Source organism: Peribacillus frigoritolerans (assembly GCF_030676415.1).
Taxonomy (GTDB): Bacteria; Bacillota; Bacilli; order Bacillales; family DSM-1321; genus Peribacillus; species Peribacillus frigoritolerans_A.
Window position 1 is genome coordinate 1 of record NZ_JAUUTW010000007.1, and the last position, 57,671, is coordinate 57,671.

A 57,671-nucleotide genomic window follows, 5' to 3' on the forward strand; every position below is an offset into this window, starting at 1 on the left:
AATTACTCTATCTTCAAGAATTTGAAAGCATGGAGCATTTCAAACAAGAGCTAGAAGAATATATCCATTACTACAATCATCAACGAATCAAGGTAAAATTAAAAGGCATGAGCCCGGTAGATTACCGAGTTCATGCCCTCAAGGCTGCCTAAGTAAATAAAGTGTCTAACTTTTTGGGTTCACTTCATATCGAAAGCCCCTTCATAACTGTTATTCATCTGGCTTTAACGGCCCTTCCCTTCGCTAATGGGAATCGTTTCTTCTCGGTTGTATCGACCTGTGTGATTTCACCATCATGTACGGTTATTATAACGGATCCATATTGCAGATCTTCCAAGCTCGAAATGATATGCCTGATTTTCAATTCTTCTTTCTTTTCCATAATATCTCCCCTTCATTACTGGTAATAAAGCTTCGTTTCAGAATTAATGGTAAAAATGACCGCACGAAAAGCACATGTTCGCTTCCCACTTTCAATGTTTTCTTGAGGAACTTGGTTACCTATCATATCCTCATCACTTTACTTTCCGTATAAGAATACCCAGTTAATAGGAACTCCATATTCCCCTCCCCTCACTATGAAAAATAAAAGACACCCGCCATCCAACAGAGTAGATGTAAGGGTGCCTTTAGTTGACTAATCGGCAATATTCGGAGTTGCATATGTTATAGAAAAATACGATTTAAAGCAGAAACCGCATTATTCTTACCAACTAACTTGGTATTTACTAATATAATCCAATTTCATCCTTTTGTCAATCTTACATTTGAATTTTCTGATTAGTCCGTGTTTAACATTTTACTTATTTACCACTTTACCAAACTAAACTATTTGAGATATACTATTTTAGTATAAGTTGTCGGTATGAACACACACTTTGTATTTAAGAAAGGTTCGATATAAATGGTAAATAAAAAATGGGGTTTATTGATTTTGACCACTTTCGTAATCGGAAATATGGTCGGCGGCGGAATTTTCATGCTCCCTGCTCAATTAGCACAAGTATCCAGTCCATTAGGATCCACATTGGCATGGATCGTTACTGGACTGGGAGTATTTCTAATAGCTTTGGTGTTTGGTAACCTGGCAGTCCGGAAACCGGATTTGAAGGCTGGACCGCAAAGTTATGCTCAATCATTATTTAAATCCCCCGCTAAAGGAAGGGTTTCAGGGTATAGTATGGCTTGGGGTTATTGGGCTGCGAATTGGGCAGCAACAGCTTCTGTCATCATTTCATTTGCTGGTTACCTATCAACGTTTTTCCCGGTGATGCATAGTACGAAAGTGATTTATACAGCGGGTTCGTTTCAACTTGAGCTAGGTAAAGCATTAACGTTTGCGGTATGTTCCATTGCCCTTTGGGGGATTCAGGCAATCTTGGTAAGAAGTTTTAACAGTGCTGGAAAAATGAATCTTTTTGCTACGGTTACCAAAGTGCTTGGATTCTTATTTTTCATCATTATCACGATATTCATCTTCGATACTTCCAATCTAGGAAACGGAGCTGAATTTTATGATAAGACGGGATCTGCAATCTCTTTAGGTGATCAAGTGAATGCTGCTGCAATATCAACATTATGGGCCTTCATCGGTATCGAAGCTGCCGTCATGCTTTCAAACCGTGCCAAGTCACAAAATGATGTAAAGAAAGCGACGATTCTTGGTTTACTTATCGCTGTTGCCATTTATATCGGCATTACTTTATTGACGATGGGTGCCATATCACAAGACGATTTGAAAATATCACAAAAACCACTTGTTGACGCACTTCAAGCCGTAGTTGGTTCAAGCGGTACGTATTTAATGGCTGCTCTTGCCGTCATTTCCTTATTGGGATCGACAATCGGATGGATTGTCGTTGCATCTGAAGTTCCCTACCAGGCAGCGAAATCGGATCTGTTTCCGTCCTATTTTGCGAAAGCGAACAAAAATGGCACACCCGTCCGTTCTATGACAATAACAAATATCATGACACAGATATTCTTATTCTCCACTATTTCAGGTACGATTTTGGAGGCTTATAAATTCTCGATGATCGTCGCTACACTCGCTTACTTGATCCCATATCTTGCATCCGTTCTGTATCAACTGAAACTAGTCATGACTGGGGAAACCTATGACATCATGAAAGGCTCAAGGGTACGTGATGGAATTATCACCATCCTGGCGTTAATCTACTCAATCTGGGTCATCAAGACAGGTACAGCTGATATGAATACATTCATACTTGGCATTGCCTTATATGTATTCGGAATCGTCCTATACCCACTCTGGATGAGAAAAAAAGCATAACCTTAAACACCTTGGCATTAATAAGTGCCAAGGTGTTTTTTTATATCTCCTTTATTACCAAACTGGTTCTCAGTTCAACCGTTTCCCCTGAGCTTAACTCCCTCAACCCAGTCAATTTTGCAGACAAATCCAGATTAGGAGCATTCGTTACCCATGTATATGGTTCAGGACATACGAACCCCTCCTGGTTAAACAATACCCAAAACTTAAAATGTTGATCGCCATGATAGATGACCTGTATGCCAGCCTCTTGGTCAGTGAGAATGCACTCGTTTTCCAGAGCTCTTTCCTCATCATAGCCAAATAGGTCATCAAACAGCCGGCCCTCCAAGCTAAAGCCGTTTTGGATTTCCAATGTATCGGCCGTTTCATGAATTGCACCAGTGGGCAATGACCTTTCATTCAACTCCCAATGTTTATTGACGGGAAGAGATATTCTGCAATCCTCCAATTCCCCCCCTGGTCCAAATGGAAAATTGAATACAGTATGATAACCTGCCCCCCACGGAAAGGGTTCAATGCCCTTGTTGGTGATTTTCAATTTTATATCCAATGTTTCAGCCCTTAAAGATAAAGACATATTCACAGTGATATCTTGTGGAAAGCTATCTTTTAAATCAAATTCACTGCTTGAAAATTCAGTATTAATGACAATTTCTTTCCCGTTCACTTCCTTTTTGCAGACTTTCCAAGGCTTGTCATGCAAAAAACCATGAATATGATTGAATTTTTCCGTTTCATTGATCGGAAACTTATACGCAGTCCCTTTATATGTAAATTGGCCATCTTCAATTCGATTAGGGGGAAACAGGATTGGCATTCCATATAAAATGGGAGCTTTTTTATAGTCTTCCACACTAACCGGAGTTCGCAGCACCTCAATATCCTTATGCTTATACCTAAACGATAGCAGATTGCTTCCTAAAGTTGGCGCAAGTATCGCTTCCACTTTATCATTGCCGAACTTTATCGCCTTTTCATTTAAAAAAGTGATATCTTCCATGTAACCTGTCACTTATTCTCCTCCTTTGAGTTGAACATATATCCATCCTACTTCCACCGACCATTTTTTGCAACAAATGGAAAATATAATTCGTTATAATCTATCTGTGTTTAAAATATATGTTGGCAATCTAGGATTTTGCTTTGTTTGCTTTTCTATTTTTCTATTTCTCTTTTATCTTTTTCCTTCTCACCGATCGAGTTATACCTTATTAAATAAAAAAAGGATGCCGTTACGGCATCCTTTTTACTTATCTATTACTTTCACTTACTAAAGCCACTATGCCTTCTTCATCATCCAAAACAAGTTCAATACCCGAGTATGGATCTTTATTCATATATTCATCCAGCCATAAGCGAAGCGCTTCTATCAAGTTGATGGTAATTAACACTTGTTTCCGGCCATCGACAAACGCTTCCGCCGAAAAGCCATAATCATCATCATACATTAACTCCACTTCCACCTCATTGGGTTGTACCTGCTTTTTACGGGCAATGTAAACACAAACCGCATTGATGATATCTTGTTCGGATATCTTTAGCCTCTCCATGGGTTTGGATCCTCTTTCTTCTTCTTATCTTTGAAATATGTGAATATTTTACGGATTACAACGATTAATACCACAACCGCCAACACGTTGATTAATAGACCAAGTATAGAACCAAGCATTCCCATATTGGCGAATAGGCTTCCAAAAAGTAAACCTGCCAAACCACCTAGCATAATTCCTTTCATTAAGCCGCCTTTTGTGAATGTGTTTCCACTCTTAGCTTTATTAGCAGTAGTAGCATCGGACTTCTTCGTTTCTTTATTTTGGAAATTTGAATTATTATTGGTGTTGTTGTTAAAGCTTCTTTTTCCTGACTTGTAACCCCTTGCATCGACTGACTCCGAATGATCCTGGAATACATAAGTGCCGACTGGAGAGAATGCTAGTGTAATTGTAAGTAATGCAGCCATAAATTTTTTCATCATGTTTTTTTGCCTCCGTTTAATAGTATGGAATGTTGTTTCTATATATGTTTTCCCAGATTTACTGAAAGTCCACATCACCTATCCTTGTTTTATCTTATAGTATTTACGTTGAAATTCAAAATAAGTTTCATTTTTTTTTCGATTTTTTTCAAAAAAAAATAAGCAGGGGCTTTTTCTCCCCTGCTTATTAAGGAACCATTAATTTACACGAACGACACGCCCGTTGTATACATCTGCCCAATAGCCACTTTCCATATTGGCAATTGCAACACCTGTTGAACTTTGGGAACCGATAAATTTGCCGCCGCCGACATAAATTCCGACATGCCCATCAGTTTTATAGGTATTGAAAAACACTAAATCTCCAGGTTGTTTTTGACTATCAGATACTTGACGTCCTGCATTTTTCAATGCATCCGTACTGGCTGGAAGGTTCACACCAGCTTGTTTATAAGCCCATGCAACGAACGCTGAACAATCGAATAGACCGTTAGCGATATCGGATGCCGTTCTTCCGCCACCAAATTTATATGAGGAGTTACCGATATATTTATAACCTGCTGTAATGGCAGAGCCTGTATTTGCACTGCTTGGCTTACTTGATGTTTCAGTTTTACTGGCTGCAGGTTTAGCAGCAGAACTGTTTTTAGATGAATTTGAAGCTGATTCAACTTTAGATGAAGATGATTCAACTTTAGATGAAGATGATTCAACTTTAGACGAACCTGATGCCGACGCTTCGCCTTTAGAAGAACTTGACGATTCTTCACTAGAAGAACTTGTTGATCCTTCACTGGAAGAATTCACTTCTTCAGCAGCACGGTCAAGATCTGCTTTCTCTGATGCTTTACGTTCTTCCTCTTTTTTGATATTTTCACGAATGGATGCTATTTGTGCTTCTAAACCGGCATCTTTATTCTCTAAAGATTGTTTTAGGGCCTCTGTTTCCGATTCTTTCTTTTCAATCTTAGCCTTCATATTGACCGTTTCAGCTTTTTGATCTTCAATTTGAGATTGCATGCCTTTAAGCTCTACTTCCATATCCTTAAGGCGTTGCAATTTTTTCTCAACGGTCGCTTGTTTTTTTTCTAAGTCAGCTTTATCCGCTTCCTGCTCGCTAAGAATCTGTTGGTCAGCTTCCACGATAGTTGCTACCGCTCCAACACGATTAACGAATTCACCAAAGCTTTTAGAACCCAAAACAACTTCTATGTACTCAACGTCCCCGCCGCTCTCTTGGAATGAAAGGGCGCGCTCTTTCAAGACTTCCTCGCGTTTTGCGATTCTTTCTTCCAAAGCTTTAATTTCTTTCTTTAAAGAAACTATATCTTCTTCCGTGTCTTTAATTTCTTGTTTAGTATCTTTGATTTTTTCGTCATTTTCTTTCATTGCCGTTTCAATCTGGGCAATTTGGGAATTCATTTTCGACTGTTCTTTTTTCAGTTCCTGAATGACTTGAGCTGCCTCTGAAATATCTGCTTGTATTCCAGTGCGTTGCGATTGAATATCCGAGATATTTTCTTCAGCTTTCACTGATGGTATGGCAAAAGCGCTTCCCAATCCTAGCATAATTGTCGTGTTCAATACGATAAGTTTTTTCTTCAAACTCATTTCCCCTGCTTTCCTCCCCGTGCATTTCCATCGACCCGCTTCTTTTTCTCTATGAAAAATGATTAGTCAAAATAAATTGCTGGGAACTCTTCTCTATTTTTTTTACTCTTTATGTAATCTTCTAAGGCTGTAATTATATTAAATACATTAAATACATTTCTGATACTCTACTATGTTTTCACCTAAGTCGTAGTATATCATCAGATTTTGTCAAATACATAATAATAATGTTACAATTACATTTCAATTTTAACATTATACGTAAGAATTCGACTTTTCCTCGTGATAATACAACCAATATCTTACAAAACCATCTTCATATTTTGATGCAAGACTTTCTATCTAGTGTTTAGCTCCAAGGGACCATAGACTATTGTCAGGTAAAAACTCACCACTTTTGAATGCATGGAAGCCCTTTTGTAACAGATTGCAGTTCATTTACCTTTCATACAGGAAGGTTCGCTGACGGCCGCATTAAAAAAACCGCATTCAGCGGTTTTTCCGTCAATATTCGACCCATTCTTAAATTCCAGCCATAAAGTCGACAAATACTTTCAATTCTTTTGGTCGGACGAATACCTTTTCCCCTTTGCTTATTTCCAGTTTCAAATATTGTTCTTTCGTCAGTTCGATTTCCAGCGGTTCTTTTGTATCCTGACGAATGACTTCTATCCGGACGATGGGGCCAATTGTATGAATGTGGTCAATTATGGATGCGATCGAATCCTTTTCTGATCGTTCTCTTTCTATGATAAAATTATGGGCCCTTACATAACCAGTGCCCACTCCATCTTCACTCCCCGGGGCATTCATTTCCACATTCCCAGTTACCAATTTCCCTTGATGAACATTGCCCTTTAAATGATTGACACTTCCGAGAAAATCATAAACGAATGGATTTTCCGGGTGATCATATACTTCTTCCGGAGTTCCAACCTGTTCAATTTTCCCTTCATTCATGATTACGACCCGATCAGCAACATCCATCGCCTCTTCTTGATCATGAGTCACGAACACACTCGTAACATTGAATTCATCGTGAAGTCTTCTTAGCCAACGCCGAAGTTCTTTGCGAACCTTGGCATCCAATGCCCCGAATGGTTCATCAAGCAAAAGGATATTCGGTTCAACCGCAAGTGCCCTTGCCAATGCGACACGCTGGCGCTGGCCGCCCGATAATTGCGATGGATAACGATCTTTATATCCTTCCAATTTGACTAGTTGAAGCAATTCGGTAACCTTTTGTGCAATAACTTCTTTACTGGGCCTTAATTTTCTAGGGCGGACCTTTAATCCATAGGCAATATTATCAAAAATGGTCATATTACGAAAAAGGGCATAATGCTGAAAGACGAAACCCACATTTCGATCTTTTACATGTTTATGCGTGTAATTCTCTTCATTGAAGAGGATCTTTCCGTTCTCTGCCTGTTCAAGACCCGCGATGATACGCAGTAATGATGTTTTTCCCGAACCGGAAGGGCCAAGAAGGGCTACGAGTTCACCGCTCTTTATTTCCAAATCGATGTTCTGGAGTGCTTGATAGGACCCGTAATATTTTGTAACATTTTCAATGATGATACTCATTTCATTCCTCCTAACTCGCTTTGGTTGATTTAAAGTCAGTTTTCCACTCTATGAAGCTTTTAATGATCAAGGTTATGATTGCAAAAATGGACATCAGGGATGCAACGGCAAAAGCGGCCGAAAATTGATATTCATTGTATAAGATTTCAATATGAAGCGGCATCGTATTGGTCATGCCCCGTATATGGCCCGATACGACCGATACAGCCCCAAACTCCCCGATTGTCCTTGCATTGCAAAGGATGACTCCATATAGAAGTCCCCATTTTATATTGGGAAGCGTCACATACCAAAATGTCTTAAACCCTCCTGCACCCAGCGTGAGTGAAGCCTCTTCTTCAGACGTCCCCTGACTTTGCATGAGCGGGATCAATTCACGCGCAATGAATGGGAAGGTTATGAAAATGGAGGCGATGACAATCCCTGGTATTGAAAAAATCACTTTAATGTCAAAGGATTGCAGCAGTGGACCAAGTGTTCCATGTAAGCCAAACAGAAGGACAAAAATCAACCCAGCAATGACGGGTGAAACGGAAAAAGGCAAATCTATCAATGTTATTAAAAAGTTTTTTCCCTTGAAATCATATTTTGTTATGGTCCACGCAGCAACTACTCCAAATATGGCATTGAGAGGCAAGGTGATGAGGACAACGATCAATGTTAACTTAATCGCAGCTAAGGCATCAGGATGGGCAATGGCCGCAAAATAAGCTTCGGCACCTTTTTCAAAGGCCTTTACAAAGATCGCGAGTAATGGGACAACTAAAAACAATGTAAGAAATAGCAATACAATGGAAATAAGGAACCACTGTATGGACTTAGGCTCTTTAGTTGCGTCTCTCGTAATAATGACTGGGTGATTCGCTTTTGCAACCACTGGATTATCATGTTCCATCTTATCCCCTCCTACTTCCCTGAATATCTTTTGCCGGTCCACCATTGTAAGATATTGATGGTCAACAAAATTATAAATGTAAAAATGAGCATGACGGCTGCAACAGCTGTTGCACCTTCATAATCATACTGTTCGAGCTTTGTCATGATGATCAGCGGGGAAATCTCCGTTTTAAACGGCATATTTCCGGCAATGAAGACAACGGATCCATACTCTCCAAGTGCCCTTGCAAAAGAAAGTGCAAAACCCGTCAATATCGCTGGAATCAACTCTGGGAAGATAATTTTAATGAATGTCTGCATTCGATTCGCCCCTAAAGAGGCAGATGCTTCTTCCATGCCTTTTTCGATATTTTCAAGCACCGGTTGAACCATCCGCACCACGAATGGTAGACCGATAAATATTAGGGCGATGATGATCCCTGCAGGAGTGAAAGCGACTTTAAAGCTGAAAAATTGCCCGATCCATCCGTTGGGTGAGTACAAAGTGGTCAAAGTTATCCCTGCCACAGCAGTCGGGAGGGCAAAAGGCAAATCAACCAGTCCATCGATGATCCGTTTGCCGGGAAACTCATAACGAGTAAGCACCCAGGCAATTAACACACCAAAAACTGCGTTCACAAAGGCCGCAGTTAACGCTGTCATAAAACTCAATTTATAGGAAGCGAGAACCCTTGGTTCAGTTATGGTCGCCCAAAAATCCTGGAACCCCATTGAAAATGTGTTTAGAAAAACCATGGATAACGGAATCAAAACGATGATGGAGAGATACAGCAGTGTAAAACCCATCGTCAATCCAAAACCGGGTATGGTCCTCTTTTTCGTCTGTTTACCTTCTGTCACTATATTCATCGCTTCGCCTCAGCCCTTTTTCTTATTTATGAAGGAGAAGATGTTAAGGCCATCTTCTCCTTCATGCTTATTGCGGTTGATAAATCTCGTCAAATGTACCACCATCATTAAAATGTGTTTCTTGGGCTTTTTTCCAACCGCCAAACGTATCATCAACAGTCACCATATCGATTTTTGCAAATTGGTCTTCGTATTCAGCGAGTACCTTCTCATCCCTTGGACGATAGAAGTTTTTTACGGCAATTTCCTGACCGGCATCCGTATATAGGTATTCCAGGTAGGCTTCAGCCACTTCCTTTGTTCCTTTTTTCTCAACCACTTCATCGACAACAGCTACCGGTGGCTCTGCTAATATACTGATTGAAGGGTTGACGATTTCATATTTGTCATCACCGAATTCTTCCAGTGTTAAATAGGCTTCATTCTCCCAAGCGATAAGTACGTCACCAATTCCCCTTTCCACAAAAGAGGTGGTTGCACCGCGGGCACCTGAATCCAGGACTTCAACATTCCGATAAAGTTTTTTCATGAAATCCTTCACTTTTCTTTCGTCATTATCGAAATTCTTATCCGCATAAGCCCAGGCAGCTAGGTAGTTCCACCTTGCCCCTCCGCTTGTCTTTGGATTTGGCGTAATGACGGATACATCCTTTTTAATAAGATCATCCCAATCTTTAATGCCTTTAGGGTTATCTTTTTTCACCAAAAACACAATGGTTGATGTGTATGGTGTCGAGTTTTCCGGTAACCGCTTTTGCCAATCCTTCGCTAACAAATTACTAGCTTCATAAATGGCATCAATATCATAAGCCAATGCCAATGTAACGACATCCGCCTCCAATCCATCAATAACTGCCCTGCCCTGTTTACCAGATCCGCCATGGGATTGTTGAATCGTTACATCCTGACCGGATTCTTCTTTCCAGTGTTTCACGAACGCTTCATTGAATTCCTGGTACAATTCCCTTGTTGGATCATATGACACATTCAACAGTTCGACTGACTTTGATGTTCCTTCCCCTTCGGTTTTTTCCGAGTTGCATCCTGCAAGTGCCCCGATGGCTAAAAGCAAACTTGTCAATAACATCAACTTTTTCATGAACTTCCCCCTTTTTTTACAACAAAAAAGGCATCCTATTTCCCTTTCATTTATTCAGGAGATAGTATGCCTTCAGTTCTCTGATCAGCAATTATTATAATTTTGTATAAGATTACCATAAAGCAAAGTTTACCCAGTTGTCAACTAGGTATTTGTCCTTTTATTTTAATTCATTCACGTTTTGCAGGTTGAAGAATTCCCAAACGAAAAGGCTCGATCCAACGGGGAGATCGAGCCCTTTTTATACCTTGCCAACACTTATGAATTTAATGCTTTTTGATACAACTTATTGTCAACGATATACTGATAACACTGATCAGGCAGTAAATATCTTGGTTCCCCACCCATCGCGAATTCATCCCTTATATATGTAGAACTGATTTCCATGGATAGGCCTTTATCAATAAGGTGAAATGTATTGCCATCATCATAATTCCTTAGCAATGGACTTTTGGATATGATTTTCAGCATATCGATCCCATCCCGTGCCATGACAATGAATTTATGATTCGCAATCAATTTTTCCCTGAATTTCCATCGTAGGTGTACCGGTAACTCCTGATTATCAATATCTTCAAGTAAATCAGCACCCATTATGAAATAAACTTCATCCTTTGGAAATCGTGATTTAAAATATTCCATCGTATACCAAGTATATTGTTTACTCGTTCCGGCACGTTCATTAATTTCATAATCACTAACTTCGAATAAAGGGTTCCCCCCTATTGCCAGCTTGAGCATTTCCCAACGGTGTTCATTGCTCGTTTTCATCTGTTTATCGATACGGCCATTTGCGCAAGGTAAAAAAAACACCTTGTCTAGCTTAGCACGATGCGCAATGGTGGATGCTGTCCATAAATGGACATTCGTGACCGGATCGAAGGAAGATCCATAAACTCCAATTTTGCCCATCCTTATTTCCTCCTCATCAGCCTTTCTTTTTCACCACGGCCCTGACCGGACTCCCTCCCCAGCTTCTAATGCAAGAGGCAATCAGCTAAATTGCACAGCCCAGGATCCAATCCATCAAGGACCAGCCTTTCGAGGATAAAGCCTGACAGTTTATTGTGGGCAGCAATTCTTTGCTGTCGAGATAGTCAACGGAAGGTAAATCGAGCCCAACCATTCCTTCATTTGCAAGGAAGGAAGCTAAATCTGGTTCAACCGGTGGAATCCATTCAACGGCTGAGGTCCTTCCAGTGACCTGTTGCCAGCTACAACGGCCGGACCCTTGTCAATTCAATGCCTTCAAAAGCTTTAATGTCAATGCTTTCAGCTGCATCCACCTTTACTGCACTAACAGTGCCAATATTTAAATCAAAACCAAGTTCGATGATTTTTTTCCATTTCCATCAAAATGATAGGGAGCATCGATATGAGTTCCTTAATGGGTATTCATCCGGATTTCCCCTGCCTTGACAGATGGCCCTCCAGTCAAAGCTTACAGTTTGGTCCTTAATGTCCAAAGCTCAGGAAAAAACGGCTGTTCGACCACTTTCTTCAGATAACTTACACCGGACGATCCGCCAGTTCCCTTTTTATTACCGATGATCCGTTCTACGGTGCTCATATGATTGAATCTCCAGAATTGTTGTTGACTCCCAATATCAACGAGTTTTTCGGCCAACTCATACAAATCCCAGTAGTTATGCACATCACGGTACACTGTCAGCCACGCGTTTTCAACACTTGCATTTTCCTGATAAATGACAGACCAATCCCTTTTGAGGACCGATTGATCAATGGGAAGCCCTCTTGCAGCCAAAGCCCCTATAGCCGCATCATAAATACTAGGTTTATTCAAGGCTGCCATCATCGACTCATAAAGCTCGGGCTGATGACGGAATACGGCCAATATTTGCGAATTCTTTTGACCCATTGCAAATTCTATCAACCTGTTCTGAAATGATTGAAACCCTGAAGAGTTTCCTAGTTTCTCCCGGAATTCCATATAATCGGATGGCGTTAAAGTCGAAAGCACATTCCAGGATTGAACAAGTTGCTGTTGGATCCTGGCCACTCTGGATAGCATCTTAAAGGAAGGCTCCAATCGTCCTGCCTCAATATGGTCCGTTGCCGCAGTCAATTCATGGAGGATCAATTTCATCCATAATTCACTTGTTTGGTGAATGATGATGAACAGCATTTCATCGTGATGGCCGGAAAGCCGATACTGACTTGATAATATTTGATTTAAATGCAGGTAGTCCCCATAGGACATATCTTTTTCAAAATCAGTTACCATACTTTCTTCCAAACGATGTTCATCTCTTGGTCCCTTATCCATACTATCCCTCTTTCCCTTTACTTTCTTTTGATTTTCGACATCAATAAATAAACGATGCAAAGAAAGATCAGCCAAGGAACACCGAACTGGAGCACGATTTTAAACGGGCCAGTGAACCAGGTGGATACCGTCAAAGCAAACAAAAGAAATGCACCCAGAATCGTTAGATATGGAAATCCATACATTTTAACCGGTAATTTGCGGCCCCCTGATTTCTCCCACCTCTTCCTGAAATATAAATGGGAAATGAACACCATGAACCAGGTTAAAATGGCTCCGAACATCGATATCCCCATCATGAATGCATATGAAGTATCCGGAAGCAGGACCTTTACTCCTGCAGCAAGAAATATTCCCAAAGTGGATATGAGAAGGGCCCTTACCGGGACTCCTTTCCTGCTCACTTTTTGAAATAGGGCTGGAGCCTGCCGTTGCTCGGATAATGAAAATATCATTCTTGTGGAGGCATATAATTGACTATTCATTGCAGATAAAGCTGCGGTTAAAATAATGAAATTCATTATCCCTGATGCTCCAGGAATATTCAGGATTTCCATTACCCTAACAAAGGGGCTTTTATCAATACCAGCCGATTGCCAGGGAACAATCATTAACATGATCCCGATTGTCAGTACATAAAAAGTGGCAAGCCTGAATACAGTTGCCTTCAAAGCTTTAGGGACGGCAATATCCGGGTCCTTTGCTTCTCCCGCCGTCACCGCAATCAACTCAGTTCCTAAAAAACTGAAGAGCGAAATGAATATGGCGACCCAAAGCCCCCAAAACCCGAAAGGCATAAAACCTCCATCATTGGCATAATTCTCTACACCGATCCCGCTTGAAGGTTCGGCGCCAATCACCACGTAGGCACCCAGTAGAATGAATATGACAATGGCGCTTATTTTGATCATTGAAAATACATACTCAAAATTCCCGAATGTATTGACACTCGTCGCATTTACATAGATTAGCAGTGCAGCAAAAAGGAAGATCCAAACGCTTCCAGGTACAGCAGGGAACCAATATTTCATATAAACAGCGATGGCACTCACTTCGACACCAATGGCAAGGACATTCGCTATCCAATATGAATATCTCACAACAAAACCCGCAAATGGACTTATATATTTTTCAGCAATGGTTCCAAAGGATCCCGATGTTGGATAGGCTACAGTCATTTCCGCCAAACAGCCCATCAGTAGAAGGACAATGAATGCACCTATTGCATAGCTGATAAGTACACTTGGACCTGCCGTTGAAATCGCAAGGCCGCTGCCCAAAAATAATCCGGTGCCAATTGCACATCCCATGGCTATCATAGTGATTTGATTCGATGATAATTCACGATGCAGCTTATTTTTCTCCATATGTTGCTCCCATTCTAGGCAATGATTCCCCTTTTATTTTCATAGTTTTCATATAATCTGCCGTCCATGATCTTCTTAAGTACCTGTACAGTTTCATAGACTTCCTGAAAAGAGGTATAAAGAGCAACAGGTGCTAAACGAATCATATTCGGTTCACGGTAATCGGGTATGATGGCCTCTTGTTTCAATGCTTTACATATTCTCGCAGCTTCTGGATGTTCAAGGATGATATGACCGCCCCTTTTTGATTCATGCCTTGGGCTCCCAATTTCAAATCCATATCCCGTTAATTCCGATGCGATTAAATCCATTAGATATTGAGTCAGCCTCAAGGATTTCTTCCGCACTTGTTCTATCCCCACTTCCGCAAACATTTCAAGCGAGCCTAAAAGGGGGGCCATGCTTAAAATATGGGGAGTTCCAATCTGGAAGGCACCTGCCGAATTTGCCTGGGTAAAGGAATGTTCCATATCGAACTGCTTATCTTTCCTTGAGCCAAACCACCCAGCCAACCCGGGCTTCCTTGCAAAATGCTTACGGTTCACATATAACCCCGCTACACAACCTGGTCCGCCATTCAAATGCTTATAATTACACCAAAACGCGAAATCCACTTCCCAGTTGTCAAAACAATGCGGAACGGCACCCACGGAATGACAGGCATCGAATCCTATCATGATTCCACGCGCATGCGCTTCCTTTGTTAACCTCTCCATATCAAGGATCTGACCGCTTCGATATAAAACCGTCGGAAGTACAATCAAAGCTATTTCCTCGTTCATCTCTGCAATGATGTCATTTTCTTCAAGGAATTTACCATCTCGGCTTTTCACCTGAACCAAGTGTGCCAAAGGATCAAGCCCATGCAATTGGAGCTGGCTTTGAAGTGCATAGATATCACTTGGGAAGGTTAGATCATCCGCCAAAATCTTATTCCTGCCAGCTCTCGGTTCAAAAAATGTGGCCGCAAGCTGATGCAGATTAGCTGTAGTGGACCCTCCCATTATCACTTCATCCCCGGCAGCCCCTACCAATCGGCCACTCAATTCACCCAATTTCTCAGAAAAGTAAAACCAGGGTTCGGAACCCTCCGTCCAGCCGTCGATTCCATACTTTTTCCAATCTTCCAATGACTTCATTAAACTTTTCTCAGCCCGCTTCGATAAAAGTCCCAATGAGTTGCCATCCATATAAATCATCCCGGGGTTCAAATAGAACTCCTCTCTGTAAGAAACTAATGGATCTTCCTGATCCAAAGTTTTCGCATACTCTTTCGTTGACATGAAATTATTGATATCCATGTTCTCCCCGCTTTCTTCCAATCCACTATTTTTCACTGGTAAATCCCTACCCCTTCCCATGCCAACCTTATCATCCTGTTAGGATCTTTTTCAATATAATCCTTTTTATCAAAAGTCATTGTGTAGTGGTTGGTTTCATCATATTTCGGCCAAATTTCACCTTCCGGGGGGTTTGGGTTTCCGTGTTTCGCAAAGTTGACCCAATGGCCCTGGATTCTACGGGAAACCTTTAGGGCAGCTGGCCTGGAACCAAACGAAGTAATCCGTTTTCCAAATACCGAGTCGAAAGTCTGGAAGGCAAAAGGAATTTCCATACCATGCGTTGCCCCTAATTTACTTATGCGCATTGCCGCCGTTTTATAATCAAAACGGTACATCCATGTTTTTTCAAAGCGGCTGTATGCCTCCGCATACCAAACCGAGGGAATATGGAAAGTCGCATCACGGCCAATGCCAAGCACAGCTTTCTTTTCTGGGTAGTTTATATAGGCATTCGTAATTCGCTCTTTCGCCTCCGGATCAGTATTTTCGAACATTTTATGAATCATCGCCGCATTAGTTGGGATTAACGGGGGATCCATCTGGTCGAATAATGTCGCTTCATCCCTATTTGTTCCTATAAGCAAGGGTATTCCCTTTGCTTTACCGGATCGAATCGAATCTAGTGGATAATCGGGCAGGAAGTCACCATCTACGACAGGTCCAAATGATAGTGAGCCCGGCATGGCTTGTGAGTTTTCCCGTAAGATTTGGTAGGAGGCCGCGACAATCTCTTGAACTGGAAGTGTTTTTAACCGGTTGATTTCATTCTTTCCAATGCCCACTATCTCAAGGAACCTTTCACTGAATTGGCGCGCAAATCCTTTTCCGTAAACAGATGTCGGAGCAGGACTTTCTGCAATGGCCTGTTTAAAAAGACCTCTTGCTGAAGGAACTGTAAGTAAAGTCGTCACCGCATTACCTCCAGCTGATTCACCAAATATCGTAACATTTTCAGGGTCGCCGCCAAACGCTTCTATATTCTCTTTAACCCATTTTAGAGACGCAACTTGATCACGTAAACCTAAATTGGTTTCAAATATTTCCCCATCACCTGCCAACTCGGTAAAATCCAGATATCCCAGGGCCCCCAATCGATAGTTGATGCTTACTACGACTACATCTCCATTCTTAGCCAGTAAGTGTCCATTGTACATATCAAGGGATCCTGCTCCCGTTATATATGCTCCTCCAGGAATCCACACCATGACCGGGCGTTTTTTATCATCAGCTCTAGGTGACCAAACATTCAAGAACAAGCAATCCTCATCCATTTTTTCATTTCCGGCCATTCCTGTTCTTACCGCCCTATCCATCGGCTGCGGGGGAATGGGACCAAAATCCACTGCATCCATGACCCCGCTCCACTTATCAACCGGCTCCGGTGAGCGGAAACGCAGAGCCTCAACCGGCGCTTTCGCATACCTGACTCCACGCCAAACACATATATCGTTTTCCATAGTACCTTGAAGATGTCCATTTACCGTCGTAACTATTGATCCAATCATTCCCTTTCACCTCTTCATACAGTAGTAGATACTTAAGTTCTTCTTTTTCCATTCCCTTATATCCTTCATCTTTATCGAAAAAAGAACTATAGAGTCAGTTGATCCAAAATAGTAATACCGCTATCATATATAAAGCTCTGGTTATCCTCATGAGTTTGAATTGTTATTTTAAATAATGGTTTTCAAATGACCAGTTCAACAAAAAAAGACCCAATCAGGTCTTTTTTGTTGAACTCGGCAAAAAGCTTAGGCGAGCATGGCAATGATGCTCAATAAAGAGCTGCCCCGAACGGAAAGCTGTTGTGCAGCATATGTTAGTTGCTGTTCATCGAGCTGTTCCAGTAAAGGCTTTAATTCAAGCAATTCATTCTCCAGCCCTTTAAGGTCTTTTGATATCTTGTCCACCATCAAGAGCACTTGCTCAGAATCAACAGTGGTTTCAGAGAATACTTGTAACCGTTCCTTGATTTCAGTCAACGGCATATTCTGTTCTTTATACCGATTAATCATTTGAAGACGATTTAAAGCATCTTCTGTGTAATATCGATATCTAGACCCAGTTTTTTCATAGTTCAGCATTCCTAATTGTGTGTAATAGTCAATGGTTCTTCTTGAAACATTAGCAAGTTCAGCAAGCTGGCCAATCCGATAAACATTCACCCAGATAGTCACCTTCTTTTTCAAATCTACTGTTAACGATACTATAACATAACTATCCTAAAAGGTGACTTCGAGGATGAATCTATTAGACTACTTTATCCGAATTGCCCTTCAACTGCTTCTTGGCAAAATACAGGGCATCTTCCTTCGATTTAAAAAAGTGCTGTTTTTCTATCTTATGATACAAGCCAGTGCTGAGTAACAATTCCTTTGGTTGCTGCTGGATTCCGGAAATGATTAATTGCCCCTTATATTTTCCGATGCGATTAACAATCGCCAATAGTGCAGCCTCTGCTGACGTGTCCATATATGTTACCCGGCGCATGCTTATTACCAACACTTTCGTCTTATTATCCAAGTTCGCCAATATCGATGACTCCAGGACGTCTATCGAACCAAAGAAGAGAGGACCTTCCAAGTTATACACATTGATCTTTGAATCCGAATTATCAATTGGAACAATTTCAGTAATCTCGTGACTTCTTTCCCTAACCTTTAACGTATGGCTCATTTTTGCAATGAAGGTGATGAATGCAATCAATAAACCGATTCCCACTCCCATGATTAAATCAGTGAAGACCGTGACGAGGAAGGTGACTAGCAAAACCGCAGAATCCGCCGTCTTCGTTTTCAATACATGAGCGAATTCCTTTCTTTCACTCATATTCCACGCAACAAACATCAATATGGGCGCCATGCTAGCCAAAGGTATATGCGCTGCATATGGAGAAAGTACTAGCAAAACCAGTAAAACGACAATTCCGTGAATGACTCCGGACACCGGGGAGACTGCCCCGCTTTTTATATTGGTAGCTGTCCTGGCAATAGCACCTGTTGCAGGTATCCCGCCGAAGAATGGGGTCGCCATGTTCGCGATTCCTTGCCCAACCAATTCCTTATTACTATCATGCTTGGTTCCCCCCATATTATCGGCCACGGTAGCGGATAACAATGACTCGACACCGCCTAACAAGGCAATTGTAAAAGCAACGGGAAGGAGTGTGATAATGACTTCCACTGAAAGCTCCGGCACTTGGAATTCCGGAAAACCTCTCGGAATCGCTCCATACGTGGAACCAATCGTAGCCACCTTATCGGGAAATAAAAAGTAAGCTGCCATTGTGGATATTAACAGACCCAGAAGCGGTCCTGGCACTCGTGGCAGAAGTCTAGGTGCCAGCAGTATGACGACAAAGGATATAATCGCAACAATCACACTATATATATTGATCGTGTCTGCTTTAATCACCAGTTCCTTCATGTTATCCATGAACGCTTCATGTTTTTCCACTTTCATACCAAAGAAGTTGGCAATTTGCCCTGAAAAGATTATTATCGCAATTCCTGTTGTAAATCCAATGATGACTGGACGGGGAATGAACTTCATCAAATTGCCTAACTTAAGAAGACCCATCAAGACTAATATCATCCCTGCTAAAAACCCGGCAATAAGCAGATTTCCATACCCATATTGCATAACGATTCCAAATAATAAAGGAACAAACGCCCCGGTCGGTCCTCCAATTTGATACTTGGAGCCACCCAAAATCGATATGAGGATTCCAGCGATGATGGTCGTATATAGCCCGTAAATCGGTTCGACGCCTGAAGCAATTGCAAAAGCCAACCCTAAAGGAATCGCTACAATACCTACAACCAATCCTGCCGTTACGTCTTTTTGAAAACCCTTCATGTTATATCCTTGAAATCTAGAATCTTTTATCATCTTTTTCAAACTCACATCCTTAGTCCTTTTTTAAGATTGGAATCTACCATCATCAGGAAAAATAATATTCTTTCATTTAAGAGGGAGTTACTTGATTGAAATTAATCTAACTATTGCAGAGGATATTTTTTCAACGAGACGTACCTACGGGGGACTTTTCAAAACTAAGAAATAATCGTCATATGTAATCTCCTTTTGTAAAGTTATTTGACATGGTTCTCGACCACGCTTCAACATTATACAGTAAAACGTAAAGCTGTACATTGTTAGAAACGTAAACATTTCTTTACAGATTTTTTCATTTTTTTTACATTCACATTACAATCCGGGACCATGTTTCCAGTCTGGTTAATTTGAATCCGGAGATTTAGACTACGAATCAGGAAGTTTGAACTTTGGACTAATTCCCCATATCGGAAACCTTGATTAATGACCAATAGAAAAAGCATGTTTTGAGAAAGATTACTCAAAACATGCTCTATAAATAGCTTTTCTAATTTCGTATTTCGGCTCAGACCTATACAAAAAACCTCTTGATTGAAATCAAGGGGTTTTCTTTCAGTTTACAGCTCTTCTCCTTTCGTCTCGATAATATGCTTATACCAATGAAACGAGAGTTTCTTTTTTCGGTTTAACTGATCATGATGATCCACGTAAATAAATCCGTATTGTTTCTTATACCCGTTTAACCAACTTAATAGATCAATGACAGACCATGCGTAATACCCTTTTAAATGGATGCCTTCTTTGATTGCACGCTTAATCACTTTTAAGTGTTCCTCAATATATTTAATACGGGGAACATCAACTATTTCACCATCGATAATCGGATCCTCATCACCAAGTCCGTTTTCTGTAACATACATTTTAATATCACCATAACGCTCTTTTAACATATGCAGCCCATCTAAAAATCCTTGAGGTGAGATTTCCCAGCCCCATTTTGTATATGTTTTATCTTCCATTTTCACGGTCCGATAAAAGCCATCAAAAGACGGGTTCCCTGGAGCTAGAGTTGATGTTTCTCTTGAATGCTCCATGTTTGAAACGGCTTCCCGATTTTTTTCCACGCGAATGGGCTGGTAATAATTGAGTCCAATAAAATCATTTTTCTCCGCATTTCTTTTTAAAGTATCCAGTTCTTCTTCTGTCCAACTTGGTGTCCAGCCTTTCTCCTTTAATTGCTCGATCACATAAGATGGATATTCACCTTTTAAAATTGGGTCATAATACCAAAAAGTTTCATATTCATTGGCATGTCGGGCAGCTAATACATTCTCATGTTTATCATCAATACTGTAAGCTGGCAGGAAAACATGGGTTATCCCAATTTCTCCGTAATGATTCAGTGCCTTGTATGCCTCTACCGCTTTTGCATGTGCATAAAAAACATAATGTGTCGCTTGAAAGTATTTATTTTCATCGTTTTGGATCCCAGGCGGGTGCGCTCCTTTTAAATAGCCCAAACCGCAAAACATAACGGTTTCATTAAACGTGATCCAATGTTTGATGCGGTCTCCGAATGCGCGAAAACAAATTTCCGCATACTTGACGAATGCTTCAGCTGTTCGCTTATTCGTCCATCCCCCATCTTGTTCAAGCGTCAAAGGCAAATCCCAATGATACAGCGTAACAAATGGAACAATCCCATATTTTAAGCATTCATTTATAACATTATTATAAAATTCCAATCCTTTTTCATTGACTTCTCCGTCACCTGTGGGCAAAATACGGGCCCATGAAATGGAAAACCGATATGATTCAAGTCCCATCTCTGCCATTAATTTTATATCTTCTTTGTAACGATGATAATGGTCTATCGCTACATCTCCGTTTGTACCTTCAAATGTTTTCCCCGGAATCTTTGAAAATACATCCCAATTCGTTATACCTTTACCATCTTCTTCCCATGCTCCTTCTATTTGAAAAGAAGCAGAGGCTGCTCCGAATAAAAAATCGTGTGGAAACTTCATTATAAACCCTCCATTTTCATACCCGCTTATTAAATTGATAATAATACATTTTATTCATTGGTACAAATTTTAAAGTGTTTATATTACTTTAATTCATATTTGACTATTTGCATTAAAAATAGTATTTACTATCATCGAATGATTAAATCCAGAATCCAGAATCAATAATATACTAAAATAAAAGAAGTTAATCTTTGTGAATCCATATCACTCTTTTAGCTGAAGATAAATAACCTTTCATCTCGTTTTTACTTTCATATGATCACATACAAAACCCGTCCACCTATGGAGGACGGGTTACACATATTCAAGATGTCGGCTCATCATTCCACAACCGGGAGCCAACCTTTTATCTGAATCAACTTTTCCCAAAGCGGATCTGGAATGACCAGTTCACCCTGGTCTTTTTTTGAGAGGGTAGTCCGTATTTCCGCTTCTTTTCCAGACCTGATTTTTTCAATCCAATGCGGTTCCATAAGAAGTTCACGGCCAAGGGCGATAAAAGGGACACCCGTTTCCATAGCTTCTGCAACTTCATCGGGTGTATGCAGTGATCCTACACCGACCACCGGAATACGATTACCTACTTTATCGTAAATTTTAACGATACGCGACTTTGTCCTATCACTCTCACGGAATGAGCCATTCCAGAAGTGACCTACCGATATATGTAGATAATCCAGGTTTTGATTCGCTAATCTATCAACGAATTGGATCGTATCATCTAAAGTGATTCCAGGATTGCTGCCCTCTTCAGGAGAAAGGCGGTAGCCGATGATAAACGGCTTTTTCGCATGCCCTGCAACCGTTTTCTCGACTTCATTCACAATGGTAAGCGGGAAAATCAATCGTTTCCCCAGTGTTCCACCCCAGTTATCCGTACGACGGTTCGAGTGTGGCGAGAAGAATTGTTGAAGCAAGTACGTATTGGCACCATGGATTTCCACACCATCGAATCCTGCTTCGATGGCCCTTCTTGTTGCTTCGCCAAATGCCTTAATAACGTCTTGTATTTCATCTCCACTCATTTCCCGAGGTACAGGTGCTTCCTCGCTGGAAGCAATGGCACTTGCAGAAACAGGTTGGTTATCAGGCAATAATTCCGGCGGACTTTGCCGGCCTCCATGATATATTTGCAGGATTGCTTTTGATCCATTGGACTGAATCGTTTCGGCTAGTTTTCTCAAGGATGGGATAAAGAAATCGTCATCTGCACTAAGTTGGCCTGGGAATCCCTTGCCTCCAGCAGATACATAGGCACATGCCGTAACCACCGCACCTACACCAGCCGAGCGTTCAGCGTAATAGGCCAGTTCATCATCGGTTACAACGCCTTGATCATCCGAAGAATAAGTGGTCATAGGAGCCATCATGATACGATTTTTCACTTCTACCCCTGATGGAAATATATATGGTTGAAAAATCTTTTCATATTTTTGATTCATGCCAATCCTCCCCCTTTACTCTTAGTGGTGATGGTGTCCGTGCGGTTCTTTAGAAGGGTTCGTGATTTCAAAGCCTTCTTCAGGTACATAAAAATATTTAATCCAGACACCATCCAGAAATTCTTCACGTGAATCAAGCAAAATATCGATATCTTTATCTGTTTTGACGATTTCATCATACTCTGCCGGTGTATCTAGTTTCATGTCGTAATGGGCATGATCACCATGCATATGGGTGATATATACACGAATCATTTTCCCTTCGGCTTCTTCCTTGCTCAGCATTTTTTGTAAGACCTTTGCTGCATTACGATTTATTTTGCAATTCATGTCCATTCCCCCAACAATAAAATTATCCCTGTACTAAATTCTACCCAATTAAGGGTTATCAGTAACATCAATTTTCCCCCTTCATGATGGGCCATGTCCTCGGTCAGAAGGAAAGACGATACCGATTTGCTTTCTTGCTTCATCCATGATTTCCATAGTCAACAGTGAATTCGAATATGAATTTATATCGGATTCCATTTTCCCCTGCTGTATCAATTCAACAAATTCTTTCGCTTCATAATACATGGTAGGCATATCCTGTTTAACAGAAATATTTTCTGTGGTTCCATCCCGATACTGAATATCCACCGCTTGCGGTCCTGAAATTTTCTGGATGATCATGCTTCCAAGTTCACCTTGAATTTCCGATGGCAAATTGGATTCAGTAATCTTGGAAAACATGACGACTGCCTCCATTTCATCATAGGAAAGCAGAATCGTACCCTGCCCATCAACTCCTGATTCAAGCATCGTTCCTGATGCCTGCACCTTATTTGGTTTACCGAACAGTACAACAAGTGGATAGAGGACGTAAATACCTAGATCCATTAAAGAGCCACTGGAGAATTCAGGATTGAATGCATTCAGCACAGTGCCTTGTTTATATGAATCATAGCGTGATGAATATTGACAAAAGCTTCCCGAGAAACGTCGTATCTTCCCGATTTTATCCATATTCCCCTTTATACTTTCGAAATTCGGCATGATGGTCGATTTCATGGCTTCCATCAAGAGCACATCATTTTGTTTTGCAGCCTCAATCATTTCCCTTACTTCAGCCGCATTCGAGGCCATTGGTTTTTCACATAATACATGTTTTTTATTTTGCAAAAATAACACGGCTTGCCTGCAATGATGAGAGTTAGGGCTTGCTATATACACAGCGTCGATTTCATCGCTTGCGGCCATTGCTTCTAAATTCGTAAAAGTCGTATGTACTTCGTATTTATTGGCAAATGCCTTGGCTTTCTCTTCTGTACGTGAGTACACGGCGGTTAATGATAAACCCTCTACATGCTTTGCAGCCTCCAAAAATCGTTCCGTGATCCAATTTGTACCTATTACCCCTAATCTTATCATATCCTATCCCCTTTCAAGCTAACTTAATTATTTCCTCAATATACAGACATTTCACTGAAAAACAAAGTATAATGAACACTCGCAACTGTTTAAATTGGATTTTTTAGGCAATATTCGTTTATAATTTTTCTATATTACCACTGCCATGATGTTTCTACATACTACCTAAATGGGAAAGAAAACGAAAAAGGAGCGTGTGAAGTTTATGACAGAATTAATGAAAAACAAAGTTGCCATCATTACCGGTGGAGGATCGGGAATTGGCCGGGGGGCCGCACTGAAACTAGCTGAAAACGGCGCGAACATCATCTTTTTTGACCGTACAGTCGAAAACGCCGAAAAAGTGAAGGAAGAAGTGGAAAACCTTGGTCGAGAGGCTTTAATCATTAAAACGGATGTTTCCAAGGCTGAGCAAGTTGAACATGCCTACAAGACGGCCTATGAACATTTTGGGAAAATTGATTTTGTATTCGCAAACGCAGGCATTAACGGAGTGATTGCCCCTATAGAAGATATAAAGCCAGAAGATTGGGATCAGACACATACCATCAACCTCAAAGGCACCTTTCTCACCATCAAATACGCCATTCCTTACATGAAGGAAACGGGTGGCAGCATCGTAATCAACAGCTCCATCAATGGAAACCGATATTTCAAGAATTTTGGTTTTTCCGCTTATAGTTCATCCAAAGCCGGTCAAGTCGCTTTTGGGAAAATGGCTGCACTCGAATTAGCAAGATATAAAATCAGGGTAAATACCATTTGTCCCGGCTCCATCGATACGAACATTCACGATAACACATTTCCGGAAGATGAAAACTTAAAAAAAATCAGCATTCCCATTGAATATCCGGAAGGCTCTCAGCCCCTGGCTAAGAAAGCGGGGACAACCGAACAAGCTGGTGATCTCGTATTGTTTCTAGCATCAGACATGTCTTCCCATGTAACGGGAACGGAAGTTTATATCGATGGAGCAGAATCACTATTATGATTCATGCCTACGCCCTTAAAGGAAAAAGCTGAAATCCACATTAGGATTCAGCTTTTCCTTATTAAGCAACTCGCCTTAACCCACGACGGGCAAGGAGTAAATAAGCGCACATGGCGATGACATGACAACTTACCATCACAATTCCCATCGGCAAAGGTGACTCACCTGAACCTAATCCCACCAAGGGAGCCATTAGTGATCCTAATATGAAGGGAAGCAGACCAATTAAAGCCGAAGCACTGCCTGCTGTTTTTTTCTGATTTTGCATCGCTAAAGAAAAACTCGTTGTACCGACAATACCTACGCTGGAGATGGAGAGGAATAAAGCGACCAAGATTCCTGCCAACCCAATTTCGAGAAGGACTGAGGCAAGAAGTAATATTCCCCCAAACAAAGCTAGAAATAATCCCATTTGAAGCAGGTTTTCTTCTTTAACCTTCCCTGCCAGCTTCCCGGCAACTTGTGAAGCGATGATGATCCCAATTCCGTTTATTGCAAAAATCAGGCTGAAGGTCTGTGGGGAAACCCCATAAATGTTCTGGAGAACAAAAGGCGATCCGGAAATATAAGCGAACATAGCGGCACTTATGAATCCTTGAGAAAAAGCATAGCCCATAAACACACGATCCTTCAATAAGTTCCCAAAAGTCCTGATCGTATCATTCACCCCACCTGCACTCCTTAGATTAGACGATAAAGTTTCTTTTATCCCAAAAAATGCAGCCGCAACCATAATGATACTTAATACTGAAATGACAATGAAAACTCCCCGCCAAGAAGTGAACTGCAAAAGTTGACCACCAAAAACCGGAGCCAATATCGGTGCCGCCCCATTCACCAGCATTAACATGGAGAAGAACTTAGTCAAATCCGTTCCGGAAAAAAGGTCACGAACTATGGCCCTTGAAATGACAATGCCTCCCGCTCCCGCAATACCTTGGATAAAACGTAATAATAAAAGCAATTCAATGGTTGGAGCAAAAGCGCATAACAGAGATGAAATGCAATAAATGGATAAAGATATGATTAACGGTGTCCGCCTTCCTTTCGCATCACTTAGCGGCCCTAAATAAATTTGGCCTAAAGCCAATCCTAACAAGCAGGCCGTCAAGCTCAGCTGCGCTAAAGACGTACTGCTATTCAGATCCTCCGCCAGTGTTGGGAGACCCGGTAAATACATATCAAGTGACAGTGGTCCAATCGCTGCAAAAGACCCCAGCATAAGAGCCATCAACAGCCTTTTGGATTTAGTCATTTCGTTGCCTGAAGATATCGTTTCCTTCATTTCAATCATTATTACCCCTATCCCTTTCAACTAATTGTTTTTCCTAAATAAAACTCGACTTTCTTTATTTTACAAAAGATCCGAACAATTTACGATAAGTATGCTTCCCTTGAATTGGATTCTTACCTCCAGCACTACATGCTTCAAAACTCGGAAATCTTCTAAAAAGGACAAATCATATATCAGGAAATATATTTGAGGATCTACGAACCAAAGAAAAACTATTAAGGAGCCAAACAATTCCCCATAAAAAATGACCCCATTTTGGAGTCATTTCACACTTTAGACAAACTCGAAGAAAAGCGAGTTTGCCTAAAGTTTTTTCTTAGAAACATTAAGGTGATTTCAGAAATCCGCCCCCTTTCTGCCGACCGTCTGCCAAGCCTCCTCGCCGCAAGCGCCTGCGGGGTCTCAGCTAGCCAGTTACTCGGCAGGAGTGTCGCAAATTTCTTTTATCTAATGAGGTTTTATCCTATATAAAAAATTAATGCATGAAGGATAACCAAGTCTTCTTTTAAAATCATGGTTCTGGATTAGACCATTCCGAGCCCCATTATAGGGTCATTTTGATTTATTCAACAATACTAAATTACGAGGAGTATCACCAGATAATCCCTCCAACAAGTTTTGTACAGCAAGAGTTGCCATTTTCAATCTTGTGGCAATACTAGCACTCCCGATATGCGGTAATGTAACCACATTGGGCAATGTTAGCAGCGGGTGATCCACAGGGACGGGCTCTTCTTCGAATACATCCAATCCAGCCGCCCAAATCTCTCGATTTTCCAGCGCCTGGTACAACGCTTTTTCATCAATAATCCCGCCTCTCGCGGTATTTATGAGCACAGCCGTCCCTTTCATTAAGTCCAGCTGCTCCTTGCCAATCATATAAGCGGTTTCCGGTGTGAGCGGCAGCATGACACAAACGAAATCCGAGATTTGGAGCAACTTTTCAAGGGGCTGATATTCGATTCCTAATTCTTTTTCCTGTTCATATTTACGGCTTCGATTAAAATAAACTAAGTTCATATCAAATCCCTTAGCTCTTTTTGCAAGGGCTTCCCCAATCCTGCCTAACCCGATGATACCCAGCGTTGCACCGTGGACATCTTGTCCGGTCAGCTGCATCGGCGACCATGTTTCCCATCTTCCACTCCTTAAATAAGCTTCTGCCTCCATCATCCTTCTTGCCGTTGCAAGCAGTAAGCCAAAGGTTAAATCAGCTGTCGTTTCCGTTAAAACCCCCGGTGTGTTCGTTACCATGATGCCCCGTTTTGTTGCACTTTGAACATCAATATTATTATGGCCCACAGCCATATTCGCGATGATTTTCAGATTAGGTGCCTGCTCAATCAGTGACTCATCGATTTTTTCCGTCAATAAGCAAAGCAGCCCCTCGACTTCTTTCATTTCTTCTTCAAGGACTTCTCTAGGGACCGGTATATCCTCTTGATCCCACATCCTGACATCATAATTCCGACTAAGACCTTCGATAATTTGTTCTGGCAATTTCCTTGTGATATAAATTTTTGGCTTCAAACCATAACCTCCTATACCGTTTCGTTCCATGCAACGCATTCTTGCACCATTCGTCGCCTTCAGTTTTCCTTACACAATAATTAATTAAAAGAATATTGGCTAAATTACTGGCTTGTTTATTCAATTTTAAAATAAACTAGATAAATAGACCATCCATTTCCAATCAATCTTACTATTAAATTTCTCGATTGCCTGGAAGCTTCCGCTTGACAGTTTCAGTTCATTCAACTAATCATAGAATAATAACCCTTTAAATCTATTCGGTCATTAGTAATTTCGCAATTTTCGAGATGAAGTTTATCTCGATTTAGGAGGATATGGGACGTTCATGAAAACGAATACAACATTTAAAATTTATCCAATTATAGCTCCAAGCGCTTTATCTTTAAAAAGTATAAACTTTTATTTAGTTAAACAGGATGAATCTTTAACATTAGTCGATGCAGGTATGAATGATGACGTCTGCTGGAATGCACTGCTGCAAACATTAAACGAAAATGGATTTGCCTTTGGAGATATAACGGAAATTTTATTAACCCATCACCATGGAGACCATGTTGGTTTGGTCAACCGGATTACCGAACTCCATCCGATTCCCGTTTATGCCCATTCTAAATCCATTCCCCGTTTAAAAAGGGACCCTGACTTCTTAAGTATGAGAATTGAATTTTATAAGCAGCTTTACCATGAGATGGGCTGTGGTGAACTTGGAGATAAACAAGTGGCTTACCTATTCAACGCGGTCGATAATAATAAAGATCAGAAATTGAATGGTGACATCATCGCTATCACGGAAAAACAATGGCTGAATTTTGAAGTGATCGAATTTCCAGGGCATGCCCCGGATCAAATTGCATTCCTTGACCAAGAAGGAAAACGGCTTCTTGCCGGTGATTTATTGATTGAACATATATCAAGCAATGCCTTGATCGAACCTGATGACAACGGTAATAGGATGCTGACTCTTGTAGATCATATCGAATCATTAAAACGATGTTTAGCATTACAAGTGAATCTCCTCTTTCCTGGTCATGGTAACATCATTGAACAACCTGGTCTTCTGATTGAAAAAAGGCTCAACAGCATAGAGAGAAAATCACAAAAAATCCTGGCCTTGATAGAATCTGGAATTTCTACAGGCAATGAACTGGCAAAGGAATTTTACAAACAAAAGTATATATCAGAATTCCCGCTCGTCATGTCAGAAATCATCGGCCATTTGGATTATTTAGAATATCAGGGGAAGGTCAAGAAACAACTCATCGAAAATGTAGTTCATTATCAAGCTAAATGACATCAAAAAAGGCTGAAATTGATATTGTCCCCACTAAGTGGAAAGTGTAAAAGGCTACGGGATAATCCGTAGATGATACACTCCCACTTGGAGAGGGCTTTTACTACGTCTAGAAAAAATATGTAAATCGCTTGAATCTAAAATACATAGGCCTATTTGGGTGTTTTAATTAATCGAACAGGAAAACGATTAGACAATGAAGAATGCATTATCTGAATATTACATATTTTCAGAATAGGGGAATGAATGTGAAAAGGAAATTTTTAAAGGTTTTAAGTTCAACAGTCGTAGCTGCAACATTACTTGGCCCAAATGTCAGCTTAGCTGAAAGAGGACCAAATACGACAGGCGGAACGAATCTTTCTACCGAAGCATTCCTAAATTATGACGAACTTGTAAAAGAATTAAATCAACTTGAGCAAGCGAGTGCAGGGAAAGTAAAGGTAGAAGTGGCCGGAAAAACGAATCAGGGTCGTTCCATTCAAAAAGTGACTGTCGGTCATGGTGACAAAGTCGTTCTTATTCAAAGTGAAATTCATGGAAATGAAAAAACAGGAACTGTCGCGTTATTGAACATTCTTAAAAACCTTGGTCAAAGTAACTCACCTGAGGTAAAGAAAGTGCTTGATGAACTAACCATTGTTGCTATTCCAATGATGAACGTAGACGGCTCAGAGCTTGATCGTCGTGGAAATGAGATGACATGGTCTGAGGTTGTAGGGAAATTCCCCCAACTTTCTAATGTCAAACCTACTTGGAACTATTACACTACTCCAAGATCAGGAGACGACTATGCCAGCAAACCGGGATTTGATGTTAATCGTGACTTCAATCCTGACCTAAATTATGTGCCAAAGCCTCAAGATTTCCCGGGGGCTTCTGAAAAGCCGGGCTGGTTTATTACACCCGAAGCGCAAACGGTACGTGACACATATAAAGGGTTAAAATCGAAATTCGGGAAAGTGGATGTTTTTATCGATCTTCATCACCAAGGGTTCCCCTATATCGAAGGAACTGATGAGCGTGCAACTATGTCAATATCAGGAAAATTCGTTCCTAACCCAAGCACTCCAGAAGGTGCTAAATATGCAGAGTATGCAGATAATTTTAAATATGATTTCTCGCGTCAGTTGACACTAACTGCGTATAACGCACTGCAAGCAAAAGGGAATTCAGTTTTTACAAATATTTCATTATACGATCAATCTATTGACCTGCCAGGAACTGCTTTAGGGACGTTTGCTTTAAACGGAAGTGGGACGGTTCTATTTGAAGTTAGTGGTCAAACACAAAACTTTGGGCAAAAAGAGAATGGCCAGCTCGTAAAAACGGTGGAAACGGGGCTAATGGGTATTATCAATGGTGTAACAGATGGATCGGTTCATAATCTTAATCCATCAGACTATGAAAAAATTCCTGAAAGTTCATCTATACCCGGAATCTAGTCAATTTTGAAACTTAATTGTAAAGGGGGCTTGTCCGCCATCTGGCGCCGGTTGAATATCGAAGCCAGATGGCAGCACAGCCTTTTTTAGTTGTCTATTTGACAGGGGTAAGTCCATATCCAATTAAAGATTTCAGCCTTTCCTTGCTGACGAAACTCACACACATACTACAACCTCTCTGGAAAAAATGCCTTTCCTGGCCACACAGCGATCAGCAATTTCAAATCCTGCTTCTTTAATCATATGATCCATCGTGTCGATCGTTACGACGACGACCTTGTCAGCAAAGCCCCTCGCATGTTTAAGGATCGATAGCTGATCTTCCGGAGTCGCATGTGTATATAAATTGTAAGGCATATCGATAATCGCTACATCATATTTACTGGTGACCTCCGAAATCGGACCTGTAGTTACATCACCTTCAAGTCCGAAATAGGCAATGTTCTCCCTAGAACCGTCGGTAACAAGCGGGTTGATATCCCGGCCAACAATATTGATCCCCATCGACAGGGCTTCTACCAATACCGTTCCAATTCCGCAGCATGGATCAATTGCCTTCACTCCATCCGGATGCGGAACGGCTATGTTGGCAATGGCCCTCGCCACTCTTGTGCTCAGCGCTGTTGAATATTCACGGGGCTTCTTCATATGTTTTAACCAAACCGCTTCAGGTTTGATATACTTCCCAAAATACCAACGTCCGCCAAGGGTCACGATTCCAAAGATCTGATCAGGATTACGTACATCGGCATTCCCCTGAATGTGCCAGCCAATCTCCCGTTCAATTTCACGCTGTCCATCATAATCTATTTTTACTTCTTTATTCAGATCGTTAATTTTCACGAATAATACTTTGAACGTCGAATCAGGCAAATGAATACCCTTCACTTGCTCAACGATTTCGGATATGCTTTCCCCTTCAAACATGACGTCGACCCGTCCTTTTATAAAAGGGCTCCTGCTCGGTTCAATTGCTATATCACTTTTCAAAATATTTCCTGAAGTCTCAAAGCCAAAGAACGAGCGCATCTCCATTTTAGATAATGAGCGTTCGTCAGGGCTGCATGTAAACGTATATATATATGCCGGTATGCGGCTATGATTAGTCAATCCATTCCCATCCTTCATTACTTTAGATTATATCTTTCTATCAAACATAGCTGTAATAGTAGAGAAAAGCAAATGGAATCGTGCAGAAAAAAGCAGGAATGCTTTTCTTTCAACACTCCTGCTGTTATGTTTCAATGTTCCATCACTAAAGGAAGTGAATTATTAATCCAATTTATGCAGCCGGCTATTTATATACTTTGCACGGGCCTCAATGAATTTCAGGATGAATTCGGGCTCATCATCAAATTTCACCTTGTTTCCCTTGATATATGGATCTTTTGAAACATAAGGTCTTATTTGATCATGTATTTCCTGAATGATAGGTTTCATATAGCCAACGTTAAAATGATAGTTCAAAATCTCCTTAAGAAGTTCTTGGTATCGGACACGAAATTCCCTTACATCAAGGATTCTAGCAGTCAATGTATTGAATCCCTCGATTCCCACATAATCCTCTTTCATCACTTTCCCGTTAACATCCCTGCCCCATGTCGCATCATAATCCCATGGAATCATTTCAAAGAGTCCAGTATCTCCATTTCGATACAAGGCATAGTTATGAACGAACCCATCATAGTTTTGCGTGAATATGACACCGGCCAGCCAGCGAAGGTACTTTTCCACATCGACATATTTTACGATTTCCTTTTTAAAATCCACTCTTGAAGTTGTATTGATTTGAATGATCAACTCTTGTAAATATAATTCATCCTTTGCTGTCCCGCATTTTTTTTGATATCCCATCTCCAATGATTTTTTGATTCCTTTATCCAAATCGCTCATCAATGAGAAATTGGCATCACCATCCACTGCATAGAAAATGGACCCCTTGGGCAGCCCCCTTTTCTTCAAATAATATTCATCCACCGATTCCAATTCCAGGTATATCCCTTCATCCTTCCCGTTCAGATTCAAGAAAACGAACTGGGAATTCGGTGATAAAGTGCCTATATCCGCAAAAAAGTCTAAAGATAATTTATTTCTTAGCAAAGATTTATCTTTATATTCGGCATTTAAATGAACTTCCTTGGCATTCTTAAATGTATTAGGTTTATAAAAGACTATATTATAGGATTTTTTGCGAAAACCGCGGATATGTGAGCCACGGTAAACAATATCGATATCAAGTTTTTTTCTGTTAAGTGTTAACTTTGCCGGTAAAGGATCATTGCACCATATATCTCTGCGAAGTTCCATCAAATGAACTGGTGGAATAAAAAGCTGGTACACAGGAAGCTTCTTGTCAGAATTCATATACCCCTTCCCTTTCACTTTCCTATTAAATTATGGAAAAAAAGCGGAGGGTGTCACCAAAAAAAACACTATTTTTAAAAATATCGGGAATTACCTTTAGCACATCACGTACAAGCAACATAGTTTAATGTATAGAAAGGGGGATTATATATGTCAGACATCATTCGTGACATACAGAATGCGGTAGATAGAGCCAACTCCATGGGATTAAGCGATTTCATGTTTAAGGACCCACATTCAAAAGGCCGATCTTCACGTACAAGCAACAAAAAAAGGCGCTCTACTTCCAGCACTAAACGTTGCATGGGCAGGAATCGGTCCACTCGTGGTACTCAAATGCGCACGAGTAGGTCCACTTGCCGTACGCAAAGGCGCACGAGCAGGAATCGGTCCACTTGCGGTACTCAAAGGGGTTCTTGCTGGAAACGATCCACTTCCGGCACTCAAAGGGGTTCTTGCTGGAAGCGGAGATCAACATGCAGCAGACAAAGGCGCACCAGCAGAAACCGGTGTTCCACCAACCACTGCAGGTGGCACTGCTGCAATAACTTTCGCAATAAACGGAAATGGTGCTTCTAGTTTCATGGATCCGTTTTAATGCACAATAAATATTTTTTTACTGGTTATTAAGCTTTACTGTAACGTCCAATTTCTATATAAAAACACCAAAACTCGTCGTATAATGGCGAGTTTTGTGTTTTTATAATTATCACGATCGGTTATATCCATCCAAATGTCCCCTTAAACAATAAAAACACTGCCATTATAATGAGAGTGGACAATTTAGTATCGGAAATATTATTTTAAAGATATTTTACCGTTCATTAAATTTGCTGAAGACTGAGAAATACTCATCAATCGGTCGAAAATATCAAACAATGCTTTCGCCATAAATATTTGAACCACTATTAAAAGGCTTATAATGGTAAAAGTGTTATTTTAAAGGATCTATCCTCGAATAATTTAGACCTCTCTACAGTATGTTGCCTTAGAATGGACATTTGCTTTAGCAGTTAAACTAATATAAATATCATACTACCTAAAACTGTTAGTCCAACTCTAGCATAATCCTGTTGAAGCCAAACCAGCAGCGGGTTAAAATCAATTCCACTAATATTTTCATTAAATCCGCAGCTCCATCATTTATTTGCCATGTACCTGAACCTAAAAGGATCCTACCCTCTTACATACGGTAGGATCCTTCCAATTTCGCTTATTTAACGGAGACCAATTCGAATTGTGCATACACATCCTTCAGCCCTGCTTGAATGGCTTGACCAGCCTTCCCACGATAATGCATTTGTACCCGATCAATCAATTCTTCGATACCATCTTTCAGGCAATAACCGCGCAGCAGTTGACGAATGAATTCCCTGCCATGTTCTGTAGCAAGTGTACAGGAGGCCTCGACTATTACTCCATATTTAAAGTCAAGCTCTACTGTGATCGTGATCGAATCGTATATATTTCTCGCTGCCATCCCTTGTGGAAGTTTTGCATGCCCTGCAATAAAGTATGTGTTCATCATCTGATCTCCTCTATCTATAGTTAATGTACGGAAACTTGCTCGAAGGGCCATGCAGGCAATTGCTTACGAAGCTCTTTATCTTGTCTGTAGCCAAGTGCGTATTCACCCTGCATTACAGTATGAATCTCACGGGTTCCTTCGTATATGACCGGAGCTTTTGAATTCCGCAGAAAACGTTCCACTGGATATTCATCCGAGTAGCCATAGGCACCATGAATTTGAACAGCATCATTGGCCGCTTCGTTAGCAGCATTACATGATATCCACTTGGCAAGTGATGTTTCCTTCGTATTCCTTTTTCCTTGATTTTTTAAGGTACCCGCTTTAAAGACCAGCAATCTTGAAATCTCTAAATTTGCTGTCATCTTGGCAATCATTTGTTGAACGAGCTGATGCCTGCCAATCTCTTTTCCGAAGGTACTTCGTTCATGGCAATACTTCAAGCTTGCTTCCAGGCTTGCTTCTATTAATCCTACAGCACCTGCGGCCACTGTAAAACGGCCGCTGTCCAATGCCGACATGGAAATTTTAAAGCCTTCTCCTTCTTCACCAAGCCTATTCTCCACCGGAACTTTTACATCCGTTAAAAAGATTTCACCTGTATTCCCGGCGCGAATACCCAATTTCCCTTTAATGGCTTTCGACTCCACTCCCTCGAAAGTCCGTTCCACAATAAAAGCAGTGATTCCCCTTGAACCGGCATCATGATCCGTCTTGGCGAAAATGAGGAAATGATCTGCATAATCACATAGCGAAATCCATGTTTTTGACCCGTTCAAGATATAATGGTCCCCAACACGTTTTGCCGTTGATTTCATTGCCGCAACATCAGACCCTGCATTCGGTTCGGTCAGCCCAAAAGCGCCAATCTTGATCCCTTTTGCCTGCGGTACTAAATATTTCTGTTTTTGTTCTTCCGTCCCCCATTGCAGCAGGGTCATGCTATTCAACCCTGTATGTACAGAAACTGCAGTTCGGTAAGCCGTATCGCCTCGCTCCAACTCTTCACAGACGATGGCCAGGGTATTATAATCCATTCCGACTCCACCATACTCTTCGGGTATACAAACGCCCATCAACTGCAATTCCGCTAACCTTTTTAAAATATGTGGCTGGAATTGACCTTGCCTATCCCACTCTTGAATATATGGGATAATTTCCTTATCCACAAATTTCCTTACCACTTTCTTCACACTTTGCTGCTCTTCTGTTAATTCGAAATTCATCATTAAAATTCCTCCTAAATAATTTCATTTTCCTTGAATTTGCTTATTTGGTCTGGACTATATCCAATTTCAGCCAAAATTGAATCGGTATGCTCACCATACAGCGGCGGATGCTTTCTCATCGTAACCGGCGTTTTTGAAAGGTTCAGGGGCGATCCCGTCACTCTAAGATCTTCGATTGTGGGATGTTCCATGTTCACCAACATACCTCTTGCGATGATTTGTGGATCCTCGAACATCTCGGCGATATCATTAATCGGGCCATTGGGTATCCCTGCATCATCAAATAGCCTTTTCCATTCTTTCTTTGTCTTTCCTTTCAACAAATCCTCTATTATCGGTATTAATTCTCCCTTATTCAGCAAACGTTTTTCATTATGCTTAAACTGTTCCTGCTCGGCTAAATCAGGTCTGCCTATAACGGTTGAAAATCTTCGGAACTGATCATCATTTCCTACAGCCACGACAAGCTCTCCATCCCTTGTCCGGAACGTCTGGTATGGAACGATATTTGGATGTTGGTTTCCCATTCGTTCAGGGGTCAAGCCACTGAATAAATAGTTGCTGGCGACATTCACCAATGAAGAAACCTGACAATCCATTAACGATATATCAATTTCCTGGCCTTCCCCCGCTTTATCCCTATGATGTAAAGCGGATAAAATGCCAATGCATGTATACAAGCCAGTCAATATGTCAGCTATGGCCACTCCGACCTTTACGGGGCTTCCATCTTTTTCTCCTGTGATGCTCATCAAACCACTCATCGCTTGAATGATATAATCATAGCCAGGCAAATCTTTATAAGGACCGGTTAAACCAAATCCCGTAATCGAGGCCATGATCAGTTTGGGGTTCCATTCCTTTAAATCTTCATAACCTAACCCCATTTTTTCCAATGTACCAGTCTTGAAATTTTGAATCACTATATCCCCTGAAGCCACTAACTTCCGGAAAATCTCTTTCCCTTGTTCGGATTTTAAATTCAGGGTCATGCTTTGCTTATTTCGATTGGCACATAAATAGTAAGCGCTTTCCCCTCGGGCGAATGGCGGACCCCACCCTCTCGTTTCATCACCTGATTCATGATGCTCGATTTTAATTACTTCCGCACCCAAATCACCGAGAATCATTGAACAAAACGGCCCCGCCAATACACGGGATACATCGATAATCCTGACTCCTTCCAAAGCTCCATTCATATCATCACCCCTTTCAAACTGTCGGGATACACAAAAAAGAGCCAGTAAAACCAACAATGTCATTACATTGAATGTTTCACTGACCCTTATCCACGAACTGTCTTCCTGCAAAGGAAGATCAAGTGAACCAAGTCAATTTTTATGGATTCCAGTTTTATGACAAGCCGGCCATGCAACAAGGTAACTTGTTGTCATCGGTTTGGTAAATTAAGTATAGTTCCTTTTTTTGAATTTTACAATAATTTTGTTTATGTGTTTTTATTACTTCCACTAAAATATTCTTTAGATTGCTTTCCGTTTAATAACCATGTCGAAAAAATACATCCAGGACCCCCTCAATCCATAGTGATCGGAATTGCCTTTATTCGTGAGGCATGTGATGATTGAATATGCATAGCTGTCAATATATGAATTTTTCATACTATCAAATTATCGCTCGACAGACACGGAAAGATTAAAAGGAGATGGCGGTATGGACAATAAAAAAACGGAAATAATCGAAGCGATCAAGAAATACCACACAATTATCATTCATCGTCATGTTAATCCGGATCCGGATGCATTGGGATCACAAATTGGTTTAAAGAAGTTATTGAAGCTCTCCTACCCTTCTAAAGAAGTCTATGCGGTAGGCCAGGAAGTGGATAATCTTCAATTCATTGGTGAAATGGATGTCATTTCCGATAACAAATACAAAGGTGCCTTAGTGATTGTTTGTGATACTGCCAACATTTCACGGACCAGTGATTCCCGCTATGATCAGGGGGACATGCTGATCAAAATTGACCACCACCCTGAATACGAACAATTCGGTGACCTTTCTTGGGTCGACCCCTCTTATAGTTCTGCAAGTGAAATGCTTGTTGATTTATTCTTGGAATTTCCAGAAGACTTTATCATGAATAAAGAAGCGGCTAAATCCTTTTATGCTGGAATGCTTAGTGATACAGGGAATTTCATGAATGGGAATACAACTCCCAGGACATTAAAAATGGTTTCTCACTTAAGAACTTATAATATTCAGCCAGAAAGAATCCATAACAGCCTTAATATAAAGACGAAAAACGCTTCGAGACTTCAAAAAGACATTCTCATGAGCTTCAAGGTAACCGATAAAGGGGTAGCTTACTTCATTATTACGGAGGATCTGTTAAATATGTATGGCGTGGATCGACTCGAAGCTTCGAATTTAGTTAATACGCTATCAAGTGTCAGGGGCAACAAAATCTGGGCTTTCTTCATCGAATATCCTTCTGAAATCCGTGTCAGGATACGTTCACGGAATATTCCCATCGATTCAGTCGCACGTCAATTCAACGGAGGAGGACATTCACTGGCTTCAGGCGCTACCATCCATTCCTGGGAAGAGGTTGATCATGTTATCCAAGCATTGGATCAAGTCTGTCCATAACAGGGAGTCCATGACCTGCCGTGTTTATATGTATGATTATATTCCCAGGCCAATACACTGAAATAATCCGGTCTCTACCGGATTATTCCGACCTCTACTGGATTAATTCGACCTTGACCTGATTACAAAAAAAACGCCAAAGCCAGGGTGGCTGAGGCGCTTGCTTGTTTCAATTTATTTGGACACTTCTTCAAGAATTGATAAATCGATCATGCCTTTTATATCATTGCTAGGGATATAACCTGCTTCCTTGCTTATGTCGGCCATTTCTTGAATGATTTGCTCATTAACTTCAGTTGTCACTTCAAGGCGTGAAAATGCTGAAGCCACTTCTTCTTTACTTAATTCTTTTCCAGTCAGTTCCTTCAAATGCTTAATAACCAGTTCTTGGCTTTCTTCAGGGTTGTCCTGTATAAACTTCACCGCTTTTTCATGCGCTTTCAAATAAGAAGGAGCGAGCCCCTTTTTATCCAAGAACTTCTGGCTTGCAGCCACTACCGTGTTAGGTGAATCTTTTCCCCATGCAAATTGATCCCAGTCAAGCACTAACTTTCCTTTTGCCTGGTTTTCCAATACATAACCCCATGGTTCCTGAGTTGCTGCTGCATCTACAGACTTTTGGACAAAAAGGGCCGTTGTATCAGCAGGTGCTGCCGCATACAGCTCAACTGTCCCCCCATTTGTAGTCGGTTTTAAGTCAACATCTTGAAGGGCCTTCCTAAGCATGACATCCTGTGTGCTTCCAATGACGGGAATCGCTACCTTTTTACCGTCCAAATCTTTTAAATCCGTAACCTTGCTGCCCTCGCTAGCCACAAGTACGGCACCTCCATTAACAGCTCCAGAGATCAGGTGGTATTCAGGGTTTTTTACATAAAAGTTAAGCAACGGACCAGGTCCGACCGTTCCGACATCAATGGCGTTTGTAGCCATTGCTTCCATGAATAATCCGCCATTGGCCACTGTTTTGGTTTCAATCTTAACATCTTTACCGAACTCTTCTTCGAAAAAGCCTTTTTCAAGTGCAATGATCGTTGCACTGTGAGTTAAGTTAGGAAAATACCCAATTTTCACGGATTTTTCCCCCGAACCTCCTCCTTCTTCATCATTACTGCTGGATTGAGTGCATCCGCTTACTATTCCGATTAACAATACAGACAGAATAAGGGCAAAAAATGATTTTTTCAGCATATTTTTCTCTCCTTTTGAACTATTATTTTATTAAACTACCGTTGATTGACTCCCCATTTCAGTTGAACATTACGTTCAAGGCGGGAGAAGACAACATTATCCACGATTGTTCCGATGATTGCGATTATGATCATCACCGAGATGACCAAATCCATTTGTCCCAGTGATCTGCCCATTTCCAGCAATTGTCCAAGACCGCCTCCCCCGCCAAGTAATTCACCTGCCATCAATGCACGCCAGGAGAAGGCCCATGCAATTCGGAGACCGGATATTATTTGCGGGACGGATGCTGGTAAAATCACGGTGCGAAGGAAATGAAATCCTGTCGATCCATATGTTTTGGCAACCCGCTGATACAACTGGGGTACATTCCGGAAGCCACTGGTTGCATTAACCGTCATCGTCCAAGTTGCGCCGATGGTGACGATAAAGAGAATCGAAAAATCATTCAATCCAAACCAAATGATCGCTAAAGGGAACCACACGATACTCGGGATGGACTGTAATGCCGTCACGACGAATCCTAAAGTGTCTTCAACCAATTTAAAGCGCCAAATGAAATATCCTAATATTAGACCTACTATAATGGCAATCGTAAAGCCGATCAGGATACGGCCAAGGCTTTTTCCGATGGCTTCAGTTATTTGTCCGCTCATCAGTCCATTAAACAGAGTTTCCAAAACCTGAGTCAGGCTTGGGAACATGAATTCCGGAAGACTGGAAAGTCTAGATGTGACTTCCCATATCCCCGCTATCATCGCGATGAATATGATTCGTCTTAAAGCTGTAATCATTCCCCATTTCCTCCTTCAGCACTTTTTCAATTTCCTCCTGTAAAATCGATAGAACCCTTTGTTCGGTATGCAAAGTTACACTATCCGGCATAACTCCATCTTTCATGGAAGGGACGGAAATCGTCTCTTTAATTTTCCCGGGACGGGTTGCAAAGACGATAATTTTTTCAGAAAGCTGAACAGCCTCACGAATATTATGGGTAACGAAAAAGATTGTCACTTTAGTTTTTCTCCAGATTTCGAGCAGCTCTTTATGCAAGACCATCCTCGTTTGCTCATCCAGCGCAGAGAATGGCTCATCCATCAACAGGATATCAGGTTCCATCACCAACGCTCTTGCGATGGCTACCCTTTGTTTCATGCCCCCTGAGAGTTGATGTGGATAGGAGTCAACATATCGGCTGAGGTGAACCATCTTTAAAATGTCCAATGCCTTGGCTCTAGCCTCTTCATTGGGAATTTTCTTTAACTTCAATCCGTATGTAACATTTTCAAGAACCGTCAACCAAGGAAATAACCCCGCCTCTTGAAACACGACGACCCGTTCCGGACCTGGCTTCACCACTTTTTTCCCAGCTACACGTATTTCACCTACATCTGCCTTATCAAGGCCGGCAATCAGATAAAGGAGTGTGGATTTTCCACATCCTGAAGGGCCGACGATCGAAACGAAGCTTCCTTTCTCGACCTCTATGTTTATCTTATCGAGCACCTTTATGCTTTCTTTCTTTTCATTCTTAAAACTTTTTTCAATGCCATCTATTGTTAAATACATAAAGTCACCCCACTTTTATATCGCATCGATTTACTAAACATTATTTCTTAATAATGATTAATCCAATGGTTTTTGTCAACTATAAAAATGCAAAAATTCTAATTTGTCGGTATCTTTCTATTCAACTGTCAATGTATTGATAAATATTCCAAACTTATATAAAAATACATATGGACAAATTCCATTTAGCAAATAAAAAACCTGAGCCCATTCTAAGGGTTCAGGCTAATTTTGAGTATCCATTTTTAAATTTAGTAAACCGAAGTCACTAGCACTTTTTCAATGACCTTAAAAAATCCTGCTTCCATACAATTTATCCTTCATCTTTTGTGTCCTTGCATGCAGAGGTTTTTTCAAAATGATACCTAAGATCAGCGTGATTATGAAAAAGAGAATCAAGATGAAAATGTCCTTGCCAGCTACGCTCCAAGTTATTCCCCCAACTGATTCACGAAGTAAACCCACAGCATAGGTGAATGGAAAAAAAGGGTTAATGTGTTGAAAAAAGGTCGGTGTGACTTGAATGGGGAAGGTGCCGCCTGAACTTGATATTTGAAGGACCATCAAGACGACGCTTATCCCTTTTCCAACATTTCCAAGAACGGAAACCAAGGTGTAGACAATAAGTGTAAATACTGTACTTATCAGAACAGAAAACAGGATGTACTCAAATTTATCCGCTACATAAACACCGATAAGGGTGATATTCCCAATGGAAACACTAAGTGCCTGCATTACCCCAATGATGAAAAATATAAGATACCGCCCGATATAAATTTGATAAGGGCTGTAGACTTTTTGAGAAACACCCACGCTAAGCATGGAAATCAATATTGTACCGCCGACCCACAGGGAAAGTGCAGTAAAGAAAGGAGACATGGCGGATCCATAGTTCGGAATCGGAAAGAGACTGTGTTTATTGAGCAGCACTGGTTCTGAAAAAAATTCACTCTCTTGTTCGATATCATTCCTTAGGAAATCGATCACTTCTTCCATATTATAAGACTTATCGATTTCCCTCATTTTAGCAGCTAGCGCCTTTATTTTCGTTGCGATTTCCGGAAACTTATTCTGTAACTTATCGATATCCCCTGTACGTGTTTCCAATGTTCGATTGGTCTCATTCAACAGCGTCCTCACCTCAGGAAGAACCTTGGTGCCCTCCTCCATCGTAAGCTGGACATTATTCAATATTGATTCCGTTTCACTCCAGATTTCATTGAATTTTGGTCCTGTTTCCTTGGAATAGCTTTCCTGGAATCTTGCCAAGACTTGATCATTGTTCCCGCCAAGTTCGATAAGATTGCCGAAGGCTCTGTTATTCAGCGCTTGAAGTTGGTTCGAAGCATTATTCCTTAGTTCATCAACTAGCTGTATTTCTGGCTGAAGCAAGTTTTTCTCATTAAATTGATTGACTCTTACCAATAAATTATACATACTGTCCAAAAGGTACAACTCTTTATTTATCCTCGTTACCCCTTGTTCAACTAGCTGATCGGACTCATCGCCAGGCAGCCCCTGACCCGTTAACCGGTTCGCAAGCACTAAAACGGATTCATTATCGCTCCTGATGTTCGCAATATCATTTTTCAAAAGGGGTTTGATTCCTTCGAATGCCTGCCTGGTTGAATCTACATAACTAGAAACGTCCGATACCAATTTGTCCTTCTGCGACGTTATTCCTTCTATTGAATCCAGACCATCATTGACCCTCTTAATGATTTCTTCAGCCTTTTTAACATGTGTTTGAACGGTTTTGATATTTTGTTCAAGCTCAGGCAGTTCACCCTCTAATAAATACACCATATTCTTCATTTTTTGAATGGTCGGCAACTCGTTTTGCAAGGTGATTCCCAGTTCATTAAAGATTGCAAGGATACTCCCACTGGCCGATTTGATAAAGCTTTTGCTCACATTATCCACTATGCTGTTGGCACCCGCTGCCGTAATTTTAGGAGCAATGGAATTGATTTTTTCATTAACATAGTAATCAATCTCCGCCTTCTTAGGGTCATCGGTCATGATTGTCGCAATATGTTCGGAAAAGTTCTCCGGAATGATGATGGATGCATAATAATCCCCCTTTTCCACCTTTGCAATCGCCGCTTTTTCCGAAGTGAATCTCCAGCCTAAACCCTTATTCTCCTTTAACCCCTCTATGACTTCCTTGCCTATGTTCACGGCTTCGCCATTTAACTCCGCACCTTTATCATTATTGGCAACACCTACAAGAATTCCTTCCGTATTTGCATACGGGTCCCAAGATGCGACAATATTAAACCACGCATAAATGGAAGGGATGAACATGAGAAAAACTACTACGATACAAACAAAGAAATTTTTATAAATGCTTTTTAAATCGTCAATGAAAATTTCCCGAATATTTCTCAAAACATCCCCCCGTGCAAATGTATTTTGATACTATTATTCGAAGAAATTTCTTAATCGATACTAAGTAAACATATCCATGGATTTATCAAACCAACTAAAAAGAAGCAAGTAACGAACTACTTGCTTCCTGAGATGTCACTTATAATTGAAGTTTAAAAGGAAGTTGTTTCCTGATACAGAATAAACGGCAAGGTGTAAGAACATACTATCACAAACGAACTGTCGGGAGTTTTTAAGGGAGAAATAGTCATGTCAGAATCTGTTGAAATCATCTTTCGAACCTTTACCTCTTTTATTTTATTATGGGTATTTGTCCATCTCCTCGGTAAACAGACGATTGCCCAGAGGACCTATCACCTCTATATCGCTTCAATTACAATGGGGACAATTGCAGGAAATCTAGCATTCAATATTAAAATTAAATTCCTGTATTTTATCATTGCAATTATTATTATGGGTACCGTCGTTTTTATGCTGAATCTTCTAGCGGTTCGAAATCCGCGCTTCGGGAAATGGATCGCTGGAGAACCTGTTACCTTAATTCAAAAGGGACAAATTCTCGAAGAGTCAATGAAACAAATGGGGTATTCACTGGATTCTCTTAAACAGGCTTTGCGTGGAAAAGATATCTTTAACATAGAAGAAGTAGAATGTGCCATTTTAGAAATAAATGGCTCCCTCTCTGTATAAAAAAAAGAACAATACCAAAATACCACCAAGCAGGATTTACCTTTACTGCCCTCAGCAGGATCTGTTCCAATTGAATTGGTCTATGACGAGAAGATCTTATATGATAATTTATCCAAACACACCTACGATGACGAATGGTTAATGGCTGAACTCAAAAAAAGAAACCTTGTTGTTTTTGATATCTCGTATGCTGTGGTAGGGACAAAAGGAAATTTGTATATTGATTTGATTAAGGATCGATCAAGGGATAATCTTTTGCATTTCAGTGAGTATCATAATCAAGATTAAAAATAAATATCTTAACAATAATCCAACCTATATCGACCCTTCCCTGTCCATTTTATTTCATAAAATTAAACTGGATTAAATGAGTGAAAATACTCCTTTTCATTTTAATATTTCGCATTCGGGTAATTGTATAGTGGAAATAATAAAAAGTGGTTTTTCCAGAAGGAAAAACCACTTTTTTTTGCCTATTATGTTTAACTCTTTTCAATCACGTTTATCAATCCCCTTAAATAATCCGGCAGATCAGGCGGACGTCTGCTTGATACAAGGTTTCCATCTACGACGACGGGCTTATCTATCCAAGTTGCCCCCGCATTTTCCATATCATCTTTAATGCCCGGTGTACTCGTTACAGTCTTCCCATGTAAAATTTTAGCGGAGATCAACACCCAACCAGCGTGACAAATTTGCCCGATGGGTTTTTTATTTTCTTCCATGCTTTGGATAAGTGATATCACTTCAGGAAACCGGCGAATTTTGTCAGGTGCCCATCCGCCCGGTACAAGAATGGCATCATATTCTTCAGCTTTAATACTGCCATAGTCATAATCAGATATAGCTGGTACACCATATTTTCCAATGTATGTTTCATTCGCCTTTTCTCCAGCGAGGTGAACAATCGCTCCTTCTTCTTTTAATCGTAAAATCGGATACCAGAGCTCTAAATCTTCAAAATCATGGTGCACAAGACTGATTATTTTCTTTCCTGCTAATCTCATGAAAATCTCTCCTTCTTTCGTTATTTCCCTTTACCATTCTTTCCTATTACTTCCCTTTTTCCACTGCCTGTACACCTTACATGCATTAACCGATGCATCAATATTTGGTCTAAAAATCAACCTTTACCAAGTACAACCCAGCTGCCTCCGCCATACGGCCCGTTTGGATTCTTTCTTTTGACTCTAAAATACTTGGTATATTTTCAGCATCTATTTCACCCAACCCAACTTCTATCAACGTCCCAACAATCTTTCTAACCATATTATAAAGAAAACCATCACCTCGCACTGTAATTTGGACGAAGCCGGCATTTTCTTCTATATCAATGGAATATATTTCACGCACCATGGATTTTTTCTTAGACTTTGCATTTGAAAAAGCTGTGAAATCATGTTCACCTATAAAATGTTGACATGCTTTTTTCATTTTTGTGATATCCAGCTTTTTCTCTATATGCATACTGTACTTTCGCATGAAAGGATTTGTATATTGCTCGTTCCAGATCTTATACAAATAGGTTTTATCCTTAGCATTATAACGAGCATGAAAACGTTCAGGAACTAGCCTAACCTCGACAATGCTGATATCCCTTGGTAAATATCTATTCAGATAATTCATGATTTCAGCTTCCGTCAGATTTTCACCAATCTTAAAATTGGCGATTTGAGCAAGGGCATGTACACCGGCATCCGTTCTGCTGCATCCGATGATCTCGATTTTTTCCCCTACCATTTCAGTTAATACATTTTCTATTTTTCCTTGAATCGTATCATCACTATTACCGAGTCGTTGCCAGCCTTTATAGCGCCCGCCATCATATTGAATGGTCAATTTATAATTGTTCATTGCTTCCTCCTTATTTTATTACTGTATAGTCATCATCTTGATAAAATACAAGCCCCCATACAACTCCTGCTGTATGAGGGAACAGATGGTCTTTTTCTTAGAAACACATTTAAATTGTTAAGTTATTAATTGGTTTTGTATCATAATGTAATGAGTTTTTATCCCTGACTTCCACAAGTCTACAGTGAACGCAGTAAAAGGAGTTCCATTTTCATGTTTCGTTTAGGAGCACCCCACCGCTTACAAGGACCATGATTGATGTAAAGATCATACATCTTATCTATGCCATTCGATAGTAAATCCCAGTTATCAAAGTGAAATGCACTTCTGCATAGTGTACCAAAGTGGCTAACGTCATGCAACGAACGATTCACCGTCACGCCCAGTTTCCGTACAACTTTGCGCAATACATAAACACACAGGAATAACAAATGGAAATGAAAAAAATAAAAAAGGCTCAAATCCTTGTAATATCAAGGATTTGAGCCTTTGGTAGTTGATGACCTGTGAGGGATTCGAACCCACGACCCCTTCCCTGTCAAGGAAGTGCTCTCCCACTGAGCTAACAAGTCGTATGTAAGTCAAGCTCTTTAGAGCTTGATTTTAAACCTTATTTAGTTGCTGACTTCTTTTCTGGACAAGATTTATTATATAGTGGTATTCAAAATAAAACAAGTAGTTTTGCTAAAAAAGTTTTTGTCGTAAAGTGGTCTTAGAAGTTAATCCTTGAAAGTTGCAAGCTTGTAAGAATCAGTTCAGTTACATCTTTATGAGTTCCCTAAACATCTTCGTAAAACAGCATGAGCCAAATTGAGGACGTATCTTTTCTTTATAGTCAGATACGATTGTTGTCTTTATTTTAGTCATTCCACTGAGAGCTGACACTGAGTAAGGTCATTGTTTTTGAGAACTTGTTCAAGAGAGTTTACTCTTTTTTCACCGTTTTTTTGAACAAAGTCAAAGAAAAAAAGAAGCCAGCAGGATCTGACCCCAAAAATTTCTCAGAATAGAATCCAACTAACCTTTAATGAGGAAATCCTAGGCTCCTACACATAAGTTTTACAAAACTTTAATTAACAAATATATGTCTAGGTGCTCAATCTAAGGATTAAGCAAAGAAAAGCAAAAAAGATCTTTACATGGGAGATGGGAATCTGGCAGCTTGAAAGTTAGTTAAAGGAGCCTCTGCTAAAATTACTCCGTTTGCACCTGCGCTAAATATTACTTGTACCCGATCTCCTGCTTGTAACTGAAGGATTGTAGTAACCGATAGTCCAATAGGACTTGATTTCTCAAAGAAGTCAATATCAGTATCTAAATCATCTCCGTTTACGTTAATTGAAATGGATGCGACATATCCTTCTTTTGAAGAATGAGTAATTTTGCAATAATCACAATTGCAATTATCATTATTGTTTTTTGAGGAATTATCGCTTTTACTTTTGGACGGACAAAATGAGACTTTTGCTGTTATCTCATAAACTCCATCCTCAGTTGGAATAAATGTTGATATATGCGGATTATATTCATTTGCTAAATCAAATTGTTCAGTTTGGTATAAAACTTTTACAGAGGGATTAACCGCTGCTTCGTAAAGTTGTGGTGTGTTCTTATTAGCCCTGAACGCAGATGCTCTCACTAGATTATGTTTCTTAGAGTCACAGTGACAGTCATTATGTTTCTTATGGCACAAATGGCAGTCATCGGTTTTCTTTTGATTACAAATACAGTCATTGTGTTTCTTATGACAACAATGACAATCATCCGGTTTCTTTTGATTACAAATACAGTCATTGTGTTTCTTATGACAACAATGACAATCATCCGGTTTCTTTTGATCACAAATACAGTCATTGTGTTTCTTATGACAACAATGACAATCATCCGGTTTCTTTTGATCGCATTTCTTTTTAAGATATGTGGTGTCTACAAAGGAATTACAATGTGAAATAGGATAACGATTATTAATTATAATCACCTTTTTCTTTTTTTATTTTCGGGTTATTTTATTCATTAAAAGAAAAGATGTTTGTAAAATATGATACAAAAGTGAAAATAAATCTAACTCAAACAGCAAAAATCTATTTGTTTATATACCGTTATTAAGAATTGGTTGTTAACAACAAGGGGTTGAAGTAATAATTAACTTTTTAAATTTTTTCAAACACTAACCAACAGGTAAGCTATTTCATTCTAAAGAAGAACTCAATAAGTGTTCTCTTTTATTTGTTCAAAAATCAACAATGAAAATTAACATATCCAATTTTTTAAAAAATAACTACCCTAATTAGCTCCATCTCGCCTTTGATTTCCCCTTAGATGGTAAACCACCTAGTTCCCCTTATTAGCACCTACCTAGCATGTATTGACCCCCTTGAGACCGTATTTTTTCCGTGAGACGGCTTAGAATCCTTAGAGGTGGACTCAGTGATTCCTCTAGTGTGCTTGCCTTGCTCTATGGGTATTTAGTTAGACCCTTTTCAGTTTCGCTTACCTGACGTAAACAATGTTACCTTGTGTGCTGTACTCGACGTTCAATGTATTTATAAGGCTGGATTTCCAAATGTCGCTAAGCTTCCATTCGTTTACTAAAAAATTTATTCTAAGAGACTAAAAAAAGGAAGGGATTTTTGTGGATGTTAATCGAGGAAACAGATTCTTTCTTCTCCATCTGACAATGAGGTGAGGTATAATGGCACGTCAGCTTGGATTGATGAAGAACCAGCTACTGTGTACTTCTAAGAGGACCATTAGAAGAAAGGTCAGAAGTTGAAGAGCTTAAAGAAGTGACAAAACATCAACCTCCCCTCACAATCCCGAACAAAATGGGATGAATACACGTTGCGGAGTACCCTTATAGATAACTCTTGAGAGTACCCTTGGTCTTGAGTTATTCCTTCTTCCTCAGTCCAGCTCAGGAATCATTAAAAAGCTTTTTGCAACCACTGAGAGTTGTCTCTCTTCATCCCACTAGTTCCTAATCATAAATAAATTTTTTGAAAGAAAATCAAATCAACAAAAAATCACTTTTCTTTTTGAAATCAAAAAGAAAAGTGATTCAGAAGTTTACTATTTGTAAAGTCGTTAAGGCTTGAACTGGGAGTGTCTATACATGACTACTTCTCATCTCGTAAGCTTCATTAACTTGAAATTGTTGGTGTTAAAGAACAAGAGCTTAATGTGGAGTGAAACTCGACCAGCTTTCCCAGTCAATGAAGTGCTCTCCCACTGAGCTGACTAGTCGTATGTAGTGACTAACTAGTAAGATACTTAAAGAACATAATTTGTTAAATGTTTAAAAAAGTTTTAAATTTATCCTCTTTGTTTCCCCTCACCACAAAACCGAACCAACGTTCCCTTTTCACTTGCATATAAAACGTATGTTCGCATATAATGATAGCAAGCAAGTCAGCAAAGGAGTGACAGGGAATGAAATATATACTTCGTAAACATATGGAAGAAAATGCTCCATTGGAGATAATTTATCTCTCCGAACAAGGTAAGATTACGCAGCGGAAAATTCAGGTGCTTGAAATTTATCCAGGCCATATTCACGCATTCTGTTTTCTAAGGCAGACAAAACGGACGTTTAAAGTGGCCAATATCCTTTCTGCCCGCCTCATTAAGGCAAGGTTTGACAGGTCTGGATGAAGATTGTTAATCAAGATTCAACCTATTAACTCTTCTTCTTCCTGGATGTCCTTTTCCTGTTCGGTTAACGATTCTTCTTCATCTCTCAGACGATGAGCTAACCTTGAGGCGGCACTCGCGGCAATGCTTGCAACGATATCATCCAGGAAGGTATGAACGATTCCTTCTTGCTTCTTATCAAGTTCGTGTATGACGCCTATTTTATTTTTATCCAAATGACCAAAGGTCGTAACTGCAATGCTTCCGTAACCGAGTACTGCACCAAAGGCAATCGTTTCATCCACTCCGAATAGCCCTTCATCAGATTCAACCATCGATTGCAGGGGTTCTGATAGCTTTTTTTGCTCTGCCAGTTTATCCAGCTCCACACCGACTAAAATGGCATGTTGAATTTCCCTTTTCAACAGGACACGCTCAACGCTGTGGATGCATTCCTCCAGCTTAAGGTCAGCTTTGTACGGGAACTGCAATTCATAAACGATTTTTGCAATTGCCTCCACACTGACACCACGCTCTAATAATGTTCGTTTAGCCGCCTTTGTTACTTCCCTGCTGTGTACGTGTACATCTGCCATTTTATTCGCCACCTTTTTTGTATTATTTTTCTATATCCTTGTATTATAGCACCTAATAATTTAAATTTTTAGAAAATATAACGAAAATTTTATATTCTAAATTCTTGTCACGGGAAAAAGTCGCTAGGCTATGCTAAAATAATCAAGTAAGTTATTTTCATTATTAATTATCATCGAGGTGCGGAAGAATGAGTTTACGCAAAGGTACAATTAAAGAGTACATGTTTAAAAGCGAAGCTTTAGCAGAAGAATTGGAACTACTTGTTTACTTGCCTGCAAATTTTTCGCCATTGTATAAATATTCGCTTGTGATTGCTCAGGATGGCCGTGATTATTTTCAAATGGGCCGAATTGGTCGGGTAGCAGATGAACTGTTAGGGAACGATGAGATCGAGAATATCATCATTGTCGGCATTCCCTATAAAGACCGCTTTGACCGGAGGCGCAAATATCATCCGGAAGGGGAACAGCACATTGCATACATACGTTTTCTTGCCCATGAACTTGTCCCGTTTTTAGATGATGAATTCCCAACCTATCAAATGGGACATGGTCGAACTTTGATCGGTGACTCTCTTGGCGGTACAGTTTCTTTATTGGCCGCTCTAAAGTATCCGCATACATTCGGGAAATGCATCATGCAGTCGCCACTTGCCAATGAAGCAGTAATGGATGCTGTACGTAATTTTGAGGATCCGCATCTCCTCGAACTTTACCATGTGATCGGGACTGGTGAAACAGATGTTCCGACGACGGATGGCAACAAAGCAAACTTCATAGAACCAAATAGGGAATTGCATAAATTAATAAACCAAAAAGGATTTCCTTGCTTCTATGAAGAATTTGAAGGTAATCATACCTGGAAATACTGGCAGGCAGATTTAAAACGAGCACTATTGGAAATGTTCTAATTTACTTGAAATCATCTCTTTGGGATGGTTTCAAGTAAAAACATGTCCAACTATAATACAACTATAAAAAATATCAGGAGGTTTTATTTATGAAATATGGTGTTGCAATTTTCCCTTCAAAAAAACTACAAGATTTAGCTAACTCCTATCGCAAACGGTATGATACGAAATATGCTTTCATACCACCGCATCTGACGCTAAAACCAACGTTCGAAGCGACGGATATGGAAATTTCAACAATCGCAGAACAATTAAAAGGCATCGCTCAAAAGTGCAGGCCTTTTACCATGAGCGTAACGAAAACGAAGTCTTTCCAACCCGTAAGCAATACTATTTATTTCAAAGTAGAATTATCCGAAGGGCTTCAAGAGCTGCATGATGCACTTAACAATGAGGACTTCATGAAAAGTGAAAGTGAACAAGCATTTGTCCCGCATATTACAATCGCTCAAGATTTATCCGATAATGAGCATTCTGATGTTTTAGGCCAATTAAGCATGCTTGACATCAGCCATGAAGAAGAGGTGAAACGAGTTCACTTGCTGTATCAACTTGAAGACGGGGCATGGACCGTTTATGAAACATTTAGATTAGGAGCTGAATGATTTCGTGTTTGTAAAAATCGCAGAGAACAGCCAAGAGCTTGAAAATGCATATATGATTCGAAAAAAAGTGTTCGTCCAGGAACAAAACGTCCCTCTTGAAGAAGAGATCGATGAATATGAAAAGGAGTCTACACATTTCGTTTTATATGATGAGCAGCATCAGCCAATCGGTGCCGGCCGCTTCAGGGTCATTGACAACATCGGTAAAGTCCAGCGCATTTGTGTACTATCATCGGGCCGGAAGAATGGTGCCGGCGCCATGATCATGAATGCTATTGAGGAATACGCAATCCAGCAGGAAGTGCCTCAATTGAAGCTTGATTCCCAGGTGCACGCTATCCCTTTTTATTCAAAATTAGGGTATGAGATCGTTTCCGACGAATTCATGGATGCTGGCATTCCGCATAAAACGATGAAGAAAACCATTTTATGATATAAAAAAGCTGTCCTTTCAGTCTTCTGATTGGACAGCTTTTTTGTTCGTTCACGGACTTAGATTATCGTTTTATGAAAAAAACCATTTGTGTTCAATGGCAATCTTCTCAAAAATACATAGTCTATATATAGAAAGCAAGAAGGAGGGAAAATTTTATGGGTAACAATGATTTTAACCTGGATGAGTCTCAAAAAAGACTGATGGAACTGCTGGTTTCGAGGACTTTGAGAAAGCATGGTTTCAAAAAGGAAAAGGTCGATCTAACTGAAAAAGAGAGAAACAACCTTAAAGAAACCGTTCGTTATTTACAAGAGCAATCACTAAAAATCATAAACCAAGAAAAGAACATCACGGAACATGATGTTAATCCAGTTACCAATTCCATTCACAACAAATTCACGGATTCCAAAAATAAATGACGCACCATATCACCTAATCACCTTACTTGCTGGCGAGAAATAAGTAAACCGAGACATAGCAGCACTTACATTTCATTCCTAAAGCTCCAGCTTCTTTATTATTCATCCCCCACACACTAATAATTTCTCTAAGTATTTAAAAAATAGACGAATGAACTGATTTATTCGTCCAACCCGATTAACCATCAAAGCATATTTTAATAGGGAATAAAACCTAAGGAGGAAAAAACAACATGAACCAAAATGTATATCGTAGCAATTGTAACACACATGATGACTCTGAAAGGTCATGGTCGGCTCTAGATTCCGCTTCCAGACATCCCCTTTCAGGATTCTGTAACGACGATGACACAAAGATTGACCAAGATGCAAGACAGGATAATAATCAAGTTCAGCTTTCTGAAGAACTTATTTACATTAAAGATTCTTGTAATGTAAATATCACTTCAACGGATGTTAAAGCGGCCCTATCACTACAAGCTGCTCTACAAGCTGCAATTGCGGTCATCGTAAGCATTTCCGTTGCAGATGCTGATAATGCTGAAAAGATCACTCAACAATTAATCCAATCTTCTAATGTTAAACAAATCACGCGCCAAAAAACAATTGTAGAAAACAGCCGTGATATCGACATTACAACAACTGATGCACAAATCGCACTAAACATCCAACTTTTATTGCAACTATTGTTAGCCCTAATCGTGGAAATAGACATTCTTTAAGAAATCAACACAAAAAGGACACTTCACGTGTCCTCTTTTGTTTTTAAAGGAGGAACTAGACAATTTCGTTGATAAACCTTCCTTTTCCTGTCATTCCAGCCGTTAAATCTTCACTGACCCTCATGCCCATTTGATATCTATATGTGCCTGCTCCATATGAACTTACCCGATTATTATCTTGAATTTGATGTAATCCATCAACGCTTCCCCTATCCCTATCCCTATCCCTTTCCAACTCCTGATCAAAACGGATAGGTTGAATGGGTGTCGTTCCTTTAACAATTCTTACTTTCTCTGCAGCTTCGACCGTCCGGTTGGCATATTGAATATAATCAAATGGTATGACAGGTGCTATGCATCTAAATAATTATGTTGTCATTTAATTACCCTTTCTGAACAATATTTAAACATGATTTCCGCATTCTTTTTTCCTAATCTTCTGGTATGATGAGTATTGCCGATATTTTTAATAGATTAGAGGTATCCATTTATATGAATCAAGCAAAATCTGGCAATGAAATCGTACATTTACATACCGTTTCAGCTGGTGAGCTGCAGACACTTTTTGAAAAAGGAAAACGTGATCAGCTTTCTTGTATCATTTGTCATAAACCAGTGAAATTATTTATTGGAATCCATGAGACACCTTATTTTTATCATAGTGACCCATCGCAGGGGCCCTGTGAAATGCCAATTTCAGAACCAATAAATGAGGACAAGCCATTAGAATATATGGAACAGAATGGATTTAGGATTCCTACATCACGAACCATTACGGAAACAAAAATCATTACCGAACCTTTCCTTAAAAGCCGGCCCATAACCGGCAATCCGAAATATTCAGATAAACCATATGGCCTGGCACAATCAGAGGAACCATACTTTCAAGAATTATCCTCATCAGGGGTTGTTCTCGATGCAGAGCAACTCAAGGCCGTAATGACGATCGATGGACCCATTCTCGTCCTTTCAGGAGCAGGCAGCGGGAAAACCCGCGTATTGACGGTACGTACTGCCTACATGCTCACAGTGAAAAAGATTGATCCAAAAAGTATCATGCTGGTAACATTTACGGCGAAATCCGCAAAGGAAATGCAGCAGCGTCTGCTCGGCTATCCCTATATGACTCCTTCACTTGTTTCTCAAATCGTTAGCGGGACTTTTCATAGCATCTTTTATAAAATCCTGATTTTCCATGAACCAGCCAAATGGCAGCGCGATTTCCTATTGAAGTGGGAGTGGGAAAAAGAAAAGGTATTGAAACAGGCTGGCAGGGAGCTGGAACTTGATGATAAGGAATTTGCATATGATCAAGCCCTTCAACAAATTGGACTATGGAAAAACTCATTGGCCTTTCCGGAAGATATCCAACCTAAGGACGAGTGGGAGAAATCCTGTTTATATCTATATAAGAAATATGAAGAATATAAACAGCAAACAGGGAAGTATGATTTCGATGATATGCTTGTAGGCTGTTATGTATTTTTAAAAAACCACCCGGATTTTTTAAAGAAATATCAGCAAAGGTTTAACTATTTTTTGGTAGATGAGTTTCAGGATATTAATAAAGTTCAATATGAATTGATAAAACTCCTTTCTGCTGAATCAAAAAATGTATGTGCGGTTGGAGATGATGATCAATCCATCTATTCATTCCGGGGAAGCGATCCGAAGTATATTTTGAATTTCAATCATGATTTCCCTCGATCCCAAGTGGTGAAGCTGACGGAGAATTACCGCTCTTCCCATGAAATTGTCGCTACAGCGAACCGCTTGATCAAGCGCAACCAGAACCGGATGGAGAAAAAGATGAGGGCACAGCATGATTCAGGTAATCCACCTGTTTTATTTTATCCTTATGATGAGGAATTGGAAGCAACGATGATCGTATCCGATATCCAAGAGAAAATATCAAAGGGGGCAAACCCTGGGGACTTTGCAGTATTGTACAGGACGCACACGATGTCCAGGGCCATTTTTGAACGGCTAGCCGCTTCCAACTTGCCATTCGTCATTGAAAAGGATGCGGATTCGTTTTATCAGCGCAGGGTCATTCGCGGCATGCTTGCCTTTATGCGCTTGAGTTTGTTCCCGCATGACAGCAAGGCAGCATCTGATGTTCTTTCCTCCTTATTCTTAAAGCAAAGTATATTACAGGAATTAAAAGCAATGACAATATTGCAGGATTGTGATTTCATCGATGCATTTGCTTTTGTTAAGACAGGACATGCTTTTCAAGAACGAAAATTAAAAACGATTCCGGGACAGATCCGCTCTTTAAAAAATATGTCTCCACTCGTAGCTTTAGAAATCATCGAGAAAGATTTAGGATACCAGGAATATGTAAAAAAACGCGGAAATGATGCGAACCTGGAAAAAGGGTCCGATGACATCCGTGACTTAAAGGTGGCAGCAAATCGTTTTCCCACCGTCGCCGCTTTCCTTGAACATGTCGATCATATGACTGCGATGGTCCAAGAGATTAAACAGCTATCGAAACATTTTAAGGATGCCATACAGCTTACCACCATACACCGTTCCAAAGGGCTTGAATATCAAACCGTTTATGTCCTTGCTGCTGTCGATGGCAGCATTCCTCATGATTTCGCACTTGAATCTTACCGAAAAGGGGAACTATCCCCTCTTGAAGAGGAAAGACGATTGCTCTATGTAGCGGCAACCAGGGCTAAAAAGGATCTTTACCTTTCCATCCTGCAAACTAGACGCGGACGGACCGCCCATCCATCACGTTTCCTGAAGCTTTGACCAAAAGCTGATGCTATCCATCTTTGGAAATGGAAGGAAAAACAAAATGAGTTTCGGAATGGTCTCATTCCGAATCCCTTTCACGACTTTACCAAGGGAATTATTACCATGATTTTAAAACAAGACTTGGTTATACTCCATGATTTTTTTACTGTTTTATACCCTTACTGGATTGAAGAAATTTGCGACACTCCTGCCGAATAACTGGCAACCGAGACCCTACTAGATGCTTGCTTTGATGCGGCTTGGCAGACAGTCGGCGGAAAGGGAGCGGATTTCTAAAATCCACTACAAATTTTTAAAAATAAAAAAACTGCAGGCAAACTCGCTTTTCTTCGAGTTTGTCTACAGTCTGAAGGCCTGCATGATTGCAGGCCTTTTTTCACTTTTTATTTATCATATTGGATAACGTCCCGAAATCGAGTTTATTCCCTTCAGCTACGATGGAATGAACGATTTTATCTTCCGTTTCCTTATCGACCGGTTTATTCGCTATTTTTGAAACGCGCTTAATAACGTTTCTAACAGTTGTTTCATCTTTGAAGTTGGCTCCTTGCAGCGAGTTTGCCAATTCTAATACATCTTTCATATTTACGCCGGTTTTACCTTCTATGTTTTTAAAAAAGTTATTATCCATACCTAAGCCCCTCCCTTTTCTGTACCTATCCTATGGCATTATCAGAAAAAGGTGCTAGGCCCATACAAAAAAAATAAATGGAATAGGCTTCTTCTGCCTATTCCATTTACTTTAGCAGAAAGAAGCCCCTACAATGATCAATAGGATAAATAATACAACGATTATCGCGAAAGTAGAACCGCCGCCACCGTATCCACCGCCATAACCGCCGCCGTATCCATAACCGCTGCCGCCACAACAACCGTAGCCACCAAAACCAAACATACTCTATCACCTCGCTCTCGCTAAAGCTTACTGATAACATATGTAGGTCTGGACAAATATGTATAGGCCATGTCCTATTCCAGTGCTGCCTATTTCGCTTATTTTATCCTTTTGGTCTGAAAACCAAAGCTCCGATGAATCCAAAGACGATTGCTGCAGAGATACCGGAACTCGTAATTTCAAACATACCTGTCAGTACGCCAACGAGACCATGTTTTTCCGATTCCATCATTGCCCCGTTCACTAGCGAGTTCCCAAACGAAACGATCGGGACGGTTGCCCCAGCACCGGCAAAGTCAACAAGCGGTTCATATAAATCAAATCCGCCTAGAACAGCTCCTATTACAACGAACAAGCTTAACGTATGTGCTGGTGTCAGCTTAGCAACATCGAAAAGAAGCTGGCCGACTACACAGATCAAGCCACCGATGACAAAGGCCCAAAAAAACATTGCTAACATCGAAATCTCTCCTTTTTCATGAATTCATCCCATATTCAATGGCTACCGCATGGGCAATGCACGGAATCGTATCTTTTTGCTGGACGGATAGCGGTGACAATAATGCTCCTGTTGCAACGAGCAGGATTTTTTTATATTTACCAGAAATCATTTCATTTAGTATATGACCGTATAAAACCACTGCCGAACAACCCGCACCGCTCCCTCCAGCCAAA

Annotated in this window: 55 protein-coding genes, 1 tRNA gene and 2 pseudogenes (1 of these 58 running past the window's edge); 17 read left to right on the forward strand and 41 right to left on the reverse strand. The window is 40.3% G+C overall.

What is annotated here, in order from left to right:
• A partial coding sequence (locus tag Q8G36_RS08715) for an IS3 family transposase (RefSeq protein ID WP_305159842.1) occupies nucleotides 1-152 on the forward strand: 152 nt, incomplete at its 5' end.
• Nucleotides 153-214: 62 nt separating this feature from the next.
• On the opposite strand, the gene Q8G36_RS08720 is transcribed toward Q8G36_RS08715, so the two are convergent.
• On the reverse strand, nucleotides 215-382 hold the full coding sequence (locus tag Q8G36_RS08720) for a YezD family protein (RefSeq protein WP_305159832.1): 168 nt from the start codon (nucleotides 380-382) through the stop codon (nucleotides 215-217).
• A 522-nt stretch (nucleotides 383-904) separates the two neighbouring features.
• Here Q8G36_RS08720 and Q8G36_RS08725 point away from each other — a divergent pair.
• Complete coding sequence (locus tag Q8G36_RS08725; protein ID WP_305159831.1) at nucleotides 905-2,293, forward strand: amino acid permease; 1,389 nt, start codon at nucleotides 905-907, stop codon at nucleotides 2,291-2,293.
• Between the two features lie 40 nt (nucleotides 2,294-2,333).
• Here the strand turns inward: Q8G36_RS08725 and Q8G36_RS08730 are convergent, their stop codons facing one another.
• The 19 genes from Q8G36_RS08730 to Q8G36_RS08820 form a co-directional block, all read right to left on the reverse strand.
• Nucleotides 2,334-3,308: an aldose 1-epimerase gene (locus Q8G36_RS08730; RefSeq protein ID WP_305159830.1), complete on the reverse strand. Its 975-nt coding sequence runs from the start codon at nucleotides 3,306-3,308 to the stop codon at nucleotides 2,334-2,336.
• Nucleotides 3,309-3,546: 238 nt separating this feature from the next.
• Nucleotides 3,547-3,846, reverse strand: coding sequence for a YxcD family protein (locus tag Q8G36_RS08735; protein WP_076366987.1), 300 nt, complete (start codon nucleotides 3,844-3,846; stop codon nucleotides 3,547-3,549).
• Complete coding sequence (locus Q8G36_RS08740; protein ID WP_305159841.1) at nucleotides 3,834-4,268, reverse strand: hypothetical protein; 435 nt, start codon at nucleotides 4,266-4,268, stop codon at nucleotides 3,834-3,836. The genes Q8G36_RS08735 and Q8G36_RS08740 overlap by 13 nt, the downstream gene beginning before the upstream one ends.
• A gap of 201 nt (nucleotides 4,269-4,469) precedes the next feature.
• The gene (locus Q8G36_RS08745) at nucleotides 4,470-5,882 is read right to left on the reverse strand and encodes a PcsB-like coiled-coil domain-containing protein (protein WP_305159829.1); all 1,413 of its coding nucleotides are present in this window, start codon (nucleotides 5,880-5,882) and stop codon (nucleotides 4,470-4,472) included.
• A gap of 522 nt (nucleotides 5,883-6,404) precedes the next feature.
• Entirely contained in the window at nucleotides 6,405-7,469 is a 1,065-nt protein-coding gene (locus Q8G36_RS08750; RefSeq protein ID WP_305159828.1) for a sulfate/molybdate ABC transporter ATP-binding protein, read from the reverse strand.
• 10 nt (nucleotides 7,470-7,479) lie between these two features.
• Nucleotides 7,480-8,364: a sulfate ABC transporter permease subunit CysW gene (gene cysW, locus Q8G36_RS08755; protein ID WP_305159827.1), complete on the reverse strand. Its 885-nt coding sequence runs from the start codon at nucleotides 8,362-8,364 to the stop codon at nucleotides 7,480-7,482.
• An 11-nt stretch (nucleotides 8,365-8,375) separates the two neighbouring features.
• Nucleotides 8,376-9,215, reverse strand: coding sequence for a sulfate ABC transporter permease subunit CysT (gene cysT, locus Q8G36_RS08760; RefSeq protein ID WP_305159826.1), 840 nt, complete (start codon nucleotides 9,213-9,215; stop codon nucleotides 8,376-8,378).
• Nucleotides 9,216-9,282: 67 nt separating this feature from the next.
• Nucleotides 9,283-10,314: a sulfate ABC transporter substrate-binding protein gene (locus Q8G36_RS08765; protein ID WP_305159825.1), complete on the reverse strand. Its 1,032-nt coding sequence runs from the start codon at nucleotides 10,312-10,314 to the stop codon at nucleotides 9,283-9,285.
• Nucleotides 10,315-10,572: 258 nt separating this feature from the next.
• Nucleotides 10,573-11,226, reverse strand: coding sequence for a nicotinate (nicotinamide) nucleotide adenylyltransferase (nadD, locus tag Q8G36_RS08770; protein ID WP_305159824.1), 654 nt, complete (start codon nucleotides 11,224-11,226; stop codon nucleotides 10,573-10,575).
• Nucleotides 11,227-11,755: 529 nt separating this feature from the next.
• Nucleotides 11,756-12,601, reverse strand: coding sequence for a tryptophan 2,3-dioxygenase (gene kynA, locus Q8G36_RS08775; protein ID WP_305159823.1), 846 nt, complete (start codon nucleotides 12,599-12,601; stop codon nucleotides 11,756-11,758).
• 17 nt (nucleotides 12,602-12,618) lie between these two features.
• Nucleotides 12,619-13,968 carry an amino acid permease gene (locus tag Q8G36_RS08780; RefSeq protein ID WP_305159822.1) on the reverse strand — a complete coding sequence of 450 codons (1,350 nt, stop codon included), beginning with the start codon at nucleotides 13,966-13,968 and terminating at the stop codon, nucleotides 12,619-12,621.
• A 14-nt stretch (nucleotides 13,969-13,982) separates the two neighbouring features.
• Nucleotides 13,983-15,269: a kynureninase gene (gene kynU / locus Q8G36_RS08785; protein ID WP_305159840.1), complete on the reverse strand. Its 1,287-nt coding sequence runs from the start codon at nucleotides 15,267-15,269 to the stop codon at nucleotides 13,983-13,985.
• A 32-nt stretch (nucleotides 15,270-15,301) separates the two neighbouring features.
• On the reverse strand, nucleotides 15,302-16,816 hold the full coding sequence (locus Q8G36_RS08790) for a carboxylesterase/lipase family protein (protein WP_305159821.1): 1,515 nt from the start codon (nucleotides 16,814-16,816) through the stop codon (nucleotides 15,302-15,304).
• A gap of 246 nt (nucleotides 16,817-17,062) precedes the next feature.
• Nucleotides 17,063-17,476, reverse strand: a complete 414-nt coding sequence (locus Q8G36_RS08795) for a MerR family transcriptional regulator (RefSeq protein ID WP_305159820.1) — start codon at nucleotides 17,474-17,476, stop codon at nucleotides 17,063-17,065.
• Nucleotides 17,477-17,561: 85 nt separating this feature from the next.
• Nucleotides 17,562-19,202: a SulP family inorganic anion transporter gene (locus Q8G36_RS08800; RefSeq protein ID WP_305159839.1), complete on the reverse strand. Its 1,641-nt coding sequence runs from the start codon at nucleotides 19,200-19,202 to the stop codon at nucleotides 17,562-17,564.
• Between the two features lie 563 nt (nucleotides 19,203-19,765).
• Nucleotides 19,766-21,175, reverse strand: a complete 1,410-nt coding sequence (locus Q8G36_RS08805) for a GH1 family beta-glucosidase (protein WP_305159819.1) — start codon at nucleotides 21,173-21,175, stop codon at nucleotides 19,766-19,768.
• Between the two features lie 323 nt (nucleotides 21,176-21,498).
• Nucleotides 21,499-22,620, reverse strand: coding sequence for an NADH-dependent flavin oxidoreductase (locus Q8G36_RS08810; RefSeq protein ID WP_305159818.1), 1,122 nt, complete (start codon nucleotides 22,618-22,620; stop codon nucleotides 21,499-21,501).
• 21 nt (nucleotides 22,621-22,641) lie between these two features.
• Nucleotides 22,642-22,950 carry an iron-sulfur cluster assembly accessory protein gene (locus Q8G36_RS08815; RefSeq protein WP_305159817.1) on the reverse strand — a complete coding sequence of 103 codons (309 nt, stop codon included), beginning with the start codon at nucleotides 22,948-22,950 and terminating at the stop codon, nucleotides 22,642-22,644.
• 81 nt (nucleotides 22,951-23,031) lie between these two features.
• Nucleotides 23,032-24,030, reverse strand: a complete 999-nt coding sequence (locus Q8G36_RS08820; RefSeq protein WP_305159816.1) for a Gfo/Idh/MocA family protein — start codon at nucleotides 24,028-24,030, stop codon at nucleotides 23,032-23,034.
• 205 nt (nucleotides 24,031-24,235) lie between these two features.
• Between Q8G36_RS08820 and Q8G36_RS08825 the strand changes: the two genes are divergently transcribed.
• Nucleotides 24,236-25,021: an SDR family oxidoreductase gene (locus Q8G36_RS08825; RefSeq protein ID WP_305159815.1), complete on the forward strand. Its 786-nt coding sequence runs from the start codon at nucleotides 24,236-24,238 to the stop codon at nucleotides 25,019-25,021.
• Between the two features lie 61 nt (nucleotides 25,022-25,082).
• Here Q8G36_RS08825 and Q8G36_RS08830 read toward each other — a convergent pair whose 3' ends face one another.
• Both Q8G36_RS08830 and Q8G36_RS08835 read right to left on the reverse strand, forming a co-directional pair.
• On the reverse strand, nucleotides 25,083-26,306 hold the full coding sequence (locus Q8G36_RS08830; RefSeq protein WP_305159838.1) for a multidrug effflux MFS transporter: 1,224 nt from the start codon (nucleotides 26,304-26,306) through the stop codon (nucleotides 25,083-25,085).
• Nucleotides 26,307-26,867: 561 nt separating this feature from the next.
• Nucleotides 26,868-27,845, reverse strand: coding sequence for a 2-hydroxyacid dehydrogenase (locus Q8G36_RS08835; RefSeq protein ID WP_305159814.1), 978 nt, complete (start codon nucleotides 27,843-27,845; stop codon nucleotides 26,868-26,870).
• Nucleotides 27,846-28,173: 328 nt separating this feature from the next.
• On the opposite strand from Q8G36_RS08835, the gene Q8G36_RS08840 reads away from it, so the two are divergent.
• Together Q8G36_RS08840 and Q8G36_RS08845 are read left to right on the forward strand one after the other, a co-directional pair.
• Nucleotides 28,174-29,139, forward strand: a complete 966-nt coding sequence (locus tag Q8G36_RS08840) for an MBL fold metallo-hydrolase (RefSeq protein WP_305159813.1) — start codon at nucleotides 28,174-28,176, stop codon at nucleotides 29,137-29,139.
• Between the two features lie 248 nt (nucleotides 29,140-29,387).
• On the forward strand, nucleotides 29,388-30,584 hold the full coding sequence (locus tag Q8G36_RS08845; protein WP_305159812.1) for a M14 family metallopeptidase: 1,197 nt from the start codon (nucleotides 29,388-29,390) through the stop codon (nucleotides 30,582-30,584).
• 156 nt (nucleotides 30,585-30,740) lie between these two features.
• Here Q8G36_RS08845 and Q8G36_RS08850 read toward each other — a convergent pair whose 3' ends face one another.
• Nucleotides 30,741-31,694 carry a TRM11 family SAM-dependent methyltransferase gene (locus tag Q8G36_RS08850; RefSeq protein WP_305159811.1) on the reverse strand — a complete coding sequence of 318 codons (954 nt, stop codon included), beginning with the start codon at nucleotides 31,692-31,694 and terminating at the stop codon, nucleotides 30,741-30,743.
• 162 nt (nucleotides 31,695-31,856) lie between these two features.
• The gene (locus tag Q8G36_RS08855; protein WP_305159810.1) at nucleotides 31,857-32,948 is read right to left on the reverse strand and encodes a CotH kinase family protein; all 1,092 of its coding nucleotides are present in this window, start codon (nucleotides 32,946-32,948) and stop codon (nucleotides 31,857-31,859) included.
• Between the two features lie 150 nt (nucleotides 32,949-33,098).
• Between Q8G36_RS08855 and Q8G36_RS29155 the strand changes: the two are divergent.
• Both Q8G36_RS29155 and Q8G36_RS08860 read left to right on the forward strand, forming a co-directional pair.
• Nucleotides 33,099-33,176, forward strand: a pseudogene (locus Q8G36_RS29155) (CotG/ExsB N-terminal domain-containing protein); the annotation flags it as partial.
• Nucleotides 33,177-33,273: 97 nt separating this feature from the next.
• A complete protein-coding gene (locus Q8G36_RS08860) occupies nucleotides 33,274-33,546 on the forward strand; it encodes a hypothetical protein (RefSeq protein WP_305159809.1) in 273 nt (90 codons plus the stop codon).
• 615 nt (nucleotides 33,547-34,161) lie between these two features.
• Here Q8G36_RS08860 and Q8G36_RS08865 read toward each other — a convergent pair.
• The 3 genes from Q8G36_RS08865 to Q8G36_RS08875 are packed head-to-tail and all read right to left on the reverse strand — an operon-like array spanning nucleotide 34,162 to nucleotide 36,904.
• Nucleotides 34,162-34,473, reverse strand: a complete 312-nt coding sequence (locus Q8G36_RS08865; RefSeq protein WP_048682993.1) for a DUF3870 domain-containing protein — start codon at nucleotides 34,471-34,473, stop codon at nucleotides 34,162-34,164.
• 23 nt (nucleotides 34,474-34,496) lie between these two features.
• Complete coding sequence (locus Q8G36_RS08870; protein WP_054400504.1) at nucleotides 34,497-35,702, reverse strand: acyl-CoA dehydrogenase family protein; 1,206 nt, start codon at nucleotides 35,700-35,702, stop codon at nucleotides 34,497-34,499.
• 14 nt (nucleotides 35,703-35,716) lie between these two features.
• Nucleotides 35,717-36,904: a CaiB/BaiF CoA transferase family protein gene (locus Q8G36_RS08875; RefSeq protein ID WP_305159808.1), complete on the reverse strand. Its 1,188-nt coding sequence runs from the start codon at nucleotides 36,902-36,904 to the stop codon at nucleotides 35,717-35,719.
• A 472-nt stretch (nucleotides 36,905-37,376) separates the two neighbouring features.
• On the opposite strand from Q8G36_RS08875, the gene Q8G36_RS08880 reads away from it, so the two are divergent.
• The gene (locus tag Q8G36_RS08880) at nucleotides 37,377-38,315 is read left to right on the forward strand and encodes a DHH family phosphoesterase (RefSeq protein WP_305159807.1); all 939 of its coding nucleotides are present in this window, start codon (nucleotides 37,377-37,379) and stop codon (nucleotides 38,313-38,315) included.
• 174 nt (nucleotides 38,316-38,489) lie between these two features.
• On the opposite strand, the gene Q8G36_RS08885 is transcribed toward Q8G36_RS08880, so the two are convergent.
• The 4 genes from Q8G36_RS08885 to Q8G36_RS08900 all read right to left on the reverse strand — a co-directional run bounded on the left by Q8G36_RS08885 (nucleotide 38,490) and on the right by Q8G36_RS08900 (nucleotide 43,466).
• Nucleotides 38,490-39,506 (reverse strand): aliphatic sulfonate ABC transporter substrate-binding protein, encoded by a 1,017-nt coding sequence (locus Q8G36_RS08885; RefSeq protein WP_305159806.1) that lies wholly within the window; start codon nucleotides 39,504-39,506, stop codon nucleotides 38,490-38,492.
• Between the two features lie 35 nt (nucleotides 39,507-39,541).
• Nucleotides 39,542-40,300 carry an ABC transporter permease gene (locus tag Q8G36_RS08890; protein ID WP_063232113.1) on the reverse strand — a complete coding sequence of 253 codons (759 nt, stop codon included), beginning with the start codon at nucleotides 40,298-40,300 and terminating at the stop codon, nucleotides 39,542-39,544.
• Complete coding sequence (locus tag Q8G36_RS08895; RefSeq protein WP_305159805.1) at nucleotides 40,233-41,075, reverse strand: ABC transporter ATP-binding protein; 843 nt, start codon at nucleotides 41,073-41,075, stop codon at nucleotides 40,233-40,235. Before Q8G36_RS08895 ends, Q8G36_RS08890 begins: the two co-directional genes overlap by 68 nt.
• Nucleotides 41,076-41,363: 288 nt before the next feature.
• On the reverse strand, nucleotides 41,364-43,466 hold the full coding sequence (locus Q8G36_RS08900; RefSeq protein ID WP_305159804.1) for a YhgE/Pip domain-containing protein: 2,103 nt from the start codon (nucleotides 43,464-43,466) through the stop codon (nucleotides 41,364-41,366).
• Between the two features lie 249 nt (nucleotides 43,467-43,715).
• On the opposite strand from Q8G36_RS08900, the pseudogene Q8G36_RS29020 reads away from it, so the two are divergent.
• Nucleotides 43,716-44,444, forward strand: a pseudogene (locus Q8G36_RS29020) (DUF421 domain-containing protein).
• 194 nt (nucleotides 44,445-44,638) lie between these two features.
• On the opposite strand, the gene Q8G36_RS08910 reads toward Q8G36_RS29020, so the two are convergent.
• The 5 genes from Q8G36_RS08910 to Q8G36_RS08930 all read right to left on the reverse strand — a co-directional run bounded on the left by Q8G36_RS08910 (nucleotide 44,639) and on the right by Q8G36_RS08930 (nucleotide 47,649).
• A complete protein-coding gene (locus Q8G36_RS08910; protein WP_305159802.1) occupies nucleotides 44,639-45,163 on the reverse strand; it encodes a type 1 glutamine amidotransferase domain-containing protein in 525 nt (174 codons plus the stop codon).
• A gap of 109 nt (nucleotides 45,164-45,272) precedes the next feature.
• Entirely contained in the window at nucleotides 45,273-46,010 is a 738-nt protein-coding gene (gene truA, locus Q8G36_RS08915; RefSeq protein WP_305159801.1) for a tRNA pseudouridine(38-40) synthase TruA, read from the reverse strand.
• Between the two features lie 179 nt (nucleotides 46,011-46,189).
• Nucleotides 46,190-46,417 carry a hypothetical protein gene (locus Q8G36_RS08920; protein WP_305159800.1) on the reverse strand — a complete coding sequence of 76 codons (228 nt, stop codon included), beginning with the start codon at nucleotides 46,415-46,417 and terminating at the stop codon, nucleotides 46,190-46,192.
• Between the two features lie 93 nt (nucleotides 46,418-46,510).
• A tRNA-Val gene (locus Q8G36_RS08925) sits at nucleotides 46,511-46,582 on the reverse strand.
• 563 nt (nucleotides 46,583-47,145) lie between these two features.
• Nucleotides 47,146-47,649, reverse strand: coding sequence for an ABC transporter permease (locus tag Q8G36_RS08930; protein WP_305159799.1), 504 nt, complete (start codon nucleotides 47,647-47,649; stop codon nucleotides 47,146-47,148).
• A 24-nt stretch (nucleotides 47,650-47,673) separates the two neighbouring features.
• On the opposite strand from Q8G36_RS08930, the gene Q8G36_RS08935 reads away from it, so the two are divergent.
• Together Q8G36_RS08935 and Q8G36_RS08940 are read left to right on the forward strand one after the other, a co-directional pair.
• Nucleotides 47,674-47,958 (forward strand): hypothetical protein, encoded by a 285-nt coding sequence (locus Q8G36_RS08935; protein ID WP_305159798.1) that lies wholly within the window; start codon nucleotides 47,674-47,676, stop codon nucleotides 47,956-47,958.
• Between the two features lie 1,481 nt (nucleotides 47,959-49,439).
• A complete protein-coding gene (locus Q8G36_RS08940; RefSeq protein WP_076367067.1) occupies nucleotides 49,440-49,661 on the forward strand; it encodes a hypothetical protein in 222 nt (73 codons plus the stop codon).
• A 17-nt stretch (nucleotides 49,662-49,678) separates the two neighbouring features.
• On the opposite strand, the gene Q8G36_RS08945 is transcribed toward Q8G36_RS08940, so the two are convergent.
• Nucleotides 49,679-50,236 (reverse strand): phosphatidylglycerophosphatase A family protein, encoded by a 558-nt coding sequence (locus Q8G36_RS08945; RefSeq protein ID WP_305159797.1) that lies wholly within the window; start codon nucleotides 50,234-50,236, stop codon nucleotides 49,679-49,681.
• Between the two features lie 188 nt (nucleotides 50,237-50,424).
• Here Q8G36_RS08945 and Q8G36_RS08950 point away from each other — a divergent pair, with 188 nt between their 5' ends.
• The 6 genes from Q8G36_RS08950 (at nucleotide 50,425) to Q8G36_RS08975 (ending at nucleotide 56,095) form a co-directional block, all read left to right on the forward strand.
• On the forward strand, nucleotides 50,425-51,147 hold the full coding sequence (locus tag Q8G36_RS08950; RefSeq protein WP_305159796.1) for an alpha/beta hydrolase: 723 nt from the start codon (nucleotides 50,425-50,427) through the stop codon (nucleotides 51,145-51,147).
• Nucleotides 51,148-51,236: 89 nt separating this feature from the next.
• The gene (locus Q8G36_RS08955) at nucleotides 51,237-51,752 is read left to right on the forward strand and encodes a YjcG family protein (RefSeq protein WP_305159795.1); all 516 of its coding nucleotides are present in this window, start codon (nucleotides 51,237-51,239) and stop codon (nucleotides 51,750-51,752) included.
• Between the two features lie 4 nt (nucleotides 51,753-51,756).
• Nucleotides 51,757-52,185 (forward strand): GNAT family N-acetyltransferase, encoded by a 429-nt coding sequence (locus tag Q8G36_RS08960; RefSeq protein WP_141993164.1) that lies wholly within the window; start codon nucleotides 51,757-51,759, stop codon nucleotides 52,183-52,185.
• 158 nt (nucleotides 52,186-52,343) lie between these two features.
• A complete protein-coding gene (locus Q8G36_RS08965; RefSeq protein WP_034314453.1) occupies nucleotides 52,344-52,607 on the forward strand; it encodes a hypothetical protein in 264 nt (87 codons plus the stop codon).
• Between the two features lie 233 nt (nucleotides 52,608-52,840).
• Nucleotides 52,841-53,329, forward strand: coding sequence for a spore coat protein (locus Q8G36_RS08970; protein ID WP_034314455.1), 489 nt, complete (start codon nucleotides 52,841-52,843; stop codon nucleotides 53,327-53,329).
• 492 nt (nucleotides 53,330-53,821) lie between these two features.
• On the forward strand, nucleotides 53,822-56,095 hold the full coding sequence (locus tag Q8G36_RS08975; protein WP_305159794.1) for an ATP-dependent helicase: 2,274 nt from the start codon (nucleotides 53,822-53,824) through the stop codon (nucleotides 56,093-56,095).
• A 382-nt stretch (nucleotides 56,096-56,477) separates the two neighbouring features.
• On the opposite strand, the gene Q8G36_RS08980 is transcribed toward Q8G36_RS08975, so the two are convergent.
• The 4 genes from Q8G36_RS08980 to spoVAD form a co-directional block, all read right to left on the reverse strand.
• Entirely contained in the window at nucleotides 56,478-56,732 is a 255-nt protein-coding gene (locus tag Q8G36_RS08980) for a stage VI sporulation protein F (RefSeq protein WP_305159793.1), read from the reverse strand.
• A 111-nt stretch (nucleotides 56,733-56,843) separates the two neighbouring features.
• Nucleotides 56,844-56,996 carry a YjcZ family sporulation protein gene (locus tag Q8G36_RS08985; RefSeq protein WP_072272578.1) on the reverse strand — a complete coding sequence of 51 codons (153 nt, stop codon included), beginning with the start codon at nucleotides 56,994-56,996 and terminating at the stop codon, nucleotides 56,844-56,846.
• A 103-nt stretch (nucleotides 56,997-57,099) separates the two neighbouring features.
• Nucleotides 57,100-57,456, reverse strand: a complete 357-nt coding sequence (spoVAE, locus tag Q8G36_RS08990; protein WP_076367087.1) for a stage V sporulation protein AE — start codon at nucleotides 57,454-57,456, stop codon at nucleotides 57,100-57,102.
• A 16-nt stretch (nucleotides 57,457-57,472) separates the two neighbouring features.
• Nucleotides 57,473-57,671, reverse strand: the 3' end of a protein-coding gene (gene spoVAD / locus Q8G36_RS08995; protein WP_305159792.1) for a stage V sporulation protein AD. Its footprint extends 827 nt past the window's final position; the window shows 199 of its 1,026 coding nt (coding positions 828-1,026); its start codon lies off the right edge, out of view; the stop codon is at nucleotides 57,473-57,475.

What these genes read in the sequence shown, in the direction of transcription:
- Q8G36_RS08720 (WP_305159832.1), bottom strand. Translation starts at nt 382, where the DNA reads ATGGAAAAGAAAGAAGAATTGAAAATCAGGCATATCATTTCGAGCTTG.
- Q8G36_RS08725 (WP_305159831.1), top strand. Translation starts at nt 905, where the DNA reads ATGGTAAATAAAAAATGGGGTTTATTGATTTTGACCACTTTCGTAATC.
- Q8G36_RS08735 (WP_076366987.1), bottom strand. Translation starts at nt 3,846, where the DNA reads ATGGAGAGGCTAAAGATATCCGAACAAGATATCATCAATGCGGTTTGT.
- Q8G36_RS08740 (WP_305159841.1), bottom strand. Translation starts at nt 4,268, where the DNA reads ATGAAAAAATTTATGGCTGCATTACTTACAATTACACTAGCATTCTCT.
- Q8G36_RS08745 (WP_305159829.1), bottom strand. Translation starts at nt 5,882, where the DNA reads ATGAGTTTGAAGAAAAAACTTATCGTATTGAACACGACAATTATGCTA.
- Q8G36_RS08750 (WP_305159828.1), bottom strand. Translation starts at nt 7,469, where the DNA reads ATGAGTATCATCATTGAAAATGTTACAAAATATTACGGGTCCTATCAA.
- cysW (WP_305159827.1), bottom strand. Translation starts at nt 8,364, where the DNA reads ATGGAACATGATAATCCAGTGGTTGCAAAAGCGAATCACCCAGTCATT.
- cysT (WP_305159826.1), bottom strand. Translation starts at nt 9,215, where the DNA reads ATGAATATAGTGACAGAAGGTAAACAGACGAAAAAGAGGACCATACCC.
- Q8G36_RS08765 (WP_305159825.1), bottom strand. Translation starts at nt 10,314, where the DNA reads ATGAAAAAGTTGATGTTATTGACAAGTTTGCTTTTAGCCATCGGGGCA.
- nadD (WP_305159824.1), bottom strand. Translation starts at nt 11,226, where the DNA reads ATGGGCAAAATTGGAGTTTATGGATCTTCCTTCGATCCGGTCACGAAT.
- kynA (WP_305159823.1), bottom strand. Translation starts at nt 12,601, where the DNA reads ATGGATAAGGGACCAAGAGATGAACATCGTTTGGAAGAAAGTATGGTA.
- Q8G36_RS08780 (WP_305159822.1), bottom strand. Translation starts at nt 13,968, where the DNA reads ATGGAGAAAAATAAGCTGCATCGTGAATTATCATCGAATCAAATCACT.
- kynU (WP_305159840.1), bottom strand. Translation starts at nt 15,269, where the DNA reads ATGGATATCAATAATTTCATGTCAACGAAAGAGTATGCGAAAACTTTG.
- Q8G36_RS08790 (WP_305159821.1), bottom strand. Translation starts at nt 16,816, where the DNA reads ATGATTGGATCAATAGTTACGACGGTAAATGGACATCTTCAAGGTACT.
- Q8G36_RS08800 (WP_305159839.1), bottom strand. Translation starts at nt 19,202, where the DNA reads ATGATAAAAGATTCTAGATTTCAAGGATATAACATGAAGGGTTTTCAA.
- Q8G36_RS08805 (WP_305159819.1), bottom strand. Translation starts at nt 21,175, where the DNA reads ATGAAGTTTCCACACGATTTTTTATTCGGAGCAGCCTCTGCTTCTTTT.
- Q8G36_RS08810 (WP_305159818.1), bottom strand. Translation starts at nt 22,620, where the DNA reads ATGAATCAAAAATATGAAAAGATTTTTCAACCATATATATTTCCATCA.
- Q8G36_RS08815 (WP_305159817.1), bottom strand. Translation starts at nt 22,950, where the DNA reads ATGAATTGCAAAATAAATCGTAATGCAGCAAAGGTCTTACAAAAAATG.
- Q8G36_RS08820 (WP_305159816.1), bottom strand. Translation starts at nt 24,030, where the DNA reads ATGATAAGATTAGGGGTAATAGGTACAAATTGGATCACGGAACGATTT.
- Q8G36_RS08825 (WP_305159815.1), top strand. Translation starts at nt 24,236, where the DNA reads ATGACAGAATTAATGAAAAACAAAGTTGCCATCATTACCGGTGGAGGA.
- Q8G36_RS08830 (WP_305159838.1), bottom strand. Translation starts at nt 26,306, where the DNA reads ATGAAGGAAACGATATCTTCAGGCAACGAAATGACTAAATCCAAAAGG.
- Q8G36_RS08840 (WP_305159813.1), top strand. Translation starts at nt 28,174, where the DNA reads ATGAAAACGAATACAACATTTAAAATTTATCCAATTATAGCTCCAAGC.
- Q8G36_RS08855 (WP_305159810.1), bottom strand. Translation starts at nt 32,948, where the DNA reads ATGAATTCTGACAAGAAGCTTCCTGTGTACCAGCTTTTTATTCCACCA.
- Q8G36_RS08865 (WP_048682993.1), bottom strand. Translation starts at nt 34,473, where the DNA reads ATGAACACATACTTTATTGCAGGGCATGCAAAACTTCCACAAGGGATG.
- Q8G36_RS08870 (WP_054400504.1), bottom strand. Translation starts at nt 35,702, where the DNA reads ATGAATTTCGAATTAACAGAAGAGCAGCAAAGTGTGAAGAAAGTGGTA.
- Q8G36_RS08875 (WP_305159808.1), bottom strand. Translation starts at nt 36,904, where the DNA reads ATGAATGGAGCTTTGGAAGGAGTCAGGATTATCGATGTATCCCGTGTA.
- Q8G36_RS08880 (WP_305159807.1), top strand. Translation starts at nt 37,377, where the DNA reads ATGGACAATAAAAAAACGGAAATAATCGAAGCGATCAAGAAATACCAC.
- Q8G36_RS08885 (WP_305159806.1), bottom strand. Translation starts at nt 39,506, where the DNA reads ATGCTGAAAAAATCATTTTTTGCCCTTATTCTGTCTGTATTGTTAATC.
- Q8G36_RS08890 (WP_063232113.1), bottom strand. Translation starts at nt 40,300, where the DNA reads ATGATTACAGCTTTAAGACGAATCATATTCATCGCGATGATAGCGGGG.
- Q8G36_RS08895 (WP_305159805.1), bottom strand. Translation starts at nt 41,075, where the DNA reads ATGTATTTAACAATAGATGGCATTGAAAAAAGTTTTAAGAATGAAAAG.
- Q8G36_RS08910 (WP_305159802.1), bottom strand. Translation starts at nt 45,163, where the DNA reads ATGAGATTAGCAGGAAAGAAAATAATCAGTCTTGTGCACCATGATTTT.
- truA (WP_305159801.1), bottom strand. Translation starts at nt 46,010, where the DNA reads ATGAACAATTATAAATTGACCATTCAATATGATGGCGGGCGCTATAAA.
- Q8G36_RS08940 (WP_076367067.1), top strand. Translation starts at nt 49,440, where the DNA reads ATGAAATATATACTTCGTAAACATATGGAAGAAAATGCTCCATTGGAG.
- Q8G36_RS08945 (WP_305159797.1), bottom strand. Translation starts at nt 50,236, where the DNA reads ATGGCAGATGTACACGTACACAGCAGGGAAGTAACAAAGGCGGCTAAA.
- Q8G36_RS08950 (WP_305159796.1), top strand. Translation starts at nt 50,425, where the DNA reads ATGAGTTTACGCAAAGGTACAATTAAAGAGTACATGTTTAAAAGCGAA.
- Q8G36_RS08955 (WP_305159795.1), top strand. Translation starts at nt 51,237, where the DNA reads ATGAAATATGGTGTTGCAATTTTCCCTTCAAAAAAACTACAAGATTTA.
- Q8G36_RS08965 (WP_034314453.1), top strand. Translation starts at nt 52,344, where the DNA reads ATGGGTAACAATGATTTTAACCTGGATGAGTCTCAAAAAAGACTGATG.
- Q8G36_RS08970 (WP_034314455.1), top strand. Translation starts at nt 52,841, where the DNA reads ATGAACCAAAATGTATATCGTAGCAATTGTAACACACATGATGACTCT.
- Q8G36_RS08975 (WP_305159794.1), top strand. Translation starts at nt 53,822, where the DNA reads ATGAATCAAGCAAAATCTGGCAATGAAATCGTACATTTACATACCGTT.
- Q8G36_RS08980 (WP_305159793.1), bottom strand. Translation starts at nt 56,732, where the DNA reads ATGGATAATAACTTTTTTAAAAACATAGAAGGTAAAACCGGCGTAAAT.
- Q8G36_RS08985 (WP_072272578.1), bottom strand. Translation starts at nt 56,996, where the DNA reads ATGTTTGGTTTTGGTGGCTACGGTTGTTGTGGCGGCAGCGGTTATGGA.
- spoVAE (WP_076367087.1), bottom strand. Translation starts at nt 57,456, where the DNA reads ATGTTAGCAATGTTTTTTTGGGCCTTTGTCATCGGTGGCTTGATCTGT.